The organism is Amycolatopsis sp. PSD-21 (assembly GCF_055561455.1).
This window is the reverse complement of record NZ_CM145712.1, coordinates 1,281,891-1,339,561: the sequence shown is the minus strand read 5'-3', so window position 1 is coordinate 1,339,561 and position 57,671 is coordinate 1,281,891. Positions and strand designations below refer to the sequence as shown.

Annotated in this window: 45 protein-coding genes and 3 rRNA genes (2 of these 48 cut by a window edge); 18 read left to right on the top strand and 30 right to left on the bottom strand. The window is 67.1% G+C overall.

Annotated elements, in window-relative coordinates; genetic code table 11:
• From ACZ1DY_RS06840 to ACZ1DY_RS06830, 3 genes are all read left to right on the top strand, one after another.
• Positions 1-537 carry the 3' portion of a hypothetical protein gene (locus tag ACZ1DY_RS06840; protein ID WP_465483896.1) on the top strand. The gene continues 498 nt to the left of window position 1, outside the view, so 537 of the gene's 1,035 nt are visible here — the last part of the coding sequence; the start codon falls outside the window, past its left edge; the stop codon is at positions 535-537.
• Between the two features lie 77 nt (positions 538-614).
• Positions 615-1,955, top strand: coding sequence for an ABC1 kinase family protein (locus ACZ1DY_RS06835; protein WP_465483895.1), 1,341 nt, complete (start codon positions 615-617; stop codon positions 1,953-1,955).
• Positions 1,956-2,097: 142 nt separating this feature from the next.
• The gene (locus tag ACZ1DY_RS06830) at positions 2,098-3,009 is read left to right on the top strand and encodes a hypothetical protein (protein WP_457960602.1); all 912 of its coding nucleotides are present in this window, start codon (positions 2,098-2,100) and stop codon (positions 3,007-3,009) included.
• Positions 3,010-3,012: 3 nt separating this feature from the next.
• Here the strand turns inward: ACZ1DY_RS06830 and ACZ1DY_RS06825 are convergent, their stop codons facing one another.
• From ACZ1DY_RS06825 to ACZ1DY_RS06800, 6 genes are all read right to left on the bottom strand, one after another.
• Complete coding sequence (locus ACZ1DY_RS06825) at positions 3,013-3,195, bottom strand: hypothetical protein (protein ID WP_465485623.1); 183 nt, start codon at positions 3,193-3,195, stop codon at positions 3,013-3,015.
• The gene (locus tag ACZ1DY_RS06820) at positions 3,189-4,058 is read right to left on the bottom strand and encodes a class I SAM-dependent methyltransferase (RefSeq protein ID WP_465483894.1); all 870 of its coding nucleotides are present in this window, start codon (positions 4,056-4,058) and stop codon (positions 3,189-3,191) included. The genes ACZ1DY_RS06825 and ACZ1DY_RS06820 overlap by 7 nt, the downstream gene beginning before the upstream one ends.
• A gap of 103 nt (positions 4,059-4,161) precedes the next feature.
• Positions 4,162-4,413: a hypothetical protein gene (locus ACZ1DY_RS06815; RefSeq protein ID WP_465483893.1), complete on the bottom strand. Its 252-nt coding sequence runs from the start codon at positions 4,411-4,413 to the stop codon at positions 4,162-4,164.
• Positions 4,410-4,781 (bottom strand): WhiB family transcriptional regulator, encoded by a 372-nt coding sequence (locus ACZ1DY_RS06810; protein ID WP_465483892.1) that lies wholly within the window; start codon positions 4,779-4,781, stop codon positions 4,410-4,412. The genes ACZ1DY_RS06815 and ACZ1DY_RS06810 overlap by 4 nt, the downstream gene beginning before the upstream one ends.
• A gap of 167 nt (positions 4,782-4,948) precedes the next feature.
• Positions 4,949-5,215, bottom strand: a complete 267-nt coding sequence (locus tag ACZ1DY_RS06805; protein ID WP_126737720.1) for a hypothetical protein — start codon at positions 5,213-5,215, stop codon at positions 4,949-4,951.
• 216 nt (positions 5,216-5,431) lie between these two features.
• Entirely contained in the window at positions 5,432-7,519 is a 2,088-nt protein-coding gene (locus ACZ1DY_RS06800; protein WP_465483891.1) for an ATP-dependent DNA helicase UvrD2, read from the bottom strand.
• A 63-nt stretch (positions 7,520-7,582) separates the two neighbouring features.
• Here ACZ1DY_RS06800 and ACZ1DY_RS06795 point away from each other — a divergent pair, with 63 nt between their 5' ends.
• Together ACZ1DY_RS06795 and ACZ1DY_RS06790 are read left to right on the top strand one after the other, a co-directional pair.
• Positions 7,583-8,311 carry a DUF4191 domain-containing protein gene (locus ACZ1DY_RS06795; protein ID WP_192746453.1) on the top strand — a complete coding sequence of 243 codons (729 nt, stop codon included), beginning with the start codon at positions 7,583-7,585 and terminating at the stop codon, positions 8,309-8,311.
• A gap of 106 nt (positions 8,312-8,417) precedes the next feature.
• Positions 8,418-9,371, top strand: a complete 954-nt coding sequence (locus tag ACZ1DY_RS06790) for a hypothetical protein (protein WP_465483890.1) — start codon at positions 8,418-8,420, stop codon at positions 9,369-9,371.
• Positions 9,372-9,428: 57 nt separating this feature from the next.
• Here ACZ1DY_RS06790 and ACZ1DY_RS06785 read toward each other — a convergent pair whose 3' ends face one another.
• On the bottom strand, positions 9,429-9,914 hold the full coding sequence (locus ACZ1DY_RS06785) for an RDD family protein (protein ID WP_185927434.1): 486 nt from the start codon (positions 9,912-9,914) through the stop codon (positions 9,429-9,431).
• Positions 9,915-10,086: 172 nt separating this feature from the next.
• Here ACZ1DY_RS06785 and glnA (ACZ1DY_RS06780) point away from each other — a divergent pair, with 172 nt between their 5' ends.
• Positions 10,087-11,511 carry a type I glutamate--ammonia ligase gene (gene glnA, locus ACZ1DY_RS06780; protein WP_007033879.1) on the top strand — a complete coding sequence of 475 codons (1,425 nt, stop codon included), beginning with the start codon at positions 10,087-10,089 and terminating at the stop codon, positions 11,509-11,511.
• A 90-nt stretch (positions 11,512-11,601) separates the two neighbouring features.
• On the opposite strand, the gene ACZ1DY_RS06775 is transcribed toward glnA (ACZ1DY_RS06780), so the two are convergent.
• The 5 genes from ACZ1DY_RS06775 to ACZ1DY_RS06755 all read right to left on the bottom strand — a co-directional run bounded on the left by ACZ1DY_RS06775 (position 11,602) and on the right by ACZ1DY_RS06755 (position 17,759).
• Positions 11,602-12,036, bottom strand: a complete 435-nt coding sequence (locus ACZ1DY_RS06775; protein ID WP_126737716.1) for an acyl-CoA thioesterase — start codon at positions 12,034-12,036, stop codon at positions 11,602-11,604.
• A 128-nt stretch (positions 12,037-12,164) separates the two neighbouring features.
• Positions 12,165-15,137 carry a bifunctional [glutamine synthetase] adenylyltransferase/[glutamine synthetase]-adenylyl-L-tyrosine phosphorylase gene (locus ACZ1DY_RS06770; protein WP_465483889.1) on the bottom strand — a complete coding sequence of 991 codons (2,973 nt, stop codon included), beginning with the start codon at positions 15,135-15,137 and terminating at the stop codon, positions 12,165-12,167.
• A 105-nt stretch (positions 15,138-15,242) separates the two neighbouring features.
• On the bottom strand, positions 15,243-16,373 hold the full coding sequence (locus ACZ1DY_RS06765) for an inorganic phosphate transporter (RefSeq protein WP_465483888.1): 1,131 nt from the start codon (positions 16,371-16,373) through the stop codon (positions 15,243-15,245).
• A gap of 93 nt (positions 16,374-16,466) precedes the next feature.
• Positions 16,467-17,222, bottom strand: coding sequence for a type 1 glutamine amidotransferase (locus ACZ1DY_RS06760; RefSeq protein WP_126737713.1), 756 nt, complete (start codon positions 17,220-17,222; stop codon positions 16,467-16,469).
• Between the two features lie 84 nt (positions 17,223-17,306).
• Positions 17,307-17,759, bottom strand: coding sequence for a rhodanese-like domain-containing protein (locus ACZ1DY_RS06755; protein ID WP_257488943.1), 453 nt, complete (start codon positions 17,757-17,759; stop codon positions 17,307-17,309).
• A gap of 107 nt (positions 17,760-17,866) precedes the next feature.
• On the opposite strand from ACZ1DY_RS06755, the gene ACZ1DY_RS06750 reads away from it, so the two are divergent.
• Positions 17,867-18,313 (top strand): Lrp/AsnC family transcriptional regulator, encoded by a 447-nt coding sequence (locus ACZ1DY_RS06750; RefSeq protein ID WP_465483887.1) that lies wholly within the window; start codon positions 17,867-17,869, stop codon positions 18,311-18,313.
• Positions 18,314-18,437: 124 nt separating this feature from the next.
• Here ACZ1DY_RS06750 and rrf read toward each other — a convergent pair.
• The 6 genes from rrf to ACZ1DY_RS06720 all read right to left on the bottom strand — a co-directional run bounded on the left by rrf (position 18,438) and on the right by ACZ1DY_RS06720 (position 28,266).
• Positions 18,438-18,554 (bottom strand): 5S ribosomal RNA (gene rrf, locus ACZ1DY_RS06745).
• A gap of 80 nt (positions 18,555-18,634) precedes the next feature.
• Positions 18,635-21,771 (bottom strand): 23S ribosomal RNA (locus tag ACZ1DY_RS06740).
• A gap of 324 nt (positions 21,772-22,095) precedes the next feature.
• A 16S ribosomal RNA gene (locus tag ACZ1DY_RS06735) occupies positions 22,096-23,614 on the bottom strand.
• Together the 16S, 23S and 5S rRNA genes form the textbook arrangement of a ribosomal RNA operon.
• A 397-nt stretch (positions 23,615-24,011) precedes the next feature.
• The gene (locus tag ACZ1DY_RS06730; RefSeq protein ID WP_465483886.1) at positions 24,012-25,574 is read right to left on the bottom strand and encodes an amidase; all 1,563 of its coding nucleotides are present in this window, start codon (positions 25,572-25,574) and stop codon (positions 24,012-24,014) included.
• A gap of 14 nt (positions 25,575-25,588) precedes the next feature.
• Positions 25,589-26,932 (bottom strand): type I glutamate--ammonia ligase, encoded by a 1,344-nt coding sequence (gene glnA, locus ACZ1DY_RS06725; protein WP_016331613.1) that lies wholly within the window; start codon positions 26,930-26,932, stop codon positions 25,589-25,591.
• 68 nt (positions 26,933-27,000) lie between these two features.
• A complete protein-coding gene (locus ACZ1DY_RS06720) occupies positions 27,001-28,266 on the bottom strand; it encodes an MFS transporter (protein ID WP_465483885.1) in 1,266 nt (421 codons plus the stop codon).
• 88 nt (positions 28,267-28,354) lie between these two features.
• On the opposite strand from ACZ1DY_RS06720, the gene ACZ1DY_RS06715 reads away from it, so the two are divergent.
• A complete protein-coding gene (locus ACZ1DY_RS06715; protein WP_465483884.1) occupies positions 28,355-29,023 on the top strand; it encodes an LppX_LprAFG lipoprotein in 669 nt (222 codons plus the stop codon).
• A gap of 78 nt (positions 29,024-29,101) precedes the next feature.
• Here the strand turns inward: ACZ1DY_RS06715 and ACZ1DY_RS06710 are convergent, their stop codons facing one another.
• Positions 29,102-30,655, bottom strand: coding sequence for an alpha/beta hydrolase (locus tag ACZ1DY_RS06710; RefSeq protein WP_465483883.1), 1,554 nt, complete (start codon positions 30,653-30,655; stop codon positions 29,102-29,104).
• Between the two features lie 53 nt (positions 30,656-30,708).
• Complete coding sequence (locus tag ACZ1DY_RS06705; RefSeq protein ID WP_371878904.1) at positions 30,709-32,280, bottom strand: alpha/beta hydrolase; 1,572 nt, start codon at positions 32,278-32,280, stop codon at positions 30,709-30,711.
• A gap of 149 nt (positions 32,281-32,429) precedes the next feature.
• On the opposite strand from ACZ1DY_RS06705, the gene secA2 reads away from it, so the two are divergent.
• Together secA2 and ACZ1DY_RS06695 are read left to right on the top strand one after the other, a co-directional pair.
• Positions 32,430-34,757, top strand: coding sequence for an accessory Sec system translocase SecA2 (secA2, locus tag ACZ1DY_RS06700; protein ID WP_257488951.1), 2,328 nt, complete (start codon positions 32,430-32,432; stop codon positions 34,755-34,757).
• A 156-nt stretch (positions 34,758-34,913) separates the two neighbouring features.
• Positions 34,914-36,671: an NAD+ synthase gene (locus tag ACZ1DY_RS06695; RefSeq protein WP_126736511.1), complete on the top strand. Its 1,758-nt coding sequence runs from the start codon at positions 34,914-34,916 to the stop codon at positions 36,669-36,671.
• On the opposite strand, the gene ACZ1DY_RS06690 is transcribed toward ACZ1DY_RS06695, so the two are convergent.
• Positions 36,642-37,268, bottom strand: coding sequence for a VOC family protein (locus ACZ1DY_RS06690; protein WP_465483882.1), 627 nt, complete (start codon positions 37,266-37,268; stop codon positions 36,642-36,644). The genes ACZ1DY_RS06695 and ACZ1DY_RS06690 overlap by 30 nt on opposite strands.
• A gap of 90 nt (positions 37,269-37,358) precedes the next feature.
• Between ACZ1DY_RS06690 and ACZ1DY_RS06685 the strand changes: the two genes are divergently transcribed.
• A complete protein-coding gene (locus tag ACZ1DY_RS06685) occupies positions 37,359-37,895 on the top strand; it encodes a methylated-DNA--[protein]-cysteine S-methyltransferase (RefSeq protein ID WP_192746467.1) in 537 nt (178 codons plus the stop codon).
• Here the strand turns inward: ACZ1DY_RS06685 and ACZ1DY_RS06680 are convergent.
• Together ACZ1DY_RS06680 and lysX are read right to left on the bottom strand one after the other, a co-directional pair.
• Positions 37,892-38,479 carry a DinB family protein gene (locus tag ACZ1DY_RS06680; protein WP_465483881.1) on the bottom strand — a complete coding sequence of 196 codons (588 nt, stop codon included), beginning with the start codon at positions 38,477-38,479 and terminating at the stop codon, positions 37,892-37,894. The genes ACZ1DY_RS06685 and ACZ1DY_RS06680 overlap by 4 nt on opposite strands.
• Before the next feature lie 327 nt (positions 38,480-38,806).
• On the bottom strand, positions 38,807-42,124 hold the full coding sequence (gene lysX, locus ACZ1DY_RS06675; protein ID WP_126736515.1) for a bifunctional lysylphosphatidylglycerol synthetase/lysine--tRNA ligase LysX: 3,318 nt from the start codon (positions 42,122-42,124) through the stop codon (positions 38,807-38,809).
• A gap of 243 nt (positions 42,125-42,367) precedes the next feature.
• Here lysX and panB point away from each other — a divergent pair, with 243 nt between their 5' ends.
• The 3 genes from panB to pip all read left to right on the top strand — a co-directional run bounded on the left by panB (position 42,368) and on the right by pip (position 45,598).
• Complete coding sequence (panB, locus tag ACZ1DY_RS06670) at positions 42,368-43,243, top strand: 3-methyl-2-oxobutanoate hydroxymethyltransferase (protein WP_465483880.1); 876 nt, start codon at positions 42,368-42,370, stop codon at positions 43,241-43,243.
• A 337-nt stretch (positions 43,244-43,580) separates the two neighbouring features.
• Positions 43,581-44,555 carry a right-handed parallel beta-helix repeat-containing protein gene (locus tag ACZ1DY_RS06665; protein WP_465483879.1) on the top strand — a complete coding sequence of 325 codons (975 nt, stop codon included), beginning with the start codon at positions 43,581-43,583 and terminating at the stop codon, positions 44,553-44,555.
• 89 nt (positions 44,556-44,644) lie between these two features.
• On the top strand, positions 44,645-45,598 hold the full coding sequence (pip, locus tag ACZ1DY_RS06660; RefSeq protein WP_465483878.1) for a prolyl aminopeptidase: 954 nt from the start codon (positions 44,645-44,647) through the stop codon (positions 45,596-45,598).
• A 6-nt stretch (positions 45,599-45,604) separates the two neighbouring features.
• On the opposite strand, the gene ACZ1DY_RS06655 is transcribed toward pip, so the two are convergent.
• The 5 genes from ACZ1DY_RS06655 to ACZ1DY_RS06635 form a co-directional block, all read right to left on the bottom strand.
• Positions 45,605-46,411 (bottom strand): ABC transporter permease, encoded by an 807-nt coding sequence (locus ACZ1DY_RS06655; RefSeq protein ID WP_457957764.1) that lies wholly within the window; start codon positions 46,409-46,411, stop codon positions 45,605-45,607.
• Between the two features lie 9 nt (positions 46,412-46,420).
• Positions 46,421-47,305, bottom strand: coding sequence for an ABC transporter permease (locus ACZ1DY_RS06650; protein WP_465483877.1), 885 nt, complete (start codon positions 47,303-47,305; stop codon positions 46,421-46,423).
• A 79-nt stretch (positions 47,306-47,384) separates the two neighbouring features.
• On the bottom strand, positions 47,385-48,590 hold the full coding sequence (locus tag ACZ1DY_RS06645) for an ABC transporter substrate-binding protein (RefSeq protein WP_257488959.1): 1,206 nt from the start codon (positions 48,588-48,590) through the stop codon (positions 47,385-47,387).
• A 27-nt stretch (positions 48,591-48,617) separates the two neighbouring features.
• Positions 48,618-49,712 carry an ABC transporter ATP-binding protein gene (locus tag ACZ1DY_RS06640; RefSeq protein ID WP_465485622.1) on the bottom strand — a complete coding sequence of 365 codons (1,095 nt, stop codon included), beginning with the start codon at positions 49,710-49,712 and terminating at the stop codon, positions 48,618-48,620.
• Between the two features lie 20 nt (positions 49,713-49,732).
• Positions 49,733-51,154 carry a gamma-aminobutyraldehyde dehydrogenase gene (locus ACZ1DY_RS06635; protein WP_465483876.1) on the bottom strand — a complete coding sequence of 474 codons (1,422 nt, stop codon included), beginning with the start codon at positions 51,152-51,154 and terminating at the stop codon, positions 49,733-49,735.
• 164 nt (positions 51,155-51,318) lie between these two features.
• Here ACZ1DY_RS06635 and ACZ1DY_RS06630 point away from each other — a divergent pair, with 164 nt between their 5' ends.
• Together ACZ1DY_RS06630 and ACZ1DY_RS06625 are read left to right on the top strand one after the other, a co-directional pair.
• Positions 51,319-52,062 (top strand): FadR/GntR family transcriptional regulator, encoded by a 744-nt coding sequence (locus ACZ1DY_RS06630; RefSeq protein ID WP_465483875.1) that lies wholly within the window; start codon positions 51,319-51,321, stop codon positions 52,060-52,062.
• Positions 52,063-52,094: 32 nt separating this feature from the next.
• Complete coding sequence (locus ACZ1DY_RS06625) at positions 52,095-52,829, top strand: cache domain-containing protein (RefSeq protein ID WP_465483874.1); 735 nt, start codon at positions 52,095-52,097, stop codon at positions 52,827-52,829.
• Here ACZ1DY_RS06625 and ACZ1DY_RS06620 read toward each other — a convergent pair.
• A complete protein-coding gene (locus ACZ1DY_RS06620; protein WP_465483873.1) occupies positions 52,813-54,282 on the bottom strand; it encodes a PucR family transcriptional regulator in 1,470 nt (489 codons plus the stop codon). The two genes, ACZ1DY_RS06625 and ACZ1DY_RS06620, sit on opposite strands and share 17 nt — an antisense overlap.
• 109 nt (positions 54,283-54,391) lie before the next feature.
• Here ACZ1DY_RS06620 and gabT point away from each other — a divergent pair, with 109 nt between their 5' ends.
• Positions 54,392-55,723 (top strand): 4-aminobutyrate--2-oxoglutarate transaminase, encoded by a 1,332-nt coding sequence (gabT, locus tag ACZ1DY_RS06615; RefSeq protein WP_465483872.1) that lies wholly within the window; start codon positions 54,392-54,394, stop codon positions 55,721-55,723.
• A complete protein-coding gene (locus tag ACZ1DY_RS06610) occupies positions 55,720-57,150 on the top strand; it encodes an aldehyde dehydrogenase family protein (RefSeq protein ID WP_465483871.1) in 1,431 nt (476 codons plus the stop codon). Before gabT ends, ACZ1DY_RS06610 begins: the two co-directional genes overlap by 4 nt.
• Before the next feature lie 39 nt (positions 57,151-57,189).
• On the opposite strand, the gene ACZ1DY_RS06605 is transcribed toward ACZ1DY_RS06610, so the two are convergent.
• A protein-coding gene (locus tag ACZ1DY_RS06605; RefSeq protein WP_465483870.1) for a helical backbone metal receptor crosses the window boundary here: on the bottom strand, positions 57,190-57,671 show its 3' portion. It continues 280 nt past the right edge of the window; only the last 482 of its 762 coding nucleotides appear in the window; its start codon lies off the right edge, out of view; it ends in the stop codon at positions 57,190-57,192.

Below are 57,671 nucleotides of genomic sequence, written 5' to 3'. Positions count from 1 at the left end.
GACCTGGGCTCGGGCTACACCGAAGCCGAAATCGGCTTGCCACGCCGGGACGCGATGGCGCAGGTCGTGCGCCGCGCCAGGGCGAGCACCGTGACGACGCGGCTCTACTCGGACCGCCGGCCGGAACTCGCCCTGCTCACCGATGCCGTGGTGCCCGCTCCCGAAGTGGTCGACGAACTCGTCCGCGACGGGATCAACCACCTGCCGGTCCGCGTCAGGGACGGGGTCGGGATCGTGGGACCTTTGGTGGTGCCCGGCCGCAGCAGCTGCCTGCGCTGCGCCGACCTGCACCGGGCAGGCCGCGACGATTCCTGGCCGAGGGTGGCGAGCCAGCTCGTCGGCCGGGTGCAGCGAGCCGATCTCGGCTCCGTTCAGGCCTGCGCGGCGCTCGCCGCCGCACAGGCGCTCAGGCTCCTGTCCCCGAGCGATCAGGCGCCGCCCACGTGGAACGCCACGCTGGAGATCGACTTCTTCGACGGCAAGATCCGGCATCGCGACTGGCCGCCGCATACCGCCTGCGGATGCGGTGCTCGTTGATACGGCGAGCGACGTAGCCCACACGCACTCCCTCAACAGGCTGCGCGGGCGCAGTGAATCAAGGCAGAATCGCGAAGGTGACCGACTCCCGCAACGCCGAGGACCGTGAAGCCGCCATCCCCCGCAACGGGGCAGCGCGAACGGCGAAGCTGGCCAGTATCCCGCTCGGCATAGCGGGGCGGGCGGTCGGCGGCTGGGGCAGGCGGCTGACCGGGCAAAGCGCCGACGAGGTCAACGCGACGCTGTCCGCCAAGGCGGCGGAGCAGCTCTTCGAGGTCCTCGGCACGCTCAAGGGCGGCGCGATGAAGTTCGGCCAGGCGCTGAGCGTCTTCGAGGCCGCGGTGCCGGACGAGATGGCGAAGCCCTATCGCGAGGCCCTGACGAAGCTTCAGGCCGCCGCGCCGCCCATGCCCACCCGGCAGACCCATCGGGTCCTCGCCGAGCAGCTGGGGCGCACCTGGCAGCAACGGTTCGCGGCCTTCGACGACGAGCCTGCCGCTTCCGCGAGCATCGGCCAGGTCCACCGCGCGACCTGGCACGACGGCCGCGAAGTCGCCGTCAAGGTGCAATATCCCGGAGCCGACGACGCCTTGCGGAGCGATCTCCGGCAGCTCCAGCGTTTCAGCAGGTTGTTCCAGGCGTTCGTGCCGGGGACCGAGGTGAAGCCGCTCCTGGCGGAGCTCGCCGAGCGGATGAACGAAGAGCTCGACTACCAGGCCGAAGCGCAGAACCAGCGTGCTTTCGTCAAGGCGTTCGAGGGCGTGCCCGGGTTCCTGATCCCCCGCGTGGTCGCCAGCGCGCCGAAGGTCGTCGTCACCGAGTGGGCCACCGGCACCCCGCTGTCGAAGATCATCGCCGGCGGCGACAAGGAGACCCGAGACCGCGCCGGCCGCCTGCTCACCGAATTCCACTACTCGTCGCCGGAACGAGCCCGGCTCCTGCATTCGGACCCGCATCCGGGCAATTTCATGCTGACCGACGACGGCAGGCTGTGCGTCATCGACTTCGGCGGGGTGTCCCGGCTGCCCGAGGGGATCCCGCAGCACCTCGGCGAGATGACCAGGCTGGCACTCGACGGCGAGTCCGCGAAGCTGATGCGGCTGCTCAGGGAGTCCGGCTTCATCCGGGGCGACGCGGATCTGCGGGCCGACGACGTGCTCGCGTACCTGGCACCGTTCACCGAACCGCTGGCGGGCGACACGTTCCACTTCACCCGCCGCTGGATGCAACGCCAGGCTGGCCGGGTCGGCGACACCCGCGGCCGCGACTTCCGGATCGGGCGTTCCCTCAACCTGCCGCCCGAGTACCTGATGATCCACCGGGTGACCGCCGGATCGACCGGCATCCTCTGCCAGCTCGACGCCGAGATCCCCGCCCGCGCGATCGTCGAACGGTGGCAGCCGGGCTTCGCGGCCTGAGAAGTTATCCACAGGGAACGGTGCGACTGAGCCGAAAACGGGTCCGCCGGGGCGAGTTGTCCACAAGTTGGCGGAAGTGGTTCCACCCGGTCGGCCCAGCGGCCATCCTCGAATCATGACCACTACACGAAGCGCCCGACTCATGGCGCTCAGTAACACCAGCGAATCCGGGATCATCACCAGCCGCGAGCTGCGGCAGGCGGGCGTCACCGCGCGCTACGCCGCGAAGCTCTGCGGCCCGGGCGGTCCTTGGCGAAGGCTGATGCCGGGCGTCATCCTGTTGCGCGACTCCGCGCCCACCCGGCTTCAGCTGCTGCAAGCCGCTGTCGCGCGGTTCGGGCCGGAGGTCGTCGTGACAGGCGCCGACGCGCTACGCGCACGAGGTGTCGGCTGCCCGCTGACACGGGAGGTACATCTCCTCGTCCCCGACTACCGGCGCGTGCCGGCGGAACCGGGCATGCTGCCGCGAAGAACCACGCGGATGCCGTCGCCGACCATGATCGACGGCGTCCCGTTCGCCCCAGCGGCCCGGGCGGCGCTCGATCTCGCCCGGCTGGAGCTCGACCCCATGCGAATCGACGAGCTGATCTCGCTGCCGCTGTATTGGGGGCTGTGCACGCTCGACGAACTCAGCGAGGAGCTCGATTCCGGTAACCGGCGAGGTTCGGCCGCGGTACGCGCGGCTCTGCGACGCGTCGATCCCGAAGAGACGTACGCGCATGGGCTGGCGAAGAAGGTCCTCAGCGGCTGCCCGCTGCCCTCGCCGTCGTGGAACACGACGCTCTGCGACAGACGAGGGCGCCCCATCGGCACCGCCGACGCCTGGTGGGACGACATCGGCATGGCGTGGCAATTCCGGCCCCCGAAACAGGGTGCGGCGAATTTTCACCCGCTAGCGCTGACCGCGACGGGGACCGTGCTGGTCCGCTGCACCATCGACCAGCTGAAGAAGGCTCCGCTGGAAGTCGCGGCAGAGCTCGTCAGGGCGTTCGGCGAAGCGACGCGGACGCCGAGACCGAAGGTCCGCACGATCGGCCGGATCGACGCCGCCTGAGGTTCACCAGTACTCGTCCGGCAGCTTTCCTTCGATGTCACGGGTGTGGCGGCGAGCGCAGGCGGGGCACATCCAGCGCACGACGTTCTTCTCGCGGGTGGCAACCCAGGCGAGTGTCTGCGCGGGCTCCTCGTCGCCACCGCGGATCCGGCCGCACAACGAGCAAGTGACCTGCTCACTCACGATCGCCGTCCACAATGGATGGTCTTCGCCCCTTGGAGGAACAGATCCCGGCGAGCGCCCAGGAAGGCCGGGTTCGCCGGATCCACCAGCGCGCCCGCGGTCTCGTGGTCGTCATCGCCGAGCCGGTCGCCCGCGACCTCGTTGAGCCAGGTCACCCGCTCGATGACGAACTCGCGCAGCAGCTCCGGGCCGGGCGCCGGGTGGTGGATGAGCACCCCGAAGGAATCGACGTCGACGAGGCCGGCTCGCTGCAGCGCGATGTTCCAGCCGTAGGGCATGGAAACCGAGCCGGGGATTCCTGCCCGCATCTCGGCGAACCACTCGCCGCGCGCGGCGAGCAGCCGCTCCTCGAGCCCGGGGCGGCCGATGCCGAGATCCCACGGGAGGCAGTTGAAGTCCAGGCCACCCTCTGAGATGGCGACCAGCCCGCCGGGGCGGGCGAGCCGGGCCAGGGTGTCGATGGCCGCCTGCTGATCGGGCAGGTGGTGGACCACGCGGGAAGCCCAGACCAGATCGGCGGCGGGGAGCTTGGCGGGCAACCCCTCGTCGGCCACGTCTGCGTGGATCGTCTCGACGACGGCTTTCTCCCCAGCAGCCGCGCTGACGACTCGGTGCGCTTCGGCGAGTAGCTGTTCGGTCGCGTCGACCAGCACGATCTTGGCGCCGGCGGCGGAGAGCTCCTCGGCGAAGAGCACGCTCATCCCGCCCGCGCCGCAGCCGACGTCGAGGATGGTCAGCCCGTCCGGCATCCCCTCCAGCAGCCGCCGAGCCGCCGACCGCATTGGCACGGCGTCAAGTGCTTCGGCCATGCGAAGCGAGCGAAGCCGATCAGACCAGTCGATGTCGTCATGCGTGTGTACGGCCATTCCTCAAGTGAACACCACGCCGAGCCGCGCCACGTCCCAAAAGGGAGCGGGGGACCTTTGCTATCGCGGCGCGATAGCAAAGGTCCCCCGCTCCCCTGAGTGGTCAGGCCTGGAAACGCTCAGCTCGCCGGGTCGCCCACCGGGCGACCTTGGTCCACCTGCGCGCGGCGCGTGGACCGCTCCGAGCCCGCTGCGCGCGGACTCCCTCCTCGAGGTCTCGTATTCGGGCCCTGGACAGTTCTTCATAAAGCAACATTTCGCTGGTCTCCTCGACCTTGATCTCGTTCAATTCGGTCGGCGCGTGAGTTCCCGTCCGCGCCTCGTAATCCCTGGTGGTGACGAGTTCGACGGTCATGCCGCGGCGCTCCGCTCGACCTTGCGAGCCTCGGCGGCGGGCTCGACGACCGCGTTCTTACGGGGACGGCCACGGGGCCGCTTCCGCGCGACGACGACGCCGCGCTCGAAGATTTCGCCACCCCAGACACCCCACGGCTCACGCCGCGAAAGGGCGCCCGCGAGGCAGGCGGAACGGACCGGGCAGTCCGCGCAGAACGCCTTCGCTCGCTCGAGTTCTGCCGGCGACTCGGCGAACCACAGGTCCGCGTCGCCCGAACGGCAGGGAAGCATCGACTCGGGCGAGTCGATGGCGTCGAGCAGGTCGACGACGCCTGCGTCGGCGAAGGGCAGGGCCTCCCCCGGCGCGAAAGCTATGGCCGATGACATAAGTGCACTCCTCTGTGCCGTAACGGATTTCGTACTCACGGTGGAACTGGACAACGCTGAACCCCAATTAGGTTGTGCAGCCAACTTGTTTGTGCAGCAAAAAACACGAAGGCCGCGGATCCGGTAACCGGTTCCGCGGCCTTCGTGAGCCTCTGGTCCTGACTAGGTCAGGAACTTCGCTCCCGTTCGGACAACGGAACACGGAACTGCTTGATGACCGGCAGATCGACGCCACCGTTCACGTACGCCCCACCGAAGGCGGCAGCGTGCGTGAAGGTCTCGTCGGCGGTGACCCAGCGCCGGTTGAGACGCTGAGTGCCGCGGGCGGCAAGGATGCTCACGGGCATGAAGGTGCCCTGGCGCTGTGCCTGCGGGACTTCCGCGACGCAGGACAGACGGGTGCCAGGGTTCGTGAGCTTCATGTTGATCCTCATTTCACTGACACCACCTTTCTCTGTCGCGCGCGAGCCGCCCTGCGGTCTACGCTGTGTTGTAGATGTTCTTCCCCAGGCCGGGCGCTTCCCGCCCGGTACCTGCAGGTTATTGCCCCCGGCCGCACCGGGGCAACTTATTTTCCAGAAAATCCGTCGAAGTTGCGAAGATCGGCTCTGAGCAGCAGGTTCGCCGCGTGGATCAAGCCTGGGACGCGGTCAAGTCTCCACCGAGGCCCGCACGACGTCGAGAACCTCCGCGCCGAAGCGTTCGAGCTTCGTCGCTCCGATCCCGGAGATGGCACACAACGCCGTGTCATCGGTAGGCCGCTGCTCGGCGATGGCGACGAGCGTCGCGTCCGTGAAAACGACGAAGGCCGGCACCTTGAGCTCGCGCGAGCGCTCACCTCGCCAGGATTTCAGCTTCTCGAGCAGCTGCTCGTCCACGTTGGACGGGCAGCGGGAACACCGGCCGAGCTTGATGTCCAGTGTCTCCAGCAGCGGTCCGCCGCACACGCGGCACCGTGCCTTGTTGCCAGACTGCTTCGGCTGCTGCGATCGGGCGACCCTCGCCGCCGGGTGATCTTCGGGGATGAGGCCGTAGAGGAACCTGCTGCGTCGCCGATTACGGCGATTTCCCGACGTTCTGGCCAAGGCCCACGACAGCGAGAGATGCACTCGAGCACGTGTGACGCCGACATAGAAGAGGCGGCGTTCTTCCTCGATGGCGGCGTCGTCGCCGTCGGCGTGGAGGATCGGCATGGTCCCCTCGGCGAGTCCCACGAGGAACACGGCATCCCATTCGAGACCTTTCGCCGCGTGAAGCGAGGCCAGGGTGATGCCCTCCACCGTCGGTGGATGCTGCGCTGTCGCTCGCTGTTCGAGCTCCGCCACGAATCGAGGAAGATCGGCGTCTTCGACCGTGGAAGCCAGTTCCTCCGCCAACTCGACGATCGAGAGAAGCGCGTCCCACCGCTCTTTCGCCGCGCCTCCGGCAGGAGGCTGGTCGGTGAGCCCCACTTTCGCGAGGACCGAGCGGACACGGGTCACCAGCTCGCCGGTGTAAGCGTCGGTCGACGCCATCCGCAGCGCGGACATGGCCTGCCGGACCTCGGCCCTGGCGAAGAACCGCTCGCCGCCGCGGACCAGGTACGGAATGCCCATCTCCGCCAGAGCCTGCTCGTAGGCCTCAGACTGGGCGTTGACGCGGTAAAGCACCGCGATCTCGCTAGCCGCGACTCCGCTGTCGAGCAGATCACGAATTCTGCGCGCGACAGCCGCGGCCTCGGCGGTCTCGTCGTCATACTCCGCGAACCGCGGGGCCGGCCCGGACGGACGTTGGCCGATCAGCTTCAACCTCGACCCCGCAGGACGGCCGCGCGCGGCCCCGATCACTTGATTGGCGAGAGCCACGACTTCCGGCGTCGACCGGTAGTCCCGTTCGAGCCGCACGACCGTCGCCTCGGGGAACCTCCGCGTGAACTCCAGGAGCGGCCGGGGAGAAGCACCACCGAACGAATAGATGGTCTGATTCGCGTCGCCGACGACGGTCAAATCGTCACGGCCGCCGAGCCAGGCGTCGAGCAACCGCTGCTGCAGCGGGGTGACGTCCTGATACTCGTCGACGACGAAGCAGCGATACCGCTCACGGAACTCCTGGGCCACCACCGTGTGCTCTTCGAGGACGGCCGTGGTGTGCAGGAGCAGGTCGTCGAAGTCGAGGACCTGCGCGGCGTTCTTGACCTTCTCGTAGTTGCGGTAGACCTCCGCGACCTGCGAGGCGGGCGCCGGTGTGTCCCGCTGTGTCCGTGCGGCTACCGCGGGATAGTCGTCCGGCGATACCAAAGAGGCCTTGCTCCACTCGATCTCACTGGCGAGGTCGCGCAGCAGTTCCGTCTCAGTGCCGAGGCCGGCCTTGTTGGCGGCTTGGCTGATGTAGCGGAACTTGTTCTCGAGCAGCTCCCAAGGCCGGTCCCCGACGACCTGAGGCCAGAAATATCGCAACTGGCGGCGGGCGGCGGCGTGGAACGTGAGCGCCTGGGCGGCGTCCACACCCAACCCCCGGAGACGCGTGCGCATCTCCCCCGCGGCGCGGGTCGTGAAGGTGACGGCGAGGACCTGACCAGCGGCGACGTGGCCGGAACGGACCAGGTGAGCGATGCGATGGGTGATCGTCCGGGTCTTGCCGGTCCCTGCTCCCGCAAGGACGCAGACCGGCCCCCTCGGCGCGCAGGCGGCGGCGCGTTGCTCGGGATCGAGCCCATCGAGCAGGCCTGGACGACTCTTCGGGGACGATGCGCTAACCACGTCCCGATCCTCGCAGAGTGCCCGCCGGGTTCGGCGCAGGGCACGCAGCCGTATCCTGGTCACATGGCGGGAAAGCAGGACAAGGAAGCAGCGAAGCTGGCCAAGAAGGAGAAGCGTGCCGCGAGCAAGGCTCGCCGCGGGCAGATCTTCGAAGCCTTCAAGATGCAGCGCAAGGAAGACAAGGCGCTCATCCCCTGGATGGTCGGATCGCTCCTGGTCATCACCGGTGTCGTGTTCGGCATCGGGTTCATCTTCGACGTCCACTGGGTCTTGCTGCCGCTGGGCATCCTGCTCGGTGCGCTCGCCGCTGTGATCATCTTCGGCAGGCGGGTCCAGAAGACCGTGTACTCGAAGGCCGACGGGCAGCCGGGCGCCGCGGCGTGGGCGCTGGAGAACATGCGAGGCCGCTGGAAGGTGACGCCGACCGTGGCGGCCACCACCCAGCTCGACGCCGTGCACCGAGTTCTCGGTGGTCCGGGTGTCGTGCTCGTCGCCGAGGGTGCGCCGCACCGTGTGAAGTCCCTGCTCGCGCAGGAGAAGAAGCGCGTGTCCCGCTTGATCGGTGAGACACCGATCTACAACGTGATCATCGGCAACGAAGACCAGCAGGTGCCGCTGAAGAAGCTTCAGAGCCACCTGATGAAGCTGCCGCGCAATCTCAAGCCCGCCCAGGTCGACGCGCTGGAAGCGAAGCTGGCCGCACTCGGCAGCCGCGGCGCCGCCATGCCGAAGGGCCCGATGCCCGCCGGCGCGAAGATGCGCAACGTCCAGCGCACCATCCGTCGCCGCTGACGAAACGAGGATCAGGGGTCCTTTGCTACCCGCCGCGTGCGGTAGCAAAGGACCCCTGATTCGTCTCCGGGCGAAAATTGTCGGTGGGTGGTCGCATGATCACTGTGTGAATGAAACCTCGAGCGCCCGGCAGAAGGCGCTGGCAGCGATGTTCCCGGACGGTGTGGCCGCCCGGGCGAAACTTGTCGCCCTCGGGCACTCTCACTCCTCGATCTCGCGCCGTTGCCGCGAGGGCGGCCCGTGGCGCCGTCCGATCCCCGGCGTCATCCTCCTGACCAATGCCACGCCGACCAGGCACCAGCTCTTGAAGGTCGCGCTGACTCACGCGGGGCCGGAGGCGATGCTCACCGGAGTACAGGCCGCCAGGTTGTACGGGGTTCGAAGACTCCCGCCGGAAAGACGGGCGCACACCCTGATCCCTCACCGGAGCAAGGTCGCCACCTGGGGGTTCGCGGTCGTAGAACGAACGATCCACCTACCGGAGCCGGTGGAGATCGATGGGTTGCCTGTCGCTCCTCTAGCCCGAGCCCTCATCGACGCGGCTCGGCGTATGGACGAACTCAAGTCGGTGCGGGCGATGATCCACGACGCGGTCCATCGTGGGCTCTGCACTCCAGAGGAACTTTGCGACGAGTTGGCCCAGGCCAGCACGATCGGCTCCGCGCTCCCCCGAACAGTCGTCAACGCACTCCAGGACGGCGTCGACTCCGCCGTCGAGCAATGGCTGAAATCTGCAGTCGAGCGCAGCGGCTTGCCCCAGCCCGTGTGGAAGGCAGAGCTACGGACTCCCGACGGAGTGGTTGTCGGAATCGCCGATGCCTGGTGGCCGCAGGTCGGCGTCGCACTGCAAGTCCGCTATGACGAGGTCGCTCTCGGACCGGACACGGTGTCGGAAATGCCGGCTCTCGTCGCTCCGGGCCTCATCGTCGTACAGGTGAGTCCGGGACGGTTACGTGACGAGCCGCTGGTGGTGATCCAAGACCTGCGAGCAGCCCACCGCCGTGCCCGACAACGACCGCCTCCAGATCTCGGGAGCGTCCCTGCGGCTCCGGCTGCCTAGCCGCTACCGGTCCGGCTTCCGGCGAGAGCAAAGGTCCCTTGCTCCCTCCACCCGCGGTCATCGCATGCGGATTACAACGGTTCCGGTCAGCCGGTCGAGCCAGCTTCGTCCGTCGATGTTGCGGATCGCGGCTGGAATGATCACGAAGGTCAGCGCCCCTCGCACGACGGCACGCCACACACCGACCATTTGCGCGCCGTCGAGCCTGGCGACGCGGATTCCGACCACTGCCATACCGGGGGTGAACCCGAAGAAGGCCGCGGGAATGACCGTGATCGCCGCCCAGACGCCGACCGACCAGAGGTTGAAGGTCTGCATGACGGCCGGGTCCTGAAGGCTGGGCGTCACGAAGAGGGCGGTGACCAGCGAGGCGAGGACCAGGTCGATGAGCAGCCCGAGAAGGCGCGCGCCGCCGCCCGCTACCGAGCCGACACCCGACTGGGGCAAGCCGAGTCGCTCACCACGCCACCGCTGCGTACCCTCGCCACCGGCCGTCGTCTCATCGCCGGCTCCGGGCAGCCATTCTCCGGTCCATCTCGCCACCCATCCAGGGTATGCCGGTGGCGCGGGCCACATTCGCCCTGGTCGACTACCCGATATCGCCGCCCCGTTAACACCGGCGAAACATACGGGTGACGGTCGGGCAACACCGCGCTCTTAGCGTGAGCCGAAGAGAGTACTGCCGCCGGCAACGAACGAGAAGGAGTCACCGAGGGTGCCCACTACTCCAGACGACATTCAGCGCCTTATCGCCGACGAGAACGTAGAGGTCGTCGACGTCAGGTTCTGCGACCTGCCCGGCGTTATGCAGCACTTCACCGTTCCGGCGAAGGCGTTCAACGAAGAAGCCTACGAAGAAGGCCTCGCCTTTGACGGCTCCTCGGTGCGTGGTTTCCAGTCGATCCACGAATCCGACATGCTGCTCCTCCCGGACCCCGAGACTGCGCGTATCGACCCGTTCCGCAAGGCGAAGACGCTCTCGCTGAACTTCTTCGTGCACGACCCGTTCACCCGTGAGGCGTACAGCCGCGACCCGCGCAACATCGCGCGCAAGGCCGAGCAGTACATCTCCGAGTACGGCGTCGCGGACAACGTGTTCTTCGGCCCCGAGGCCGAGTTCTACATCTTCGACTCGATCCGGTTCGACTCGGCCGAGCACGCCTCGTTCCACGAGATCGACTCCGTCGAGGGTTGGTGGAACACCGGTGCCGACGTGCCGGGCGGCAACCAGGGTTACAAGACGAAGTTCAAGGGCGGCTACTTCCCCGTCCCGCCGGTCGACCACTTCGCCGACCTGCGCGACGAGATCGTCCGTAACCTGCAGGGCTCCGGTTTCGAGATCGAGCGCGCGCACCACGAGGTGGGCACCGCCGGACAGACCGAGATCAACTACAAGTTCAACACGCTGCTGCACGCTGCGGATGACCTGCAGTTGTTCAAGTACATCGTGAAGAACACCGTGTTCGCCGCCGGCAAGACCGCGACCTTCATGCCGAAGCCGCTCGCCGGTGACAACGGCTCGGGCATGCACTGCCACCAGTCGCTGTGGAAGGACGGCACGCCGCTGTTCCACGACGAGTCGGGATACGCGGGTCTGTCCGACACCGCCCGCCATTACATCGGCGGTCTGCTCAAGCACGCACCGAGCCTGCTGGCCTTCACCAACCCGACCGTCAACTCGTACCACCGGCTCGTGCCGGGCTTCGAGGCCCCGGTCAGCCTGGTGTACTCGCAGCGGAACCGGTCGGCTTGTGTCCGTATCCCCATCACGGGCAACAACCCGAAGGCCAAGCGCGCCGAGTTCCGGTGCCCGGACTCGTCCGGCAACCCGTACCTCGCGTTCTCGGCGATGATGATGGCCGGTCTCGATGGCATCAAGAACAAGATCGAGCCGCCGGAGCCCATCGACAAGGACCTCTACGAGCTTCCGCCGGAGGAGGCCCAGAACGTCAAGCTCGTCCCGGGCGACCTCGGTGCGGTTCTCGACACGCTGGAAGCCGACCACGACTACCTGCTCGAGGGTGGCGTGTTCACTCCCGACGTGATCGAAACGTGGATCTCCTACAAGCGTGAGAACGAGATCGACCCGCTGCGGCTGCGTCCGCACCCGTACGAGTTCTCTCTGTACTACGACGTGTGATCGTGCGGTAGGAAACACCAAGAGCACGCCGGTGGTGAGGTGCGGAATCGCCCTCACCACCGGCGTTTCTTGTTGGGCTAAGCAGTACAGCTACTCCGAGGTGGAAAGAACCTTCAGGTCGACGCCCGCCCGCTCGATCCGGCCACGCGGGTCGTCCACCAGTTTGCGTCGCTCGAGATCCATCAACCCCAGCGTGCACGTGATCTCCGCCGAGAGGGTGCCGTCGAGCTTGTAGATGTTCGAGTCCATGTGGAAGGTCTTGCCGGTGCCGAATTTGGCGTCGCAGGTCACGTCGACGACATCGCCTGCCCGAAGCTCGCGCCGGAAGACGATGTGGGATTCGAGCAGCACGAAGGCAAGATTCGCATCACGCATACCCGCGTTGAGGCCGCCGGCGAGTTCCATCAGCTCAAGTCTGGAGACCTCGCCATACGAGTGGTAAACCGCATGGTTGAGGTGGCCGAGGGTGTCCAGCTCGTAATGACGCACCTTGATCCGGGTACGAAATGGCTCGCGCACAGTCACCGGTCCACTGTAAGCGCCACCCACCATCCGCGATGCCGAGTGTGAGCAAGGGACCTTTGCTACCGCCTCGTCCGCTCACGGCAAGCGGTAGCAAAGGTCCCTTGCTCCCTTACCGCAGGTCAGAGCTGTCAGCCTTGGTAGAAAAGGGTCTCCACGACCGCATGGGCACGTCGCGTCGTCCGCCGGTAGGCGTCGAGGAATTCGCCTGGATCATCATCGGCCGAGTAGCCGAGCACTCGCGCGACCGCGGCGAGGTCGCGACCGGAGCTGGGAATTTCGTCGACCGCCTTACCGCGGACCAGCATCCCGGCGTTCCGGACGCGCGTCGCCAGCAGCCAGGCCTCGGTAAGCGACTCGATCTCGGCGGGCTCGGCGAGCCCCGCCTCCGCCGCGGCCTTCAGGGCCTCGATGGTCGAAGTGGTCCTGAGCCCCTCGACCTCATGCCCGTGACGCAGCTGCATGAGCTGCACGGTCCACTCCACGTCGGCGAGCCCTCCGCGACCGAGTTTCGTGTGCCGGGTCGGGTCGGCGCCCTTGGGCATCCGTTCCGTTTCCACACGCGCCTTGATCCGCCGGATCTCCCGCACGCGAACCGCATCGAGGCCCGCCTGCGGATAGCGAATGGGGTCGATCATCTCGATGAACCGTGCACCGAGGTCGTCGTCACCGGCGATGAACCGAGCGCGGAGCAGCGCCTGCGATTCCCAGACCTCCGCCCACCGCCCGTAGTAGCTGCGGTAGGACTCGAGGGTTCGCACCAACGGACCGCTCCGCCCCTCCGGCCGGAGATCGGCGTCGACGACCAGTGCCGGGTCGGGGCTGGGGGCACCGAGGATCTTGCGGACCGTCTCGGCGACGGAGGAGGCGAACTTCGCTGCTTCGGAGTCCGACACACCCTCGGCGGGCTCGCACACGAAAAGAACGTCCGCGTCGGATCCATAGCCGAGTTCGGCCCCGCCCAACCGCCCCATACCGATGACGGCGATCTTCGCGGGGGTCTGGCCGAGCTCGGCCTGGCGCTGGCGAAAAGCAGCCGCCAAGGCACCTTGCAGCACGGCGACCCACACACTGGACAGCGCCTCGCACACTGCCGGGACGTCGAGCAACCCCAGCAAATCCGCCGACGCGATCCGGAGCATTTCGTGCCGGCGCAACGATCTCGCAGCCGCGACCGCCGCGTTCAAACCCGGCTGACGCCGCACGGCGGCTCTCAGTGAAGTGGCCACTTCCGCCGGGGTACGGCCTGCCAGCCGCGCCGGATCACCGAGCAATTGCAGTACTTCCGGCGCTCGAGCCAGCAGGTCGGGAACCAGACGTGACGTGCCGAGCAGGAACGCGAGCCGCTCGACGACGGCACCCTCGTCCCGAAGCACCCGGAGATACCAGGGCGTCGCCTCGAGCGCTTCCGAGACCTTCCGGTAGGACAGAAGTCCGCGGTCAGGGTCCGGGGTGTCGGCCAGAAGGTCCAACAGGACCGGCAGCAGAGCTTGCTGGATGGCCGCCCGGCGCGACATTCCCGCGGTCAGTGCCTTGATGTGTTGCAAGGCCCCGTCCGGCGCGGCGTAGCCGAGCGCGGAGAGGCGGCTCTCGGCCTGTTTCGTGGTCAGCCGTAGCGCTTCCGTCGGCACGTTCGCGACCGATTGCAGCAGCGGCCGGTAGAAGAGTTTCTCGTGAAGACGCCGGATGCTCTGCAGATGGCGGCGGAACTCCGCCACCAGCACGTCCCCTTCACTTCTGCCTCGGGCCGGCCGCACGCCGCTCGCTCTCGCGATCGTTCGCAGCTCGCTGACGTCCGAAGCGGCAGGGAACAAATGCGTACGCCGGAGCCGGCGAAGCTGGAGCCTGTGCTCGATAGTCCGGAGGAACTCGTAGGAAGATGCGAGCTCCGCAGCGTCCTTCCGGCCGACGTACCCGCCGTCCCCCAGGGCAGCGAGCGCGTCCATCGTGGACGGGGAACGCAGCTCGGCGTCGATCCGGCCGTGGACCAGTTGCAGCAATTGCACGGCGAACTCGACGTCGCGAAGGCCGCCGCGCCCCAGTTTGAGCTCCCGTTCGGCGTGCGCGGACGGCACATGGCCTTCGACGCGGCGCCGCATCTTCTGGACCTCGGGAACGAAATTCTCCCGATCGGCCGCAGCCCACACCTTCGGTGCGACCATCTCCGCGTACTGCCGTCCGAGCTCGGCGTCGCCTGCGACCGGCCGCGCTTTGAGCAATGCCTGGAACTCCCAGGTCTTGGCCCACTTCTGATAGTAGGCGGCATGGCCATCGAGGGTTCTGACCAAGGCGCCCGCCTTGCCCTCCGGGCGCAACGCCGCGTCGACCTCGAAGCATGCCTTGCCGACCACACGCATCATCGTGCTCGCCAGTCTCGTGGAGACCGAAAGATCTCCATCCCCGACGAAGATGACATCCACGTCGCTCACATAGTTCAGCTCACGACCGCCGCATTTGCCCATCGCGATCACGGACAGGTGGCCTTCGGCAGCGGCACCCACCTCGGCCTCCGCGACCAGCAACCCAACCGTCAGCGCGGCCTCTGCCAGCGTCGTGAGCTGGGCTCCGATCTCGGCATAAGGCGGCTGGCGGAGACCAGGTTCGACGAGATGCCCGAGGTCGGCCGCAGCTATTCCGAGCAGCAGTTCGCGGTAACCGATGCGAAGAGCCTGCTCCGACTCGAGCCCTGTGATTAGCTCGCCGTCCGGTCGCAGATGGGCGAGAAGACTGTTCACATACTGATCCGGGGCGATGTTCTTCTCGCCCTGGAGGGTCTTCCAGCAGTCGGTGTTCGCGACCAGGAAGTCCGCGAGCGCGCTCGAAGTGCCAAGAACACCGAGCAACCGGCCTCGGAAGGTCCGGTTGGTGCGGAGCGCCTGGTCGAGCTCATTCCAGGTACCAGGGTCGGCTTCCCGGATCCGGTCCAGTCCGCTCAGGGCGAGGTCGGGATCCGCCGCACGGGAAAGTGCCGACATGACGTCGGCGGCGGAGCCGTCCGGGCCGGATTCAGTCCACCAGCCGGCAGCACGCAGCTGCCCGTCGGCTCGGGGGTCGGTGAAGCCGTATCTCGCCACGGAAGCGGTCGGCCTGGCGCGCTCAACCATCGGGTTCCACCGTAGTCGCCCTTCCGCCCAAGGCCAGACGGACGCGCAAGGGAGCAAGGGACCTTTGCTACCGCGTGAGGCCGGTAGCAAAGGTCCCTTGCTCTCCTAAGCGGCGACCCTGCCGACTTCCTGTTCGGGAACGGGCGGGGCTGGGCTCGCGAAGCTGCCTGCGTTGACGGGACTCCGCCGTGAAAGGAGGTAGATCCCGATGCCGATCGCCAGGCCCGCGACACCGACGGCGATCGTGCCCACCGTGCCCGTCGAGGTCACGAGGCCGGCCCCGGCGCCGACAATGGCAGCGGCGGGAAGTGTGAACAGCCAGGCGAGCACCATGCGGCCGGCCGTGCGCCAGCGAACCGGTGATTCGTTCCTGCCCACCCCGGAACCGACGATGCCGCCGGAGCAGACGTGGGTCGTCGAAAGCGGGAAGCCGAAATTCGTCGACGCGAGAATGACCGCGGCCGAGCTGGTCTGCGCGGCGAAGCCCTGCGGGCCGTCGATATCCGTCAAGCCCTTACCCAGCGTGAAGGTGATTCGCCAGCCACCCAGATACGTGCCGAGCGCGAGTGCCAGCGCCGCGCTGACGATCACCCAGAGCGGCGGCCCTGCGCCGGCGGGAAGGGTTCCGGCGGTGATCATCGTCAGCGTGATGACGCCCATGGTCTTCTGCGCGTCGTTCGTGCCGTGGGCGAGCGAGACCAGCGAGGCCGAGATGATCTGGCCGACCCGGAAGCCGGCGGTACGACCGCGGCGGACGAAGATCCGATAGACGAAGTACGTCACGATCATCGCGACGAGACCGGCCAAGACCGGCGACAGTGCCGCTGGGACCAGCACCTTCTCGACGATCTTTCCGAAATGGACGGAGTCCGTTCCGGCCGACACCCAGGTGGCGCCGATCAGTCCGCCGAACAGCGCGTGGGACGAGCTGGACGGTAGTCCGACGAACCACGTGATCAGGTTCCATACGATCGCCCCGACCAGGCCGCCGAACACGATCGCCGGTCCGATCTTGGAGTCGTCGACGAGTCCATTCGAGATGGTCTTGGCCACCTCGACCGACAGGAAGGCTCCGACCAGGTTCAGGACCGCGGAGATCGTCACCGCGACCTTGGGACGCAACGCCCCGGTGGCGATCGACGTCGCCATCGAGTTGGCCGTGTCGTGGAACCCGTTCGTGAAATCGAAAATTAGGGCCGTGACGACGACGAGCACGACCAAGACTGAGGGCTCCACCCCGACCTCCGAACCCTTCGAAATTCCCTCCGCAAGGTACCTGACGGCACGACCCTGGTGTTAATAACCCATACACGTTTGAGACATAGGTCGTTAAGCCATCGGCAATGTACGTTGACGGTCCGCAGCTGGGGCGAGGTCACCGGACACCAGACGGACGAAGCGATGAGCGAACGGCCGCCAGGTTTCGGTGATGTCGGCATGCACCCGAGCGAGGTTGTCGGGGGTCAGTGCGTCCGGCCGGGTGAGTTCTGCCATTTCGGGTGACTGCCGTGCCCAGTCGAGGACCACATCCGGCGTCGTCTCGATATGGAACTGGACACCGTAGGCACAACGGTCGAATCGGAAAGCCTGGTAGGCGTACCGCGGCGAGGAGGCGAGAAGCTCGGCACCTGCGGGCAGCCGGGTGATCGCGTCGTTGTGAAACTGCAGGACGTCCTGCATCAGCGGTAAGTCCGCGAAGAGCGGGTCGGTCCAGGCAGCGTCCTTCTTGGACACAAGGCTGGGGCCGACCTCAGGCCCTTGATCACCTGTGGCGACGCTGCCGCCCAGCGCCACAGCCAGCAGCTGACCACCGAGGCAAATCGCGAGCGTCGGGATGCGCGCACCCGCGGCCTTCGAAAGAAGCTTCCGCACGTCCGCCAACCACGGATGCTCGCCGTCGTCGTTGGCGCCCATCCCACCACCGAGGCATACCACGCCCGCGTACCCGTCCAGATCGGTAGGGAGTGTCTGATCGGGCAGCAGCCGGATGTCGAGCTCGGCGCCGGCCTCGGTGAGCCAGTCCCCGAGAGGGCCGATCGGGTCTGATGCGTCCGGCTGGATGACGAGCAACTTGAGAGCGGTCACGTCCCCAGCCTACGACCGGTGGAAGAGCAGGGGACCTTTGCTACCGCTCGGGGTGCCGGTAGCAAAGGTCCCTTGCTTCTCTGGTCAGCAGGCGCAGCGGGGAGTGGGCGTCGAGGTGATAGCGGGTACCGAGTCGTCTCGGTCGACTGGATAGCCGGCGGCTTGCCAGGCGGCGATGCCGCCGGAGAGGCGCTTGACCTTGAAGCCGAGCTCCGCGAGCTTCAACGCCCCCTTGGTCGCGGCATTGCAGTGGATGCTCTCGCAATAGCAGACGTAGACGAGTTCGCGGTCCAAGCCGCTGACCGACTCGGCGGTCATCTCCCGATAGGGGAGGTTGATCGCGCCCGGGATGCGAGCCGACGCGAAGGCTTCAGGGGCCCGGGTTTCGACGACGATGTACCCCTGCCGAGAACCAGAGGTGAGGTCTCGGACCAGATCATCCGGGTCGACTTCGAGGGCGAGCTCGGCGCGCAGGTGCGCGGCCGCGGTCGCGCTGTCCAAGGCCGGAAACATGAGTACGCGCGGTTCCGTCGTCATGCCTCAATCCTGCTGGCAGGTGATCGTCCACAACATCGGATAATCCTGGTCTCGCCGGCCGCTAGCCTGGAGTTTCCTGGTGGGCACGCCGATCAACCTGGAGTTCTGTGAACCTCGACGATCTCGACTGGCAGCTACTCGAACTGCTCCAGTCCGACGGCCGGCTGACCTTTTCGGAACTCGGTCGGCGCGTGTCGCTGTCCGCGCCCGCGGTGACCGAGCGGGTTCGTCGGCTCGAGGAGAAGGGGATCATCACCGGGTACTCGGCCAACGTCGACGTGGCGAAGCTCGGGCTACCGATCGAGGCGATGGTGCGGGCGAAGGTGCGCAGTTTGGACACGGCCCGCTTCCGCGAAACCATTCTCGCGCTGCCCCAGGTGCTCGACGCCGATCACGTCACGGGTGACGAGTGCTGGCTGGTGCGAGTCGCCTGCCGGAGCACTGCGGAGTTGGAGGAGCTTGTAGAGCGGATGCAGCGCTATGGGGAGACGACGACTTCTCTCGTCTTCTCGTCGCCTGTTCGGCGGCGCGCGGTAGGCCGACGGGCCTGCTGAGCGGCGCCGCGGGAGCAAGGGACCTTTGCTACCACTTGGCAAGGGGCAGGTATGGAAAAAGGGTCCAGGCCCCGGGAGAACTCGTGGTTCTCGACCGGGGCCTGGACCCTTTTCTTTAATGTTAGTCCGGCGGTGTCCTACTCTCCCACAACCCTTCGGTTGCAGTACCATCGGCGCTGTCAGGCTTAGCTTCCGGGTTCGGAATGGGACCGGGCGTTTCCCTGACGCTATAACCACCGAAACACTACGAAACAACACACACAGTCTGTTTCCAGATCGGTGTGGTGTTTCAGAGCTGTAGAGTGGATGCGTAACATCTTTGTGGGCAAGTCCTCGGCCTATTAGTACCAGTCAACTCGACAACACATTACTGTGCTTCCATTTCTGGCCTATCAACCCAATGGTCTGTTGGGGGCCTTAACCCACAAGGGGTGGGATACCTCATCTTGGAACAGGCTTCCCGCTTAGATGCCTTCAGCGGTTATCCCTTCCGAACGTGGCCAACCAGCCATGCCACTGGCGTGACAACTGGCATACCAGAGGTTCGTCCGTCCCGGTCCTCTCGTACTAGGGACAGCCTTCCTCAAGTATCCTACGCGCGCGGCGGATAGGGACCGAACTGTCTCACGACGTTCTAAACCCAGCTCGCGTGCCGCTTTAATGGGCGAACAGCCCAACCCTTGGGACCTACTCCGGCCCCAGGATGCGACGAGCCGACATCGAGGTGCCAAACCATGCCGTCGATATGGACTCTTGGGCAAGATCAGCCTGTTATCCCCGGGGTACCTTTTATCCGTTGAGCGACACCCCTTCCACCAGGTGGTGCCGGATCACTAGTCCCGACTTTCGTCCCTGCTCGACATGTCTGTCTCACAGTCAAGCTCCCTTGTGCACTTGCACTCAACACCTGATTGCCAACCAGGCTGAGGGAACCTTTGGGCGCCTCCGTTACTCTTTAGGAGGCAACCGCCCCAGTTAAACTACCCATCAGGCACTGTCCCTGAACCAGATCATGGTCCGAGGTTCAGATTCCCAATCCGACCAGAGTGGTATTTCAACAACGACTCCACCAACACTAGCGTGCCAGCTTCACAGTCTCCCACCTATCCTACACAAGCCGAACCGAAAACCAATACCAAACTATAGTAAAGGTCCCGGGGTCTTTCCGTCCTGCCGCGCGTAACGAGCATCTTTACTCGTAGTGCAATTTCGCCGGGCCTGTGGTTGAGACAGCCGGAAAGTCGTTACGCCATTCGTGCAGGTCGGAACTTACCCGACAAGGAATTTCGCTACCTTAGGATGGTTATAGTTACCACCGCCGTTTACTGGCGCTTAAATTCTCAGCTTCACCCCGAAGGGTTAACCGGTCCTCTTAACGTTCCAGCACCGGGCAGGCGTCAGTCCATATACATCGTCTTGCGACTTCGCATGGACCTGTGTTTTTAGTAAACAGTCGCTTTCCGCTGGTCTCTGCGGCCACCCACCCCTAGTCCGCAAGGGACTTCAGAGTGTTTGGCCCCCCTTCTCCCGAAGTTACGGGGGCATTTTGCCGAGTTCCTTAACCACAGTTCACCCGATCGCCTTAGTATTCTCTACCTGACCACCTGTGTTGGTTTGGGGTACGGGCCGTGCACGCACTCGCTAGAGGCTTTTCTCGGCAGCATAGGATCACTCTACTTCGCCTCAATCGGCTACGCATCACGTCTCAACCTATATGGAATGCGGATTTGCCTACACTCCGGTCTACACGCTTACACCAGTACTACCACTCACTGGCGGAGCTACCTTCCTGCGTCACCCCATCACTCGACTACTACGGAATCAGATCCCACGCTCCACAACCACCCTCCACCCCGAAGGGTCTTGGATGGCGCTTCGGGTGGTTAGTATCAACCGCCTCATCCTGGGCGCACGTGCTCGGGTACGGGAATATCAACCCGTTATCCATCGACTACGCCTGTCGGCCTCGCCTTAGGTCCCGACTTACCCTGGGCGGATTAGCCTGGCCCAGGAACCCTTGGTCATCCGGCGGCAGAGTTTCTCACTCTGCATTCGCTACTCATGCCTGCATTCTCACTCCCACACCCTCCACGACTGGCTTCCGCCGCCGCTTCCCTGGATGCAGGACGCTCCCCTACCCATCCATACCACTGCATCACACTCTCAAGGAGGCGATGGATGTACATGTATGAATGACACAGCTTCGGCGGTGTGCTTAAGCCCCGCTACATTGTCGGCGCAGGACCACTTGACCAGTGAGCTATTACGCACTCTTTCAAGGGTGGCTGCTTCTAAGCCAACCTCCTGGTTGTCTGGGCAATCCCACATCCTTTCCCACTGAGCACACACTTAGGGGCCTTAGCTGGTGTTCTGGGCTGTTTCCCTCTCGACGACGAAGCTTATCCCCCGCCGTCTCACTGCCACACTCTCACACCACGGTATTCGGAGTTTGGTTGATTTCGGTAACCCGGTAAGGCCCCTAGACCATCCAGTAGCTCTACCCCCGTGGAGAAACATGTGACGCTGCACCTAAATGCATTTCGGGGAGAACCAGCTATCACGGAGTTTGATTGGCCTTTCACCCCTACCCACAGCTCATCCCCTCAGTTTTCAACCTAAGTGGGTTCGGCCCTCCACGTCGTCTTACCGACGCTTCAGCCTGGCCATGGGTAGATCACTCCGCTTCGGGTCTAGACCACGCGACTCAATCGCCCTATTCAGACTCGCTTTCGCTACGGCTACCCCACACGGGTTAACCTCGCCACGCAGCACTAACTCGCAGGCTCATTCTTCAAAAGGCACGCCATCACCTCAACATCACAAAGATGTGCTCGGGCTCTGACGGCTTGTAGGCACACGGTTTCAGGTACTCTTTCACTCCCCTCCCGGGGTACTTTTCATCTTTCCCTCACGGTACTAGTCCGCTATCGGTCTTCAGGAAGTATTTAGGCTTACCGGGTGGTCCCGGCAGATTCACAGCAAATTCCACGAGCTCGCTGCTACTCGGGAACACCACCAAGGTCCACAAACATGTGTTTTCGCGTACGGGACTCTCACCCACTCCGGTCGCCCATCCCAAGGCGTTCCACTAACACACGCGCAAACCCGGAAGACTGTCAGATCCTCCAAGGCGGGTCCCACAACACCACACACACAACGCCTGACAGCTTGACATGTGCATGGTTTAGCCTCTTCCGCTTTCGCTCGCCACTACTCACGGAATCACGGTTGTTTTCTCTTCCTACGGGTACTGAGATGTTTCACTTCCCCGCGTTCCCTCCACACACCCTATATATTCAGATGCGGGTAACACCACATAACTGGTGCTGGGTTTCCCCATTCGGAAATCCTCGGATCACAGCTCGGTTGACAGCTCCCCGAGGCATATCGCAGCCTCCCACGTCCTTCATCGGCTCCTGAAGCCAAGACATCCACCATGTGCCCTTAACAACTTGACCACAAAGATGCTCGCATCCACTCTACAGTTCTCAAACACCACACCAGAAACAAACAACCCTGGAGCTCGTGTAAGCCCCTCGGCGTGTTGCCTCAGGACCCAACAGCATGCCAGCGAACAATCCCTCCGACTCCCCAGAAGCACCCGTTCCACGCACCCGAAAGTGCAGTACTTGAGCGTCCCAGCAGAAGCCGGCGACACCATAACCAGTAGTTCCACAATTCCTTGAGCAACCAGAACAAGCACACATTCGGCACTTGAGTCCTGGCCACCCCACCGCTCTGGTTCCGGGTATCCCGGGAACGATGGATGTGTTGCTCCTTAGAAAGGAGGTGATCCAGCCGCACCTTCCGGTACGGCTACCTTGTTACGACTTCGTCCCAATCGCCAGTCCCACCTTCGACCACTCCCCCCCTTGCGGGTTGGGCCATGGGCTTCGGGTGTTACCGACTTTCATGACGTGACGGGCGGTGTGTACAAGGCCCGGGAACGTATTCACCGCAGCGTTGCTGATCTGCGATTACTAGCGACTCCGACTTCACGCAGTCGAGTTGCAGACTGCGATCCGAACTGAGACCGGCTTTAAGGGATTCGCTCCACCTCGCGGTATCGCAGCCCTCTGTACCAGCCATTGTAGCATGTGTGAAGCCCTGGACATAAGGGGCATGATGACTTGACGTCATCCCCACCTTCCTCCGAGTTGACCCCGGCAGTCTCCCACGAGTCCCCGCCATAACGCGCTGGCAACGTAGGATAAGGGTTGCGCTCGTTGCGGGACTTAACCCAACATCTCACGACACGAGCTGACGACAGCCATGCACCACCTGTACACCAACCACAAGGGAAGCCCTATCTCTAGGGATGTCTGGCGCATGTCAAGCCCAGGTAAGGTTCTTCGCGTTGCATCGAATTAATCCACATGCTCCGCCGCTTGTGCGGGCCCCCGTCAATTCCTTTGAGTTTTAGCCTTGCGGCCGTACTCCCCAGGCGGGGCGCTTAATGCGTTAGCTACGGCACGGACAACGTGGATGTCGCCCACACCTAGCGCCCAACGTTTACAGCGTGGACTACCAGGGTATCTAATCCTGTTCGCTCCCCACGCTTTCGCTCCTCAGCGTCAGTATCGGCCCAGAGACCCGCCTTCGCCACCGGTGTTCCTCCTGATATCTGCGCATTTCACCGCTACACCAGGAATTCCAGTCTCCCCTACCGAACTCAAGTCTGCCCGTATCGCCCGCACGCTCCACGTTAAGCGTGGAGTTTTCACGAACGACGCGACAAACCGCCTACGAGCTCTTTACGCCCAATAATTCCGGACAACGCTCGCACCCTACGTATTACCGCGGCTGCTGGCACGTAGTTAGCCGGTGCTTCTTATCCAGGTACCGTCACTTGCGCTTCGTCCCTGGCGAAAGAGGTTTACAACCCGAAGGCCGTCATCCCTCACGCGGCGTCGCTGCATCAGGCTTGCGCCCATTGTGCAATATTCCCCACTGCTGCCTCCCGTAGGAGTCTGGGCCGTGTCTCAGTCCCAGTGTGGCCGGTCACCCTCTCAGGCCGGCTACCCGTCGTCGCCTTGGTAGGCCATTACCCCACCAACAAGCTGATAGGCCGCGGGCTCATCCTGTACCGCCGGAGCTTTCCACCAAACCCCATGCGAGGCTCAGTCATATCCGGTATTAGACCCAGTTTCCCAGGCTTATCCCAAAGTACAGGGCAGATTGCCCACGTGTTACTCACCCGTTCGCCACTAATCCCCGGCCGAAACCGGTTCATCGTTCGACTTGCATGTGTTAAGCACGCCGCCAGCGTTCGTCCTGAGCCAGGATCAAACTCTCCAACAATGTCTTCGAATTCAATCGAGGCAATTAATGCTCTCAAAGGAACCTCAAAACGAGGTTCAAATACATAAGCTCTACTGGCTTAGTTCACTAGCACACTGTTGAGTTCTCAAGCAACACGCTTTGTTTCAAAGCGATATTCACAAGCTTTTGGTCGAGCATGCCGAATCCTACGCTGTTAGTCGTAGGGGGTCGGCGGCCGCTCGTGGGCCGACGCTGAACATTACCTGGTCCGGTTCGCGGTGTCAACCCGCTCGGCCCTGGTTCCTTGCCTTGGGGCTTTCGGCCCCGGCGGCCCGGTGTTCCTGGCGACGAAGAGAAGATTACATGCCCCGGAACCCCCTGAAAACAGGGGGGTCACTTAACGACATCGCCGCAGGTCAGCCGGTACGCACCACCGTCATCCGACGGTCTTCAGGTAGCGGGGCGGTTTACGGGCGGGCGCGACACGTTCGAAGTCGGCCGCGTAGGCGAGCACCCGGGCGTCCGTCCACTGCCCCGCCATGAACGAGACACCGACCGGGAGCTCGCCGACGAACGCGGCCGGCACGGTCACCGCGGGGTAGCCCGAGACGGCGGCCGGCGTCGACGACGGGATCACGTCGTTGTCGCCGGTCTTGCAGTCGGTCTTCCAGGCGGGCGGGTTCGTGGGCGCGGCGATCGCGTCGAGGCGGTACTTCGCGAGGGTCTCGTCGATCGAGCGTTTCGCCAGATCGGTGAGCTCGCGGCGCATGGCCTGGTAGCCGGGGTCGGACGGGCCGGGCGCGGCGAGCGCCTGCTCGAAAAGCTCCTGTCCGGCGAAGCAGGTCTGCTCCAGCGGATCGGACCTGTTGTAGGCGATCAGCGCGGCGAGGTCGCGCGGGCCTTCGGGGCGCGTGGCCAGGTAGCGATCGATGTCCCGGTGGAACTCGGTGAGCAGGGCCGGGAACTCCAGTTCGCTGAGCCTGGCCTGGTACGGCGGCGTCACCTCGACGACCTCGGCACCCGCCTTCACCAGCGAGTTCCTGGTCTTCGTCATCACCGCGTCGACGTCCGGGCCGAGGACCGGCAGGCGCCAGAGACCGATCCGGGAACCCTTCAGCACACCGGGCCGTAGGTGCGCGGCGTAGTCGGTCGGCTGGTTCGGCGGGTACGCGCCGGTGGCGGGGTCGCTCGGGTCGCGGCCCTGGAGCGCGGACAGGGTCAGCGCGACGTCGACGACGTGCCTGGCCATCGGGCCGGCGGTGTCCTGTTCGGCCGAGATCGGCACCACGCCGGTGCGGCTGACCAGGCCGAGGCTCGGTTTGTGCCCCACCGTCGCGGTCATCCCGGCCGGGCAGACGATCGAGCCGTCGGTCTCACTGCCGATCGCGACCTGGGCGAGTGACGCGGCGACACCGGCGGCGGATCCGGCGGACGACCCACAGGGGTTGCGATCGAGCACGTACGGGTTGTTCGTCTGCCCACCGACGCCTGACCACCCGGAAGTGGGTTTGGCGGCGCGGAAGTTCGCCCATTCGGACAGGTTCGCCTTGCCGAGGACGACCGCACCCGCGTCACGCAGACGGCGGATCAGGGTCGCGTCCTTCGCGGGCTTGCCGCGCAGCGCGCGCGAGCCCGCCGTCGTCTGCATGGAGCGGGTGTCGACGTTGTCCTTCACCAGGACGGGGATGCCGTCCAGCGGTCCGCGGGTCTTGCCGGCGCGACGCCGGACGTCGCTCTCCGCGGCTTGCGCGATCGCGGCCGGATCGACCGTGATGACCGCGTTCACCTTACGGTCGACCTTGCGGATGCGATCGAGGTAAGCCGAGGTCAGACCGACCGCGGTCAGCCGTCCGGCGGACATCCGGGCCTGGAGCGCGGGGATGTCGGCGGAGTCGAGATCGAGTGGCTTCCCGGTGGCGGACGCCGCCGGCGCGGCACTCGCCACGATGGCCGCGGCGACCACTGTCGTCAGAACTCGGAACACCGGTCGCCGCACCATCAGGTCTCCTTCGTCTAGAGAACCGGAAGCAGGGTCCGCAGCTCGTACGGGGTCACCGCGCTGCGGTAGTTATCCCATTCAACACGTTTGTTGCGAAGGAAGAAGTCGTAAACGTGCTCTCCGAGCGCTTCGGGCAGAAGTTCCGATTTCTCCATCTCCGCCAGTGCCTCGCCGAGGTTCTGCGGGAGCTGGGCGTATCCGGCCGCGCGGCGCTCGGCGTCCGAGAGCTGCCAGATGTTGTCCTCGGCGGGAGGCGGGAGCTCGTAGCCCTTCTCGATGCCTTTGAGCCCGGCGGCCAGGATGACCGAGTACGCCAGATAGGGGTTGCACGCGGAGTCGAGCGTGCGGATCTCCACACGGCGTGACGACGCCTTGCCCGGCGAGTACATCGGCACCCGGACCAGCGCGGAGCGGTTGGCGCGGCCCCACGAAACGGTCGTCGGGGCCTCACTGCCGCTGATCAGGCGTTTGTAGGAGTTCACCCATTGGTTGGTGACCGCCGAGATCTCCTTCGCGTGGTGCAGCAGCCCCGCCACGAAGGCCTTGCCCGTCGCGGACAGCTCGTACGGGTCTTCCGCGTCGTAGAAGGCGTTGCGATCGCCCTCGAACAGGCTCACGTGGGTGTGCATCCCGGAACCCGGCTGATCGGTGAACGGCTTCGGCATGAAGGTCGCGCGGACGCCCTGAGTGAGCGCGACCTCCTTGACCACGTAGCGGAAGGTCATCACGTTGTCGGCCATGGTCAGCGCGTCGGCGTACCGGAGATCGATCTCCTGCTGCCCGGGCGCGCCCTCGTGGTGGCTGAACTCGACCGAGATCCCCATCGCCTCGAGCGTCTCGATGGCGTGGCGGCGGAAGTGCGTCGCGGTCGCGTGGCTGGCCTGGTCGAAGTAGCCACCGTTGTCCGCGGGCTCGGGCTCACTGCCGTCGTCCGGCAGGTTGGAGAGCAGGAAGAACTCGATCTCGGGGTGGACGTAGCAGGTGAAACCCGCTTCGCCCGCCTTCGAGAGCTGCCTGCGCAGGACGTGCCTGGGGTCCGCCCAGGACGGGGAACCATCCGGCATCGCGATGTCGCAGAACATGCGCGCCGAGTACGGGCCGCCGTCCGGGGTCTCCCAGGGGAGGACCTGGAACGTGGCGGGGTCGGGCTTCGCGACCATGTCGGACTCGTAGACCCGCGCGAATCCTTCGATGGCCGACCCGTCGAAGCCGATCCCTTCGCTGAAGGCGCCCTCGAGCTCGGCGGGCGCGACCGCGACCGACTTGAGAAACCCCAGCACATCCGTGAACCAGAGCCTGACGAAACGGATGTCGCGCTCTTCCAAGGTACGGAGCACGAACTCCTGCTGGCGATCCATGGCCGCACCCTAACGAGAACGTGTTAACGACATGTTTCGCGACGCGCCGTTCGGCCGGAAGTGGTGGATCACCCCACGAGGACCGGTTCGGGTTTGGCCGCCTTGGTGATCGCCAGCGAAGCGACCGAAGCGATCACGGCGAGGCTCGCCGCGATGTACCAAGCGAGCGCGTAGCTGCCCGAGGAATCGCGGATCGCGCCCGCGCCGAAGGCCGCGAGACCGGCGCCGAGCTGGTGGCTGGCGAAGACCCAGCCGAAGACGATCGGCCCGGCGGCGCCGTATTGCCGGACACAGAGCGCGACCGTGGGCGGAACCGTCGCCACCCAGTCGAGGCCGTAGAAGACGATGAACGCCCACATGCTCGGTTCCACCGTTCCGCTCAGCAGTTGCGGGAGGAGAGCGAGCGAAACACCACGAAGGGCGTAATAGACGCCGAGGAGGATCCTCGGATCGACGCGGTCGGTGAGCCAGCCGGAGGCGATCGTGCCGACGACGTCGAAGATCCCGACGAGGGCGAGCAGTCCGGCGGCGGTCGTCTGCGGCATGCCGTGGTCGTGCGCCGCGGGCACGAAGTGGGTGCTGACCAGGCCGTTCGTCGTGGCGCCGCAGATCGCGAAGCCGACGGCGAGCAGCCAGAACGTCCTCGTGCGCGCTGCCGAGCCGAGTACCGAGAGCGCGCGGCGGACGGAACCACCCGTGCGGGTGGCAGGGGCGACTTCGCCGGGCTCCGCGCCGTAAGCCGTCATTCCGATATCGGACGGGTGATCGCGGACCACCAGGAGAACGACGGGCACGACGGCCAATGCGGCGATGGCGATGACGAGCGACGCCGTCCGCCAGCCTTCGTCGACGGCGAGGTTCGCCACGATCGGGAGGAAGATCAGCTGGCCGGTGGCGCCCGCCGCGGTGAGGACCCCGGTGACGACGCCGCGGCTGCGGACGAACCAGCGGGCGGCGACCGTCGCGGCGAAACTCATCGCCATCGAGCCGGTGCCGACGCCGACCAGGACGCCCCAGCAGAGGATGAGCTGCCAGCTCGCGTTCATGAACACCGTGCCGCCCGCGCCGATCGCGACGACGAACAATGCCGTCGAAGCGACGCGTCGCATGCCGAAGCGCTCCATGAGAGCCGCGGCGAAGGGCGAGAAGAGGCCGTAGAGGACGAGGTTCACGGAGACGGCCGACGCGATCGTCGCGCGCGACCAGCCGAACTCGTTGTGGAGCGGGTCGATGAGCACGCCGGGGGCCGCGCGGAAACCGGCGGCGGCGAGCAGGGCGATGAAGGCGGCGGCGGCGACGAACCACGCGCGGTGGAGCCGGGTCTCGGATTGCACGGGTACAGAGTCGTGGGCGGCGGAGCCCAGCGAAAGCGGCCGGAAGGACACTGTGCGAAAGATTCGGGCCAAGCCATAGGCTTCGGTCATGCGCTGCCGTCACCTCGTGCCGGCGCTGCTGCTCACGATCGGGCTCATCGGCGGCTGCGCGGGGTCACCCCCGTTGCCGCCTGCCCAGGACTACGTGAGCGCGGCGGCCGACTCCCTCGTCTCGTTGCGCAGCGTGCGGTTCACGCTCGGGGTGAACGGTGTCGTCACCGGCCTGCCGGTGCGCGGGCTCGACGGCGAAGTCAGCCTCGAGGGTGGCGCGGTCGGTAAGGCCGACCTGCAGGACGACTCCGGGCGGCGGAAGGTCGAGTACCGGGTGTCGGGCTCGGAGATCACACTCAGCGGGCCTGGCGGGAAGCAGGTGCTGCCGGCTTCGGCGCCGTACACGCCCGAAGCGATGCTCGGGCCCGAAGGCGGGCTTCGGCGGCTGCTGACCGGGGCGACCGACCTGCGCGGCGAGCGGTGGGAGCGGGTGCAGGACACCGAGTCGTTCCGGATCGCCGCGAAGGTGCCGGCGGCGGTGATCGGCGGGATCGTGCCGGAGATCAGGTCGGACGTGTTCGTGAAGCTGTGGATTTCGCGGGACGAGCCGCGGCGGCTGGTGCGGGTGTGGCTGCAGGTGCCGCCGACGAGGCCGGAGGAGTTCGCGGTGATGTTGGAACTGGCGTTGACCAGGCACAACGCGGTGGTCGTGGGGGCGGGGCGGTAGCAAAGGTCCCTTGCTCCGTTTTGGCGGGAAATGCCTGGTCAGCGGGCTCGGTGGTAGCAAAGGTCCCTTGCTCCTCTGCTAGGAGCAGCGGGCGTCCGGGGCGGGCAGTGCGCCGTCGATCAGGTAGGCGATGCCTGCTCGGTCGACGCACTCGTTCCCCTCGAGGAACACGGTGTGCTGCGCTCCCTCGAACGTGAGCAAAGCTCCCTTGAGGTCCCGCGCCAGGTTCACCCCGGACGCGTACGGGGTCGCGGGGTCGTCGGTGGTCGAGATGATCAGGGGCTTCGGCAGGCCGGCGATGTTCGGTTTGTGTACCTCCGAGCTGGCGGGCACGGGCCACACCGAGCAGATGTCGAGCTCGCTCATGTCCGGGGTGCCACCGGCGAGGAACGGCGCGCCCTGGAGCATCCGCTGGTGGGCGCCTTCGATGACCTGCCTGTCGGCGATCCGCGTGCTGTCGACGCAGCGGACCGCGAAGTACACGTCGAGGATGCCGGTGTACCTGCCGTCCGTCTCGCGGCCGTAGTAGTTGTCCGCGAGCGCGACCAGGGTCTTGCCGCTCCCCCGCTTCAGCTCGGCGAGCCCGTCGTTGAGGAACTTCCAAGCGTCCTGCGAGTACAGCGCGGCGCTTGTCCCGGTGATGGCGTCCTCGAACGAGAGCTTGCGGGTCCCGGCGGGCACCGGTTCGGTGATCAGCGGCCGCACCAGGTCCTGGAACGCCTTCGTCACCGCGCCCGCGTCCCGGCCGAGCGCACATTCCGCGCGAGCGGCGCACCATTTGCCGAATTCGGCGAAGGTGTTCTGGAACCCGGCCATCTGCGTGACCAGCGACTCGGCGGTGTCGAGTCGGGGATCGACCGCACCGTCGAGGAGCAACGCCCGCACTTTGTCCGGATAGGCCTCGGCGTAGGCGGTCCCGATCTGCGTGCCGTAGGAAAAGCCCAGGTAGCTGAGCTTCTCGTCACCGAGAGCCGAACGCAGGACGTCGAGATCGCGGACGACGTCCCTGGTCCCGATGTTGGCGAGGAGCTCCGTACCGTGCTTCGTGCGCTCGGCGCACTTCGCGGCGTACGCCTTGGCGTCAGCGAGCTGCTTCGCGACACCATCGGGCGTCGAGTCGCTTTCCGAATCCTCCGCTCGGTCCGCGTCGCGTTCGGCATCGGTGAGGCAGACGAGCTTCGGCTCGCTGGTCCCCACTCCGCGCGGATCGAATCCGACGATGTCGAAGCGTTCGGCCAGCTCCGCCGCGGGCCGGGACTTCGCGATCCGCGCCGCGGCCGAGACGCCAGAGCCACCGGGGCCGCCCGGGTTGAGCACGAGGGAGCCGATCCGACGGCCGGTGTTCTTCGTCTTGTGCCGGAGGACGCCGATCGAGATCGTCTCGCCGTCCGGCTTCAGGTAATCGAGCGGCACGGTGAGCTTCGCGCAGTCGAACGCCTTGTCCGTGTGGGACGCGCACGCACCCCACGCCAGCTTCTGCTCGGAGAACTTCTCGAGCGCCTTCGGGTCCGGAGTGGGCGACGCCGTGGTGGTCGGCGACGGCGCCGGCTGTGGCTGTTGCGGCTGCTGCGTCGTGCACGAGGCGACGAGCACGACGGCAACGAGCACGGCCGGGACGCGGCGAAGGCTCATCTCGCGATCTTCGCAGCGTCCCGGCCGCTCATGGGGCCTTCGCGCCGAACTCGTTACTTGGCGGCGCAGCGCGTGCCCTCGTCCGGCAGGGCGCCGTTCACCAGGTAATCGATGCCGATCCGGTCGACGCACGACACACCCTGGAGGAACACGGTGTGCTGGTTGCCCTCGAACGTGAGCAAAGCTCCCTTGATCGCTTTCGCGAGGTTGACGCCCGCCTGATAGGGGGTCGCCGGGTCGTTCGTCGTCGAGATGACCAGCGTCTTCGGCAGCCCTTCGACGTTCGGCTGGTGCGGTTCGGACGTGTTCGGCACCGGCCAGAAGGCGCAGGCATCACGCGCGGAACCGTCCGGCCTGCCGTCGTCGAGGAACGGCGCCGCCTCCGCGTACCGCTTCTGCGCGTCGAGGATCTTCGCCGGATCGGTGACCCGCGGGTCGTCGACGCAGCGGATCGCGACGAACGCGTCCTGCGTCGTCCCGTAGCGGCCGTCAGCGCCGCGTTCGTTGTAGAGATCGGCCAGCTTCTCCAGCCCGTCGCCGCGCTGGCGCTTCAGGTCGTTGAGTGCGGAGTTCAGCGGTTCCCAGAGATCTTCCTGGTAGAGGGCCTGTATCACGCCTGTCGTCGCGTCCTCGTACGACAGCTTCCGGCCGTCGCTGACCGGCACCGGGAAATCGATCAGCGGGCGCACCAGATCCTGAAACGCCTTCGTCACGCCGGCGGCGTCGCGGCCGAGGGCGCAGTCTTCGCGTGCGGCACACCAGTTCGAGAACTCCCCGAACGCCTTGCCGAAGCCCTGTCCCTGCGCGACCAGCGACTCCACCGCGTCCTGCTCCGGGTCGACGGCTCCGTCGAGCACCAGCGCGCGGACGTTCGCCGGGAACGCCTCGGCGTAGGCGGATCCGATCCGCGTCCCGTAGGAGTAGCCGAGGTAGCTCAGCTTCGGTTCGCCGAGGACCGAGCGCAGGATGTCCATGTCCTTGACGACGTCGCGCGTGCCCAGGTTCGCGAGCATCGCGGCGCCGTGTTCGGTCCGCTCGGCGCACTTCGCCGCGAAGTCCTGGGACTCGGTCTCCTGCTTTTTCACTCCCTCGGGTGAGCCGTCGGTCTCGCTGTCGTCCGCGCGGTCCGCGTCGCGTTCGGCATCGGACAGGCAGCGGATCTGAGGCTGGCTCGCGCCGATGCCGCGGGGGTCGAAACCGACCATGTCGAAGCGTTTGCCCAGCTCGTTCGTCGCGGTCCGGGAGGCGAGACCGGCCGCGGCCTGCATCCCGGAGGCGCCGGGGCCGCCGGGGTTGACCACGAGCGCGCCAATCCTTTCGTCGGTTTCCAGCGCCTTCCGGCGCAGCAGGCCGAGCGTGATCGAGTCGCCTTCGGGTTTCGCGTAGTCGAGCGGGACGGTCAGCCGCGCGCACTGTGCGTCCTTCACTCGAAACGCCGCTTTCGCGTCATCGGATGTCGCGTAGGGTGCACAGTCGGCCCAGGTCAGGCTCTGTCCGTAGAACTTCTCGAGTCCGGCGGGCACCTGCCCGGTCGGGGCGTGCGACTCGGTGGCCGGAGGCGGCGGCTGGGTTCTACCCTCTCCCGACGAGCACGCGGCGACGGTGACCGCGAGCAGGCCGGACAGCGTGATCGCGGCGAATCGACGGGCACGGGACCTGGCGCTGACATGAGTGGACACGGTTGGATCGTGCCATCGGCCGTGGAACTCGGCCGCACCACCACCGCGTTGGTGGTACGGGTGCGGACGGCAGAAGAACAGACGGGAGCACAGGGGTGGCAGCACTGATCAGCCGGGTGGGCAAGAAGCTGCGCCGGATCATCCAGCGGCCGGGCAGCGTCGAGCTGACCCGCTACGAAGCGCTGCTGCCGGCCATCGAGAAGCTCGAGCCCGAGTTGGAGAAGCTCTCCGACGAGGAGCTGACAGAGCGGGCCGGCAAGCTTCGGGAAGCGTCTTCCTTCGGCAACGACCAGCTGATCGAGGTCTGCGCGCTCGGTCGCGAGGCCGCGCGGCGGGCGCTCGGCGAGCGTGCCTTCGACGTCCAGCTGCTGGGCACGATGGGCCTGCTCAGCGGGCACATCGTGCAGATGGAGACCGGTGAGGGCAAGACGCTGGCGGGTGCGCTGGCCGGTGCCGGGTACGCCCTGCGCGGGAAGCACGTCCACGTCGTCACGGTGAACGACTACCTCGCCCGTCGTGACGCGGAGTGGATGGGCCCGATCTACGACCTGCTCGGTGTCTCCGTCGGCTGGGTCGAGCCCGCGCATTCCCGCGACGAGCGTCGCGAGGCGTACGCGAAGGAGGTCACGTACGGCGCCGTCAGCGAGATCGGCTTCGACGTGCTGCGCGACCGGCTGGTGACCCGCGAGGAGGACCTGGTCCAGCGCGAGCCCGAGGTCGCGATCGTCGACGAGGCGGACTCCGTGCTGGTCGACGAGGCCCGCGTGCCGCTGGTGATGGCCGGGTCGATCGACCACACCGACGCCGACGAAGAGGTCGCGAACATCGTCCGGCGGCTTCGGCTCGGGCTGCACTACGAGACCGACGCCGACGGCCGCAACGCGTGGCTGACCAAGGCGGGCGCGTCGGTGGTCGAGAAGGCCCTCGGCGACGACATCAACCTCTACGACGAGACGGGTTCGGACAGGCTGCCCGCGGTGAACGTGGCGCTGCACGCGCACGCCCTGCTCACCCGCGACGTCGACTACCTCGTGCGCGACGGCAAGGTGCAGCTCATCAACGCCGCGCGCGGCCGCGTCGCGGAACTTCAGCGCTGGCCGGACGGCCTCCAGGCGGCCGTCGAGGCCAAGGAGCAGGTCAAGGCGACCGACCGCGGCGAGATCCTCGACTCGATCACCGTGCAGGCGCTGCTCGCGCGGTACCCGGAGGTCGCGGGGATGACCGGTACCGCGGTCGCGGTCGCCGAGCAGCTGCGCGAGTTCTACAAACTCGAGGTCGCGGTCATCCCGCCGAACACGCCGAACATCCGTGAGGACCAGGAGGACCGGATCTTCGGATCGCCGTCGCAGAAGCTGCGCGCGATCGAAGAGGAGATCCGGCGGGTGCACGAGACCGGGCGGCCGATCCTCGTCGGCACCCAGGACGTCGCCGAATCCGAAGAGCTGGCCGAGAAGCTGGCGAAGGTCGACCTCGAATGCGTCGTCCTCAACGCGCGTAATGACGCAGAGGAAGCCGCGATCATCGCCGACGCCGGAAAGAAGGGCGCGGTCACCGTCTCGACCCAGATGGCAGGCCGAGGCACCGACATCCGGCTGGGTGGCAAGGACGGCGAAGGCCGCGACGAGGTCGTCGAGCTGGGCGGCCTGCACGTGATCGGTACCGCCCGCTACCCGTCGAGCCGGCTGGACGGCCAGCTGCGCGGCCGGTCCGGACGCCAGGGCGACCCGGGCAGTGCGGTGTTCTTCGCCAGCTTGAACGACGAGCTCGTGCTGTCGAACGCGCCGGACATCCCCGAGGGCATCAGCTCCGACGTGGGCAGCGGCGAGATCACCGACCCGGCGGCGCTGCGGCAGATCAACCACGCGCAGCGCGTGGCCGAGGGCGTCGACCTGGAGATCCACCGGAACACCTGGCGCTACACGCGGCTGATCGAGCGGCAGCGCGGCGAGCTGCTGGAGCACCGGGACAAGGTGCTGCGGACGAAGCACGCGGCGGAGGTGCTGGAGAAGGCGCACCCGGAGAAGTTCAAGGAGCTTTCGGAGGCTGTCGACGACGAGGCCCGCGTCGAGCAGCTGTGCCGTGAGGTGCTGCTGTTCCACATCGACCAGCTGTGGTCGGACCACCTGGCGTTCCTGACCGACGTGCGGGAGAGCATCCACCTGCGGGCGCTGGCGCGGGAGACGCCGATCGACGAGTTCCACCGCGCGGCGATCCCCGAGTTCCACAAGATCATCCCGGAGGCGGCCGAGCGGGCGGCGAAGACGCTCGAGGAGGCCGAGATCACCGAGAACGGGATCGACCTCGGTGACGCGGGCGTGCGGCGGGCGAACACGACGTGGACCTACCTGGTGCACGACAACCCGTTCGACTCCGACTTCGAGCAGACCATCAAGAAGGTGCGGAGCATGATCAAGCGCAAGTAGCGCGCGGGGAGCGGGGGACCTTTGCTGTCGTTTCTCTCGACGTTGAGAGAAGTGGGAGCAAAGGTCCCCCGCTCTCTTTTCGCCCGGCCGGACCCCAGGTGGGCGATTCGGCACATCCGGTCGTCCCCGCGGGCGCCGGTGGGTGAGAATGTCGGCATGCCGCAACTGCGCATCGCACTGGCCCAGGTCAACACCACCGTCGGGGACCTCGAAGGCAACGCCGAGCTCACCGTCGAGTGGACTCGCAAAGCCGCCGAAGCAGGCGCCCATATCGTCGTCTTCCCGGAGATGTCCCTCACCGGTTATCCCGTCGAGGACCTCTCCCTCCGCCCGACTTTCGCCTCCGCCTCGAAGCAGATGGTGGACGTGCTCGCGCGGCGGCTCGAAGAAGCCGGCTGCGGCGAGGTGCTCACCTACATCGGCTATCTCGATCTGGACGAGGCCGGCCCGCGCGATGCGGCGGCCGCGCTCTATCGCGGCGAAGTGGTCGCCCGCCAGTTCAAGCACCACCTGCCCAACTACGGCGTCTTCGACGAGCACCGCTGGTTCAAGCCGGGCCACGACCTCGAGGTCGTCCGCTTCCACGGTGTCGACGTCGGCATGGTGATCTGCGAGGACGTCTGGCAGGACGGCGGCCCCATCTCCGCGCTGGGCAAGGCCGGCGTGGACCTCGTGGTCGCGCCCAACGCTTCACCCTACGAGCGCGCGAAGGATGACATCCGCCTGCCGCTGATCGCGCGCCGCGCGGCCGAGGCCGGGGCGCCGCTGGTGTACACGAACCAGGTCGGCGGTCAGGACGACCTGGTCTTCGACGGCGACTCGATCGTGGTCGGCGCGGACGGACGGCTGCTGGCGCGCGCGCCGCAGTTCGTCGAGCACCTGCTCGTCGTCGACACGGATCTCGAGTCGGGCGGGCACACCGCCGAGGGCGAGTTCGAGGGCCTGCGGGTGAAGCGCCGCGTGCTCAGCGAGGAGCCCGTCCCGGCGTACACCCCGCGCACCGAGTCCGCGATCAGCGAGCCGCTGTCGGACGAGGCCGAGGTGTGGCACGCACTCGTCGTCGGCCTTCGCGACTACGTGCACAAGAACGGCTTCTCGTCGGTGACGTTCGGCTTCTCCGGCGGCATCGACTCCGCGGTCGTGGCGGCGCTGGCCGCCGACGCGCTGGGCGGCGACAACGTCTACGGCGTTTCGATGCCTTCGGAGTACTCCTCGGAGCACTCGAAGGGCGACGCCGAAGATCTCGCCCGCCGGATCGGCGCGCACTATCGCGTCGAGCCGATCGCGGACATGGTCAAGGTCTACGTCGAGCAGCTTCAGCTGACCGGCCTCGCCGAGGAGAACATCCAGGCCCGCGTCCGCGGCATGCTGCTGATGGCACTGTCCAACCAGGACGGTCACCTCGTGCTCGCCACCGGGAACAAGACCGAACTCGCCGTCGGCTACTCGACGATCTACGGCGACGCCGTCGGGGCCTTCGCGCCGATCAAGGACCTGTTCAAGACGCACGTCTGGCATCTGGCCAAGTGGCGCAACGCGGAAGCCGAGAAGAACGGCGAAACCCCGCCGATCCCGGAGAACTCGATCACCAAACCGCCGTCGGCCGAACTGCGGCCGGGTCAGCTGGACAGCGATTCGCTGCCCGACTACCTGATGCTCGACGACATCCTCGACGACTACATCGAGGGCGACCGCGGTTACGTCGACCTGGTCGACGCGGGCTTCGAGCCGGAGACCATCGACCGCGTGGTGCGGATGGTCGACAAGGCCGAATACAAGCGCCGCCAGTACCCGCCGGGCACCAAGATCACCTTCAAGGCGTTCGGGCGGGACCGGCGGCTGCCGATGACCAACGGCTGGCGGGAGGGCACCGTCGTGACCCGCTCAGCTCAGCGCGACCTGCTTCCCCGCTGAGTTCGTCAGCACGGCCACCAGGCCGGGCTTCGTGTCACGCCGGACGAGCATGTCCATCCCGAGCGCGCGGACCGCGGATTCGACCGCGGCGGGCTCGGGGTGGACGCCGGTGACCATGAGCAGCGGGATCGACGGGAGCTCCCGCGTCGTCGGATGCGGGGTGCTCCCCCAGTCGATGAGGAAGGGCGCGAGCCCGCCGAGATTGCCGGCACCGGTGAGACGCCAGGTCAGCAGTTCGCCGTCGTCGGTGGTCCGCGACATCTCGGACGCTTCGCCCGGGTCGTAACCACGTTCACGCGCTTCGGCGATCGCCGTGTCGATGCCTTCCACCCGTGCGGCCCAGGTGACCAGGGCCGGCGCGGTCAGCTCGTCGATACCGAACGGACGCGGCCCGATGTGCTCGGGCTGGTCCGGGTCGGGGCCGACCACCTCGAGATAGGCGCCGGCGCCCAGATCGGCCAGATAGTTGGCCGTACCGAACCCGACATGCCTTCCGCCGCGTACCGGCGTGACGCCGGTCAGCTCGGCGACGCGCGCGACGGCCTCTTCGAGGTCCGGCCCGGCGTAGACGAGGTGATCAAGCACGAGGTCGCTCATGTGCATACTCCTACCGCAGCCACGGCTCCGGCGGCACCGCGGCATGGCGGTGAACCCGAAACTGTCGGACCGCTCTCGTACCCTGGGCACATGACGGCACCGGGCTATTCCGTGTTCGGCACCGCGATCGGCGACTGTGGCATCGCATGGAGCGAACGCGGGGTCGTCGCGGTCCAGCTCCCCGAGGGCAGTGAAGAGAAGACGAGGGCGCGACTGACCGCGCGCCTTCCCGAAGCCACCGAATCCACACCGCCGGGCGAGATCCAGCGCGCGATCGACGGGATCGTCTCGTTGATGGACGGCAAGCGCACGGACCTCACCGGCGTCGGCCTCGACTACGAAGGAGTACCGGACTTCCACCACCGGGTCTACGAGTTCATCCGCACCATCCCCGCGGGCAAGACACTGACGTACGGCGACATCGCGAACATCCTCGGCATGCCCGGCGGCGCGCAGGCCGTGGGGCAGGCGATGGGCCGGAACCCGTTCCCGATCATCGTGCCGTGCCACCGCGTACTCGCCGCCGGCGGCAAGGACGGCGGTTTCTCCGCGCGCGGAGGGGTCGCCACCAAGCGCCGGATGCTGGTCATCGAAGGCGCTTTGGCGGACGAACCGACCTTGTTCTAGTCGCCTTGGGCAGGCGACCAGGGCTTGAGCCAGGGCGTCTCCGGCCAGCCTTCCGCGGCGGCCATCAGCGGGATCGCCGTCGCGCCGTCGATGTGCTCGCGGATGATGTCGGCGTGCCCGGCGTGGCGCGCGGTCTCCTCGATGAGGTGGAGCAGCACCCAGCGGACCGACCACGCGTCGACGTCCTGCGGATACCAGGGCACGCCCTTCGGCACCGGGACCGGCTGGCCGAGGTCGGCTATACCGGCGATGACGTCCGCGGTTCGGCGGGCGACCTCGTCGTAGCGCGCGAACACGTCTTCGAGCGTCTCGCCTTCAGCCATCACGTAGCCGGCTTCGTACTCCTTCATCGCTTCGTCCATCGGCTTCGAGGGCTTCTGGAGCAGGATGTCGATCCAGCCGTCTTCCGTGAACGCGGTGTGCTTGATCAGGCCGCCGACGCTCAGCGAGCTTCTGGTGGGGACGGCTCTGGCCTGTTCTTCGGTAAGGCCGTGCGCCGCGATCCGCAGGACGTGGCGCTGCTGCTCGAGGTAGGCGAGGAGACCCTCGCGCTCGTCGGCGACCGGGGGAACGTTTCCAGCCATGGCGGCTCCTTCCGTTGAGGAGGGGATCATGGCATCCGATGGCGGCTTGCTGGGGCGATTCGGCCAGGAAGAGAGCAAGGGACCTTTGCTATCACGGGTCGTCGCCGCGATGGGTGTGTGGATATAGAGACGTTGAGTGTCCCTATATCCACACACCACCTCCTACTCCGCGTAGCGGGGAGCACCGACCGTGTGGATTTTGGTCCGTTGGACGACCCGAAATCCACACAGTGATCGCTCCCACCTGCGGAAAGAGAGCAAGGGACCTTTGCTCCCGTTTGTCTCGATGTTGAGAGAAGTGGGAGCAAAGGTCCCTTGCTCCCCCGGCTATCCCTGCGGCCGGACGAACGGGAACAGCACCGTCTGCCGGATCGACGCCCCGGTCAGCATCATCAGCAGCCGGTCGACACCGATCCCGAGCCCACCGGTCGGCGGCATGCCGTGTTCGAGCGCGAGCAGGAAGTCCTCGTCCAGCTCCATCGCCTCGACGTCCCCGCTCGCCGCGCGCAGCGACTGGGCCTCCAGCCGCCGCCGTTGTTCGAGCGGGTCGGTCAGCTCGGTGTAGGCCGTGCCGACCTCGGAGCCGAACGCGATCAGATCCCAGCGTTCGGCCAGCCGCGGATCCACGCGATGCTGCCGGGTCAGCGGCGACACGTCGGTCGGGTAGTCGGTGTAGAACGTCGGCAGCACCGTCGCGCCTTCGACCAGGTGCTCGTGTGCCTTGAGCACGAGATCGCCGTGCCCGGCCTCCTCGTTCACCGGCACTCCCGCCGCGCGGCAGAACCGCTGGAGGTCGGCGACCGAGGTGCTCGCGTCGATCGTCTCCCCGAGCGCCGCCGAGACGGCTTCGTGCACCGGGATCACCGGCCAGTCGCCGGAGATGTCGTATTCGACGACCGTCCCGTCCGGCCCCGGACGGCGAACGACCTGCGCGCCGTACGCGGCTTCCGCGGCGCACTGCACGAGTTCGCGCGTCAGCGTCCGCATCGTGTTGTAGTCGGCGTACGCCTGGTACGCCTCCAGCATGGTGAATTCGGGGTTGTGCGTCGCGTCGACGCCTTCGTTGCGGAAGTTCCGGTTCAGTTCGAAAACGCGCTCGACGCCGGCCACGCACAACCGCTTCAAGTAGAGCTCGGGGGCGATCCTGAGGTACATCCGCATGTCGTAGGCGTTGATATGCGTGATGAACGGACGCGCGTTGGCGCCGCCGTGCACGGTCTGCAGCATCGGCGTTTCGACTTCGAGGTAGTCGCCCTGATGCAGCCGTTCCCGCACCGCGCGCACCACGGTCGAGCGCATCCGCAGCATCGCCGTCGAATCCGGGTTCACCGCGAGGTCCAGGTAGCGCTGCCGCACCCGCGTCTCCGGGTCGGTGAGGCCCTTTCGCTTGTCCGGCAACGGATGCAGGCTCTTCGCCGTGACGGTCCATTCGTCGACGAGCACGGAAAGCTCACCGCGCCGGGACGTCACGACCTGCCCGCTCACGCCGACGTGGTCGCCGAGGTCGACGCCCCGCCGCCAGCCGCTGGGGTCGAGTACGGAGGCGTCGAGCATCAGCTGGATCTCACCGCTGAAATCCTTGACCCGCGCGAAACACAGCCCGCCGAGATTACGCATCGCGAGCACCCGCCCCGCGACTCGGACCCGATGACCGGTGTGGGTGTCCGGGCCCAGATCACCGAACTTCGACACGACGTCGCCGAGCTGGTCCTCCCGGGCGAAACCGACCGGATAGGGATCGATCCCGGCTTCCCGCAGGCGATCCAGCTTCGCCATCCGCACCCGGACCTGATCGGGGCGCCGCACCTGTTTCGGCGCGGGGGTGGCCGCGTTGGCTTCGATGCGGTGGACCTCGGCGACGAATTCGTCGGTGACGGTCTCCAGTTTCAGCGCTCGTCCCGACCGTCCCGTCGGGACGAATCCTTCGAGCGCGCCGGCCACGATGCCGACCCGCGGCAGCCGTCGAGCCGAGGAGTAGCACAGGAAACGCGGCTCCCAGCCGGGGCCGTACTTGGCGTTGGACCGGTAGAGCGATTCGAGCTGGAAGAAGCGCGACGCCATGCTGAGGACGCCACGCCATGCGCGCAGCACCGGGCCCGCGCCGATCCGCTCCCCCTCGGAGAAGACGGCGCGGAACATCGCGAAGTTCAGTGAAATCCGTTGTGCGCCAAGGCGTGAGCTCGCCGCGACGACCTCCGCGACCATGTATTCGTTGAGCCCGTTTTCGGCGTCGCGGTCGCGTCGCATCAGGTCGAGCGACAGACCGCGACGGCCCCACGGCACGAACGACAGCATGCCGCGAAGCTCGCCCTTGGCGTCGTACGCCTCCACCATCACGCTGCGACCGTCGCTCGGATCACCGAGCCTGCCGAGCGCCATCGAGAAGCCACGCTCGGTTTCCGCTCCGCGCCACTGCTGCGCGTGCAGCAGGAGTTTGGCCATTTCCTCGGCCGGAATTTCGCTGTGCCGGCGGACTTTCGTGGTGTACCCGGCCCGTTCGATCCGTTTGACCGCTTGCCGGACCGAGCGCCGTTCCGGCCCGGCGAGGCTGAAGTCGCGGACGTCGAGGACGGCTTCGTCACCTATTTCCAGCGCGCGCAGGCCCGCGTCGGCGTAGACCTTCGCGCCACGTTCACTCGCGCCGAGCACGCCGGGCGTCCAGCCGTAGGTGCGCGCTTCGTTCAGCCAGGCGCGGACCGCGTCGGGCCAGGCGTCGGGATCACCGATGGGGTCCGCGCTCGCGACGCTGGTGCCCGCGAGCACGCGGTAGGCCACAGCGGCGCGGCCGTTGGGCGAGAAGACGACGCTCTTCTCGCGCCTGGTGGCGAAATAACCCAAAGAGTCGTCTTCGCCGTGTTCGGCAAGAAGACGACGTACGCGCAGTTCTTCCTCGTCTGTCCTCAAGCGACGGCTACGCACCCCGCGGAAGAGCGTGTACAACGCGGCCGTCGCGACGGCTGTCGCGCTGAGGTCGAGAACGAGGTCGAGCCAGGCCGGGCCTTCGCCGATGCCGACCCTGCGAAGCTGGATGTTCTCTCCGGTCGTGTGGTTGACGACCCAGGCGAAACGCTCCCAGGTGTCGGCGAGACGACCGGGAAAGGCTTCGCTCAAGCCCCAGCCGACGAGGATGACCGCGGCCAGGCCACCGAACAGAACGGTGAGTCCGTCGCGCCACGCGCCGGGCGCCAGCCGGGCGGGGAACGCCGGGCGCAGGATCCAGAGCAGCGCGATCATGCCGAGGGAGATCAGGTCGGCGATGGCCAGCACCCACACCTGGTGCGGAATGTGCCGGACCTGCCACGGACCGAGTTTCAGCAGCTCGGGCCACCACAGGAGCGCGGCCTGGAAGGCCAGCGTCACCGCCAGCCCACCGACCTGGAACAGCAGCAGCGTGTAGAGCGCGGCGCGTTTGCGGCGGCGGAGCGCTGCACCGAGGACGACCAGCAGCAGGACGATCACGAGGCTCGCGTTCGTCGGGATGCTCAATGCCGAGAAGGCGATGTCACCCGTCCTGAGCACCGGCCCCTTCACCCCGCCGGCGAGCAGGAGGATCACCGAGAACACGGCCGCGAGCTGCACGAGGGTGGCGACGATCCCGCCCGCCCTCGCCTTCCACGGCGCGACTCGGCGCACTGGGTTTGCCATTCTGGTCCTTCGCGGTACACACAGGAGATCGACAGCTGTACTTACTTGACGTCACACAACCCTGCGTGGTTGTCAACGATCATCATCCTCTGGTCTGAATTTCCTCATTCGCGGGTGTGACGGCGCTGTGTGAAGCTGGTCGCAGGGCCTTGGGACGGTCATATCGGCATGTCAGGCTTGGCCTGTTCAGCTCCACGACCCGGGGACCTCTTCGAGGCCTCGAGGGAAGGACGGTCGACAAGGATGTCTGCCACCGAAAAGGATTCCGGCGAGCTCGCGGCTCCGTACGGGACCGGCGCGGCGCCCCAGGCCACCTCTGGGAAGAAGGTCCGCGTACATCATCTTCGTGACATGAAAGAGCGCGGCGAAACGTGGCCGATGCTCACCGCCTACGACATGTACACCGCCGCGCTGTTCGACGAAGTGGGCATTCCCGTGCTGCTCGTCGGGGATTCCGCGGCGAACAACGTCTTCGGTTACGACACTTCGCTTCCGGTGACGGTGGACGAGCTGCTGCCGTTGGTCCGGGCGGTGACCCGATCGGTGAAGCGGGCGCTGGTCGTGGCCGATCTGCCGTTCGGCTCGTATCAGCTCTCGCCGCAGCAGGCACTGGAAACCTCGGTGCGGTTCATGAAGGAAGGCCGCGCGCACGCGGTGAAACTCGAAGGCGGGCGGAAATTCGCTCCCCACGTCGAGGCGCTGACGTCGGCCGGTGTCCCCGTGATGGGACATATCGGATTCACCCCGCAGAGTGAACACAATCTGGGCGGCTATCGAGTCCAGGGGCGCGGCGAAGCGGCCGAAGCGCTGCTCGCCGACGCGCTCGCCCTGGAGGAGGCCGGCGCCTTCGCGGTCGTCATGGAGATGGTGCCGGCCGAAGCGGCGAAGCGGATCACGCACGAACTGAAGATCCCGACCGTCGGCATCGGCGCCGGGCCGGATTGCGACGCGCAGGTGCTCGTCTGGCAGGACATGGCCGGGCTTCGGCGCGGCAGGACCCCGCGCTTCGTGAAGAAGTACGCGGACCTCGCCGACGTGCTGGCGGGGGCCGCGACGGCGTTCGCGGAGGACGTCCGGCGAGGCGAGTTCCCGGCTCCGGAGCACTCGTTCCACGACTGACCCGCCTCTGACCTGCAAAAAGAGAGCAAGGGACCTTTGCTACCACTCCGGCCGCCGGGGAGCGCGGTAGCAAAGGTCCCTTGCTCCCCCGCGGTCACCGTGTGGATTTCGGGTCGTCCAACGCACCAAGATCCACACGGTCAAGTCAGTACCGCCAGAGGGCGGTAGCAAAGGTCCCTTGCTCTCTTTTCCGGAGGGCCGCGCAGGGCGACCCTCCTTTAGTCGTTCACATACATGAACTTCAATCATGTCCTTGACGCGCATTCGTAAAGAGGCTTAACGTCTAGCCCGTCGCCGCCACGACCGAGCTTCGATCCCTCGACGAGGAGGACCACGGATGCGTGTTCGTGAGCGGGTTCTGGCCATCGCGACCGGTGCCGCCCTGCTGTCCACGCTGGCGGCGTACCCCGCACAGGCCGCGACGGTCCGCGTAGCGACTTCGGAGCAGCTCACGGCGGCGCTCGCTTCGGTCACTCCGGGAACCGTCATCGAACTCGCGGCCGACAAGACCTTCACGGGCAACTTCAAGGCGGCGAAGAGCGGCACGTCGAGCAGCCGTATCACCCTGAAGGGGCCGCGAAGCGCGGTGATCAAGGCCTCCGCCGGGCGCACGCTGGAACTCACGGGCAGCTACTGGAACCTGACCGGCTTCACCCTCACCGGTGGCCAGAAGGGCCTGATGGCGACAGGCGTCAAGAACACCGTCGTCGACGGCATCAAGGTCACCGGCGTCGGCCACGAGGGCATCCACTTCCAGTACACGAGCACCGACAACGTCGTGAAGAACTCCGAGGTGACCGACACCGGCCGCGAGTACGCGGGCTACGGCGAAGGCATCTACTTCGGCTCCGCGAAGGGCAACTGGCCCGGTGGCACACCCGACCGGAGCGACCGCAACAAGGCGCTGAACAACAAGATCGGCCCGAACGTGCGAGCCGAGTCGATCGACATCAAAGAAGGCACCACCGGCGGTGAACTGCGCGGCAACGTCTTCGACGGCACCGGGCAGAGCGGCGAGCACTTCGCCGACAGCTGGGTGGACATGAAGGGCAACAACTACGTGGTCGCGGACAACCGGGGCAGCAAGGTCTTCGTGCACGACGCGAATTTCGGCGGCTTCGAGGTCCATGTCCAGCTCGACGGCTGGGGCCGCGGCAACACCTTTTCCGGCAACACCGCGGACGTGCGGTCCAGCTACGCGTACGGCTTCTATCTCGTGAAGGCCGCGACGGGGAACAAGGTCTGCGCGAGCAACAAGGTGACCGGCGCCGGGAAGGGATTCGCGAACGTGGCCGCCACGGCGGGCTGCTGACGCGACCGAAGACCGGGGGCCCGCTCAGCCCGGCGGCGGGGGCGGGCCCCCACCCTTCGGACACTCGCCGATTCGGGCAGAGTGTCCTTATGGACGACCTGTACCCGCCGATCCACGTGCGCGCCGAGGGCATGCTCGACGTCGGCGACGGGCACCGGATCTACTGCCAGGAAGCCGGGAACCCGGACGGCAAACCCGTGGTCGTCCTGCACGGAGGCCCTGGTAGCGGCATCTCCTCGATGGCGCGGCGGCATTTCGACCCCGAGGCCTACCGGATCATCCTGTTCGACCAGCGCGGTGCCGGCCGCAGCACTCCGCACATCGGCACGCCGGACGTCGACCTGTCTGCCAACACCCTCTGGCATCTCGTGTCGGACATGGAAAAGCTGCGCGAACGGCTGAATCTCGACCAATGGCAGCTCTTCGGCGGCTCGTGGGGCGTGACCCTCGCCCTCGCCTACGCCGAGACCCACCCAAGCCGCGTCAGCGAGATCATCCTGCGCGGCGTCTTCACCGTCCGGCGGAGTGAACTCGACTGGATCTACAACGGCGGCGCGGCGAACCTCTTCCCCCGGGAGTGGGAAGCGTTCCTCGCCCCGATCCCCGAAGACCGCCGCGACGACCCTCTTTCGGCCTATCGCGAGCTCGTCTATCACCCCGATCGGGCGATCCGGGAGCGCGCCGCCATCGCGTGGAGCGCCTGGGAGGGCGCGATCGTCTGCCTGCGCCCGGATCCGGCCTTCCGCAACCAGTACGCCTCACCGGACTTCGCTGTCACGTTCGCCCGGCTGGCGCTGCACTATTTCTGCCACGGCGCGTGGCTCGAGGAAGGGCAGCTGATCCGGGAGGCCGGGAAACTCGCCGGGATTCCCGGTGTCATCGTGCAGGGGCGGTACGACGCGGTGTGCCCGCCGGCGACGGCCTACGAGCTGCACCGGGCCTGGCCGGACTCGAAGCTGGAGCTGGTGGAGGCGGCCGGGCACGCGGTGACGGATCCGGGGATGCTGGCGGCGCTCAAGGCCGCGACGGATTCCTTTCGGTAGGAGCGGCTACAACCGGCCGCCCGAGGTCGTGTCGCCGGAAAGCCGTTGCGCCAGATACACCGGCACCGTCGAGGCCAGGATCAGCACCGCCGCCACGACGTTGACGATCGGTGCCTGGTTCGGCCGGAACAGGTTGTTCAGGATCCAGATCGGCAGGGTCTCCAGCCCGGTCCCGAGGGTGAACGTCGTGACGATGATTTCGTCGAACGACAAGGCGAACGCCAGCAGGCCGCCCGCCAGGAGGGCCGAACGCAGCATCGGGAAGGTCACCAGCCGGAACGTCGTGAGCCCGTCCGCGCCGAGGTCCATCGACGCCTCTTCGAGGTTGCCGCCCATCCGCCGCAGGCGCGCGACGACGTTGTTGAACACCACCACGATGCAGAACGTCGCGTGCGCGACGATCGCGGTGAACAGGCCGAGGTCGATGCCGAGGATCGTGCGGAAGGCGTTGTTCAGCGCGATACCGGTGACGATACCGGGCAGCGCGATCGGCAGGATGATCAGCAGCGACACCTGATTGCGACCGAAGAAGCGGTACTTCTGCAGCGCGAAGGCCGCCATCGTGCCCAGTACCAAGGCGATCGCGGTCGCGGCGAGTCCTGCTCGGACACTCGTCCACAGCGCGTTCAGCGCACCCTGGTTCTCCGCGGCCCGGCCCCACCATTCGAGGGTGAAGCTCGACGGCGGCCAGCCGAAGGTGGTGTCCGCGTTGAACGAATTGAGCAGGACCACCAGCAGCGGGAAGTAGATCACCGCGAGGCCGAGCACCAGCGCCGCCAGCAGAAGGTATTTGGTCGTCCGGGAAAGCCGCATCGCGCGCTCCTACAGGTTGTCCAGCGCGCCCGTGCGGCGCACGGCGGCGAGGTAGGCGAGCATGATCACCACGGGTACGGTCGCGACGGTCGCCGCGAACGGCAGGTTGTTGGCCGCGCCGATGTTGTCGTAGACGACGTTGCCGAGCATCTGCGACGTGCCGCCGACGATCTTCACCGCGATGTAGTCGCCCAGCGACAACGAGAACGTGAAGATCGAGCCGGCGACGACGGCCGGGAAGGTCACCGGCAGCACCACCGAGCGGAACGTCCGGAACGGCCGGGCGCCGAGGTCACCCGAAGCGTCCACCAGCGAGTTCGGCAGTCGCTCCAGGCCCGCGTAGATCGGCAGGATCATGTACGGCAGCCAGAGATACGACAGCGTGATCACCGTCGCGAGCACGCCGTAGCCGGGGGTGTCGAGGCCGAACGGGTTCAGCAGCCAGTGCAGGACCCCGTTGCCGGACAACATGGTCCGCCACGCGTAGGCCTTCACCAGGTAGCTCGCCCACAACGGCGTCATGACGGCGATGACCAGGAGGCGCCGCGCCCTCGGCGAGGCGAATTTGGCCATGTAGAACGCCATCGGGAAGGCGATGATCGCGGTGACCACCGTGACGAGCGCGGCGATCCCGACCGTCCGGAGGGTGATCGTGCGGTACACCGCGTCGCTGAAGAGGGTGACGAAGTTGTTCAGCGACCACTCGGTCACGACCTGGCCGGTGAAGACGTCGGTGCTCCAGAACGCCGTCACGAACAACGCGGCCAGCGCGCCGAGGTAGGCGAGGCCGAGCCACAGCATCGGCGCGGAGAGCAGGATCCCCAGTCGCAGCCTGGGTTTGCGGTACAGGAAGGCGGAGGTTCTCCGCTTCGGCGAATCGAGGGTGGTCGTCATCGTCTCCACCAGGTGAGGGATGGGACCGGGAGCGGACGGCGTTGGGGGGCACCACCGTCCGCTCCCGGAGTTCGGGAGGTCAGCCCTTGATCTCGGTCCAGGCGCGGGTCCACTCGCCGTAGTCCTTGCACTTGACGTCGGTGCGGCCGTCGAGGCACTGCGCGATCGGCGTCGTCCAGTACTGGATCTTCGAGGCGTACGCGGCGTCACCGGCGTGGAAGGTCTCGCAGTGCGCCTTGTTCTTGGTTTCGGCGCACGCCTTGGGGTTCGAGGGCGATTCACCGAAGTACTCGGCCACCTGCGCGTTGGCCTTCGGGCTGACGATGTGGTTCAGCCACTTGTACGAGCACGTCTTGTGCGGCGACTTCGCGCCCACCATCCAGGTGTCCGACCAGCCGGTCGCGCCTTCGGACGGCAGCACGGATTCGACCGGTGCGCCTTCGCTCTTGGTCAGGTTCACCGTCACCTGCCAGGCGGTGCCGACGACGGCGTCGCCGCTCTTGAGCGCCTGGCTTTCCTTCAGGTAGTCCGACCAGTACTCCGCCACCATCGGGCGCTGCTGCTTGAGCAGGTCGACGGCGGCCTGGAACTGCTTGTCGTCCAAGGCGTACGGGTTCTTGATGCCGAGTTCGGGTTTGTGCGTCTGCAGGTACAGCGCGGCGTCGGCGATGTAGATCGGCGAGTCGTAGGCGGTGATCTTGCCCTTGTACGGGCTGTTCGCGTCGAACATGACCGACCAGGACGTCGGCGCCGGGTTCACCTTGTCGGTGCGCCAGGTGAGCAGGTTCGCGCCCCAGCCGTGCGGCACGCCGTAGGACACGTTGTTCACGCTGTTCCACGGGCGGTTCTTGAGGAAGTCGAAGACGTCGGCGTAGTTCGGCACGAGCGCGGTGTTCACCGGTTCGACGTCTCCGGACGCGATGAGCCGCAGCGAAGCGTCACCGGAGGCGGAGATCACGTCGTACTGTCCGGTCTTCATCAGGCTCACGGCCTCGTCGGAGGTGCCGAACGCCTTGACGTTGACCTTGCAGCCGGTCTCCTTCTCGAAACCGGTGACCCAGTCGACGGCCGGGTCGTTGGAGCCGTTCTCCGCGTAGCCGGGCCAGGCCAGCACGTTGACCTGGCCTTCCGGCTGGCCGAGCTGCGCGAGCGCGTCGAGCTTCGGCGCGGTGAAGCCCTGCCCGCCGGGCGCGGCCGCGGTCGAACTGGATCCGGAGGTTCCGCAGGCGGCCACGAGCAGGCCGGCGCCGAGCAGGCCGGCGAGCGCGAGTTTCCTGTTCTTCATTGAACAACCTTTCGGTACAGGGGAGGACTAACCGGCTTCGGGGACGCGGAAGCTGTGTTCGTGCCGCCAGCTCAGGCGGACGCGGCCGCCCTCGAAGTCCGCGGGTTCGGCGGTGTTCTGCCGGACCACGGAGAGCTGGCCGCCGGCGTCGAGGGTGACCTCGTAGCGCACGGTCGCGCCGGCGTAGACGGTGTTGGTGACGGTGCCGGTGGCGCTGGTTTCACCGACCTCGGCGGATTTCGAGAGATCGGCGTCGATGCGGATCTTCTCGGGGCGGATGCTGAACACACCGGGTTTGCCGATGATGTTCTCGGCGCCGCCGCCGCTGAGCAGGTTCGAGGTGCCGACGAAACCGGCGACGAACGCCGACGCGGGCCGTTCGTAGACCTCGACCGGTGAACCGACCTGCTCGATCCGGCCGGCGTTGAAGACCGCGATGCGGTCGCTCATCGTCAACGCCTCGTCCTGGTCGTGGGTGACGAAGATGAAGGTGATGCCGACGTCGCGCTGGATCTGTTTCAGCTCGGTCTGCATGGTGTGGCGCAGTTTCAGGTCGAGGGCGCCGAGTGGTTCGTCGAGCAGGAGCACCTTCGGCCGGTTGACCAGTGCCCTCGCGAGCGCGACGCGTTGCCGCTGGCCGCCGGAGAGCTGGTCGGGTTTGCGCTCGCCGAACTCGCCGAGCCGGACGGTTTCGAGAGCTTCCTTCGCGCGTTGACGGCGCTCCGCGCGGGGGACCCGCTTCACCCGGAGGCCGTACTCGACGTTCTGCTGCACGGTCATGTGCGGGAAGAGCGCGTAGTCCTGGAAGACGGTGTTGACGTCGCGGTCGAAGGGCGCGAGGCGGCTGACGTCGCGGCCGTGCAGTTCGATCGTGCCCGCCGTCGGGAGCTCGAAGCCGGCGATCATGCGGAGCACGGTCGTCTTGCCGGAGCCGGACGGGCCGAGCATCGAGAAGAACTCGCCGGGCGGGATGTCGAGGTCGACGCCGTCGACCGCGTGGACCTGGCCGAACTCCTTGCGCAACCCGCGCAGGCGAATGGCCGGAATGTGGCCTCCACCTGCGGAAGTGATAGCAAAGGTCCCTTGCTCCCCCGCGGCGGTCGCGGGCGCTTGATGCGGCATGGCGTGCCTTTCGGTGGTCGTCACAGCGCGCTCATCACGTGCTTGACGCGGGTGTAGTCCTCGAGGCCGTAGAGCGAGAGGTCCTTGCCATAGCCGGACTTCTTGAAGCCGCCGTGCGGCATCTCGGCGACCAGCGGGATATGCGTGTTGATCCACACGCAGCCGAAGTCGAGCTTTCGGGCGAGGCGCATCGCCCGCTGGTGGTCGGTGGTCCACACCGACGAAGCGAGCGCGTACTCGACGCCGTTGGCCGCGGCGAGCGCTTCGGCTTCGGTCTCGAAGCGCTGCACAGTGATGATCGGGCCGAAGATCTCCGTCTGGCTGATCTCGTCGTCCTGCCGGACGCCGGAGATCACCGTCGGTTCGTAGAAGTAACCCTCGTCCCCCTGCCGCTTCCCTCCACAGTGGACCACCGCGTGCTCGGGCATCCGGTCGACGAACCCGGCGACCCGTTCGAGTTGCGCGGCGTTGTTAAGAGGGCCGTAGGTGACCGACGTGTCGTCGGGCTTGCCGGTGGTGGTCGCCCGCGCCTGCTTGGTGAGAGCCGCGACGAAGGTGTCGTGGACTTCGTCGGCGACAAGGACCCGCGTAGCCGCCGTACAGTCCTGGCCCGCGTTGAAGTACCCGGCGGCGGCGATGCCCTCAGCGGCCGCTTCGATGTCAGCGTCCGCGAAGACCACTACGGGCGCTTTACCGCCGAGCTCCAGGTGTACGCGCTTCACGTCCTTCGCGGCCGAAGCGGCGACCTCGATCCCAGCCCGCACGGAGCCGGTGATGGACACCATCGCGGGGATTTCGTGCTCGACGAGCGCGCGCCCGGTGTCGCGGTCGCCGCAGATCACGTTGAGCACGCCGGGCGGCAGGAATTCGGCGCAGATCTCGGCGAAGAGCAGGGTCGACGCAGGCGTCGTGTCGGCCGGTTTGAGCACCACGGTGTTCCCCGCGGCGAGGGCGGGCGCGATCTTCCAGACCGCCATGAGGAGCGGATAGTTCCACGGCGTAACCTGCGCGCACACGCCGATCGGTTCTCGGCGGACGAAAGAGGTATGCCCTTCCATGTACTCGCCCGCCGACCGTCCTTCGAGGACACGCGCGGCCCCCGCGAAGAACCGCAACTGGTCGACCATCGCCGGCAGTTCTTCGGCCGCGGTGAGCGCGACCGGCTTGCCGGTGTTCGCCGATTCGACGAGCACGATCTCTTCCGCGCGGGCTTCGACGGCGTCCGCGATCTTCAGCAGCGCGAGCTGGCGCTGCGCGGGCGTGGTGTCGCGCCAGGTTTCGAAGGCGGCGGCCGCGACCTGGAGCGCGCGGTCGACGTCTTCGGGGCCGGCGACGGCGGCGGTGCGGTACGGGCGGCCGGTGACGGGATCGACGACGTCGGCGACCTGGCCCGACGCGGATCCGATGTACTCACCGCCGATGAAGTGCTTCAACTGCTGCACGAGAGCTCCTGGCTACTGGGCCTGGGGGCGTGAGGCGATAGCAAAGGTCCCTTGCTCCCTTTTGGGGCGGCGAGGGAGCTAAAACATATAAGTCCAGATGTTAAATGACAAGACGATGGGGCAAGATTGCCTCCATCGGGTAGCGGTACGGGCGAAGGGCCACCATGCGTAAGGGGATGTCGCACAGCGCGCGATCAGCGATGTTCGCTCCGCTCGACCAGATCGGCCGGGCGGAAGCGGTCACCGCGCGGCTGGTCGACGCCATCACTCTCGGGCTGCTGGCCGACTCGGAGCAGCTGCCGAGCGAAGCCGAGCTGGCCGCCCAGTTCGGCGTCTCCACCGTGACGGTCCGCGAAGCGCTCGTGGCCTTGCGACAGCAAGGCCTTGTCGAGACGCGACGCGGCCGAGGCGGCGGAAGCTTCGTGAAGACGCCTGCCAACCCTTCGACCGCTTCGTGGCGAGAGCGCCTTCGCACGGTTTCGCTGTCCGAGCTTCGCGACGTCGGCGATCACTACCTCGCCATCGCGGGCGCCGCGGCCAAACTCGCCGCCGAGCGGAGTTCGCCCGAGGACATCGAGCGGCTCGAACTGGCGACCGAGGACATCCGCACGGCCACCGGCGCGGAGGCGTCGCGCGCCGAGCGCCAGTTCCATCTCGAAGTCGCCGCGGCCGCCCAATCGCCACGGCTGACCAGGGAAGAAGTGCAGTTGCAGAGCGAACGAGGCGGATTGCTGTGGTTGCCGCTCGAGCCGCACGGCACCCGCGAGAACGCCTACGCCGAACACCGCGCGATCGCCGCCGCCATCGCGCAGGGGGACGGCGAGCTGGCCAGGAAGCTCACCGAGGAGCACATCCTCGAAGCGATAGACCGGCTGGCGGACGTGCATTTAGACCTTCTGGCCCCTTAAGCTGCGGCATCCGCGCATCCGAGGTGAGCATCGTGAACGACACACCGTCCGCCGGTTCCGAGGTCGTGGAACAGGTATCCGCCCTGGTCGAGGACGTCTTCGGCCGACTGAAGACGCTACTGGCCGGCGCCGAGGGGCTCCTGGCCGCCTCCACCGATGCCACCGCCGAAGACCTGACCCGCCTCCGGCCGCAGGTCTTCGACGTCCTCGGCGGCCTGGTCGTCGGCGCCGGGTTCATCAGCGCGCCGAACGCGCTGGCCGATCAGGAATTCGCCTTCGAATGGTGGACCGAGACCGGGGACGACGAGCCGGCGCAACTGGTCATCAGCCTCGATCCGGACAGCGAGAACTTCCTGGACTACACCCGGCAATCGTGGTTCACCGTCCCGCGTGACACCGGCCGCCGCCACATCAACGGTCCGTACGTCGACTATCTCTGCACCGACGAGTACACGCTGACCTTCACAGTTCCCGTCCAGCGTGACGGGGCTTTCGCGGGCGTCGTCGGCGCGGACATCTACGTGCGCGAGGTCGAGCGTCTGCTGCAACTGAAGCTGCGCGCGCTCGGCGGCCGCGCGGCGCTGGTCAACGCCCAAGGCCGGGTGATCGTGTCGAACAACGCGCGCCAGGCGACCGGATCGCTGGTCCGCGACGTCGACGTCCCGGCCTGGTGGTCCGCCGGCGCGGAGCCGGTCACGACGGAGACCGGCACGCACCTGCGGCGCTGCGGTGACTCGCCGATCGCCCTGGTCAGGTCCGAGCGCTGACCTGCAACGCGAGCCAGAATTCGGCGCGCACCCCTGGCGAATCGAGATCGCGGCCGGTCAGTTCGGCGACCCTGCGCATGCGGTTGCGCAAGGTGTGCCGGTGGACGCCGAGCCGCGCGGACGCCAGATCCCAGTGACCGTGGTGTTCGAGCCAGCAGGTCAGCGACGCGACGAGCTCGCCTCGGCCAGTCGCGTCATGGTGCCGCAACGGCGCCAGCAGACTGTCCGAAAACGCTTGCGCCGCTTGGGAATCGACCAGCTCCAAGAAACCGCGCCCGGCGTGTTCGGCGAACCGGACCAGCGGGGACCGTTCGGCCTTCGCCGCTTCCGCCGCCTGTTTCGCCTGCCGGAGCCCGGCCGGGAAATCCATTGTGGACACCGGCTCGGACAGCCCGGCGTGCAGCCCGCCGATCCGGGAAGCCTGCCGGACGACCGTCTCCACCTCGCCGAGCGCGATCACGAACGCCCCCGCCTCGCCGAAGAACACCTTGTCCCCAGCCACTTCGGCGTCGAGCGCGTCGGCGAGCGAGCGGCGCGCACCCGCGGGACCGGCGACGGCCAGCACGGACCACGGCGCTTCCGGGACACCGCCCCAGAGCGACTTCATCGTGCGCGTGGCGAGTTCGGCCTGCCCCGCGGCGAGGAGGTCGCACAGCCCTGACCGCAGCCGCCGCACGGCGTCCACGTGCTCACGGTTCTGTTCCAGCGCAAGGGAAAGCAAGGACACGGCGGTGTTGACGATGTGCTGTCCCGCGGCATCGAGCGGCTCACGGGTGCCGACGGCGAGCACGCCCCGGGCACGGGTGTCGAGCGTCTGCAGGACGACCTCGTACTCCCCCGCCACCGTCACCAGCGTGCCCGCGCGCAGCCGCGCGAAGTCGTCCTGGAGTTCGTCGGCGAAGGGCCGCGCGGAGGGCGAAGCCTCGGTGACCGCACCGGACGAGTCGAGCAGGAGCGCCCAGCCGTCGACCAGCTTCGCCAGTTTGCGCACCACCCCACCGGGGCCGCCTTTGCCGACGGCGGTCCTGGTCAGTTCCTGCTGTCCCTTGCCGGTGCGCACGAGCGAGGCGTATTCGTCGGCGGCGACCGCGCGGGACACCGCCCGCGTGATCGCGATGAACGGCGTCTTCCTCGGCACTTCGAGCACCGGCAGCCCGACCTCTTCCGCGGTGTCCACAAGGGACCGCGGAATGCTCTCGTGACTGAGCCCGACCCCGAAGCCGAGACCCGCTACGCCGGCGTCGACGAGCCGCCGGATGTACCCGGGCGACGTGGTTTCATCGAGGGCGAGGCCGGTGGTCAGCAGCAGTTCGCCACCTTCGAGGAAGGCCTGCGGATCGGTCAGTTCGGTGGGGTGGACCCAGCCGATCGCCCGGTCGAGCCCCGCCTCGGCCGCGCGCACCCGCAGGCCGAGCGGACGTTCGGCCGCGAGGGCGGCGAGGGTCAGTGCCATGTTGTCCAACTCTACGCCTCGATATCGACAAGATGTCGAGCTGACGCGGGCCGGGCGGGCTCCCATTCTGGAGGGCGACCCCGTCCCTCGCGTCCGCAGGAGTCTGGCCGTGACCGTCACCACCGAAACCCAGCGCAGGCTGCGCACCGAGATCCCCGGCCCCGCCTCGCGCGCCCTGCAGGAGCGACGCTCCGCCGTCGTCGCCGCGGGCGTGAGTTCGGTGCTGCCGGTCTACGTCACCTCGGCCGAAGGCGGCCTGCTCACCGACGCCGACGGCAACGTCCTGATCGACTTCGGTTCCGGCATCGCGGTGACCAACGTCGGCCACGCCGCTCCCGCCGTCGTGGACCGCGTCCGGGAGCAGGTGGGCCGGTTCACGCATACGTGTTTCATGGTCACGCCGTACGAGGGATACGTCGAGGTGTGCGAAGCACTCGACAAGCTGACGCCGGGCACCCACGAGAAGCGTTCGGTGCTGTTCAACTCCGGCGCCGAGGCCGTCGAGAACGCGGTGAAGATCGCCCGCGCCGCGACCGGCCGCCAGGCGGTCGTCGTCTTCGACCACGCCTACCACGGCCGCACCAACCTGACGATGGCGCTGACCGCGAAGTCCATTCCCTACAAGCACGGTTTCGGCCCGTTCGCGCCCGAGGTCTACCGCGTTCCCGGCTCGTACCCGTACCGCGACGGGCTGTCCGGTCCCGAAGCGGCGCGGATCGCCATCGACCGCATCGAGAAGCAGATCGGCGGCGACCAGGTCGCGGCCGTCGTGCTGGAGCCGGTGCAGGGTGAGGGCGGTTTCATCGAGCCCGCTCCCGGGTTCCTGCCCGCGATTTCGGCCTGGTGCACCGAAAACGGCGTCGTGTTCGTCGCCGACGAGGTGCAGACCGGCTTCTGCCGCACCGGCGAGTGGTTCGCGTCCACGCACGAAGACGTCGTGCCCGACCTGATCGCCACCGCCAAGGGCATCGCGGGCGGCCTGCCGCTCGCCGCCGTCACCGGCCGCGCGGAACTGCTCGACGCAGTCCCGCCGGGCGGGCTCGGCGGCACCTACGGCGGCAACCCGATCGCGTGCGCCGCGGCCCTCGGCTCGATCGAGGTCATGCGCCAGGAGAACCTCGCGGCGTCGGCGAAGCGCATCGAGAACACGGTGCTGCCGCGCCTGCGGGCGCTGGCCGAGGAGACCGGCGTGATCGGTGACGTCCGGGGCCGAGGCGCGATGCTGGCCGCCGAGTTCGTCAAGCCGGGCACCACCGAACCCGACGCCGACCTGACCAAGCGGGTCGCGCAGGCCTGCCACCAGGCGGGCGTCGTCGTCCTCACCTGCGGCACCTACGGCAACGTCGTCCGCCTGCTGCCGCCGCTGTCCCTGTCCACCGAACTGCTCGACGAGGGCCTGTCGGTCCTGGAGCACGCTGTCCGCACGGAGGCTTCCAAGTGACCACATTCCCCTACTGGGTAGCCGGAAAGCCGGTCACCAGCGGCGAGACCGTCGTCGTCCGTCACTCCTTCGACGGAAGCGAGGCCGGCTCACACCACGTTCCGTCCACTTCGGACATCGAGACCGCGGTCCAGGCCGCGCACGATGTCCAGGACGAGTTCGCGACGCTGCCCGCGCATGTCCGGGCGGGCGCGTTGGACCACGTGTCCCAAGTTTTGGGTGAGCGGTCCGAAGAGCTCGCGCAGCTGATCACCGCCGAGTCGGGCAAGCCGCTGAAGTGGGCGCGCGGCGAGGTCGGGCGCGCGGCGTCGACGTTCCGCTGGGCCGCCGAGGAGGCGCGCCGGTTCTCCGGTGACCTGCAGCGTCTCGACACCGACCCGGGCGGCACCGGACGGCTCGCGCTGGTCCGCCGCGTGCCGAAGGGCCCGGTGCTGGGCATCACGCCGTTCAACTTCCCGCTGAACCTGGTGGCGCACAAGGTCGCGCCGGCGATCGCGGTCGGCGCACCGATCGTGCTCAAGCCCGCGCCCGCGACGCCGCTGACCGCGCTGCTGCTCGGCGAGATCCTCGCCGAGACCGATCTGCCCGCCGGGAGCTGGTCGATCCTCCCGGTCAGCAACGAGGAATCGGCCAAGCTGGTTTCGGACCCGCGGCTGCCGGTCGTGTCGTTCACCGGTTCCGTGCCGGTGGGCTGGGGTATCCGGGACAGCGTGCCGCGCAAGCACGTCGCGCTCGAACTCGGCGGCAACGCGGCGGTGCTCGTCTGTCCTGATTGGACGGACTTGGACTTCGCGGCACAGCGGATCGCGACGTTCGCGATGTACCAGGCCGGCCAGTCGTGCATCTCGGTGCAGCGCGTCTACGCGCACGCCGACGTCTACGACGAGCTTCGCGCGAAGGTGCTGGAGCAGGTGCGCGCGCTCGGGACCGGCAATCCGCGGACGGACGGCGTCGACGTCGGCCCGCTGATCAACACCGACGCCGCCTCCCGGGTGGAATCGTGGATCACCGCGGCGGTCGAGGCGGGCGGCGAACTGCTGACCGGCGGGAAGCGCGACGGCGCGACCGTCGAGCCGACGGTGCTCGCGAACGTGCCGGAGGACGCGTCGGTGATGGCCGACGAGGTGTTCGGGCCGGTCGTGTCGATCACGCGCGTGGAGTCGGTGGAGGACGGCGTGCGCCGGATCAACGACTCGCGCTTCGGCCTTCAGGCAGGAGTGTTCACGCGCGACCTGCCGACGGCGTTCGACGTGTCCGCGAAGCTGCGTGTCGGCGGCGTGCTCGTCGGCGACGTTCCGAGCTTCCGCGCCGACCAGATGCCCTACGGCGGCGTGAAGGACTCCGGCGTCGGCCGCGAGGGCCCCGCGTCGGCGATGGCCGACTTCACCGAAGAACGCGTCACCGTCCTCACCGGCCTCACCCTCTGACCTGCCCGCATTTAGTCCTCTGGATGCGCTCTACCGCATTCAGAGGACTAAATGCGTGAGGTGGGAGTGCGCTTCGACGAGCGAAGGGCCGTACCAGGTCAGGTAGCGCCCGGAGACCAGGACGTGCTTCGCGCCGGGGAACGCTTCGGGGCCGTCGTCCGCGGTGAACTCGTAGGGCTCGTCGGGCAGTACGAGCAGGTTCGCGTCTCCGGCCGCGAAGCGCGCTTGGAGCTCGTCGAGCTTCGGGCGCGGGTAGCGCTCTTCGTGGTCCGCGTAGACGTTCCCGATTCCGACGCGATGCAGGACGTCGCCGCCGAAGGTGTCCCTGCCGAGCACGATCCACGGCTTCCGCCAGACCGGCACGACCGCGCGGAACCGCTCCGGCAGCGTCTCCCGCCAGATCTCTTCGGCCTCGACCAGCCAATCCGGTTCGGCGAGGTCGTAGGCCTGCGTCAAGATCCGCCGGATCGACGCGAGCGCGCCGGGCACCGTCGCCGACGCCTCCATCACCCAGACCGGGA

What these genes read in the sequence shown, in the direction of transcription:
- ACZ1DY_RS06830 (WP_457960602.1), top strand. Translation starts at nt 2,098, where the DNA reads ATGGCGCTCAGTAACACCAGCGAATCCGGGATCATCACCAGCCGCGAG.
- ACZ1DY_RS06820 (WP_465483894.1), bottom strand. Translation starts at nt 4,058, where the DNA reads ATGGCCGTACACACGCATGACGACATCGACTGGTCTGATCGGCTTCGC.
- ACZ1DY_RS06815 (WP_465483893.1), bottom strand. Translation starts at nt 4,413, where the DNA reads ATGACCGTCGAACTCGTCACCACCAGGGATTACGAGGCGCGGACGGGA.
- ACZ1DY_RS06810 (WP_465483892.1), bottom strand. Translation starts at nt 4,781, where the DNA reads ATGTCATCGGCCATAGCTTTCGCGCCGGGGGAGGCCCTGCCCTTCGCC.
- ACZ1DY_RS06805 (WP_126737720.1), bottom strand. Translation starts at nt 5,215, where the DNA reads ATGAGGATCAACATGAAGCTCACGAACCCTGGCACCCGTCTGTCCTGC.
- ACZ1DY_RS06795 (WP_192746453.1), top strand. Translation starts at nt 7,583, where the DNA reads ATGGCGGGAAAGCAGGACAAGGAAGCAGCGAAGCTGGCCAAGAAGGAG.
- ACZ1DY_RS06770 (WP_465483889.1), bottom strand. Translation starts at nt 15,137, where the DNA reads ATGGTTGAGCGCGCCAGGCCGACCGCTTCCGTGGCGAGATACGGCTTC.
- ACZ1DY_RS06755 (WP_257488943.1), bottom strand. Translation starts at nt 17,759, where the DNA reads ATGACGACGGAACCGCGCGTACTCATGTTTCCGGCCTTGGACAGCGCG.
- ACZ1DY_RS06730 (WP_465483886.1), bottom strand. Translation starts at nt 25,574, where the DNA reads ATGGTGCGGCGACCGGTGTTCCGAGTTCTGACGACAGTGGTCGCCGCG.
- glnA (WP_016331613.1), bottom strand. Translation starts at nt 26,932, where the DNA reads ATGGATCGCCAGCAGGAGTTCGTGCTCCGTACCTTGGAAGAGCGCGAC.
- ACZ1DY_RS06715 (WP_465483884.1), top strand. Translation starts at nt 28,355, where the DNA reads ATGCGCTGCCGTCACCTCGTGCCGGCGCTGCTGCTCACGATCGGGCTC.
- ACZ1DY_RS06710 (WP_465483883.1), bottom strand. Translation starts at nt 30,655, where the DNA reads ATGAGCCTTCGCCGCGTCCCGGCCGTGCTCGTTGCCGTCGTGCTCGTC.
- ACZ1DY_RS06695 (WP_126736511.1), top strand. Translation starts at nt 34,914, where the DNA reads ATGCCGCAACTGCGCATCGCACTGGCCCAGGTCAACACCACCGTCGGG.
- ACZ1DY_RS06690 (WP_465483882.1), bottom strand. Translation starts at nt 37,268, where the DNA reads ATGAGCGACCTCGTGCTTGATCACCTCGTCTACGCCGGGCCGGACCTC.
- ACZ1DY_RS06685 (WP_192746467.1), top strand. Translation starts at nt 37,359, where the DNA reads ATGACGGCACCGGGCTATTCCGTGTTCGGCACCGCGATCGGCGACTGT.
- ACZ1DY_RS06680 (WP_465483881.1), bottom strand. Translation starts at nt 38,479, where the DNA reads ATGGCTGGAAACGTTCCCCCGGTCGCCGACGAGCGCGAGGGTCTCCTC.
- lysX (WP_126736515.1), bottom strand. Translation starts at nt 42,124, where the DNA reads ATGGCAAACCCAGTGCGCCGAGTCGCGCCGTGGAAGGCGAGGGCGGGC.
- panB (WP_465483880.1), top strand. Translation starts at nt 42,368, where the DNA reads ATGTCTGCCACCGAAAAGGATTCCGGCGAGCTCGCGGCTCCGTACGGG.
- ACZ1DY_RS06665 (WP_465483879.1), top strand. Translation starts at nt 43,581, where the DNA reads ATGCGTGTTCGTGAGCGGGTTCTGGCCATCGCGACCGGTGCCGCCCTG.
- pip (WP_465483878.1), top strand. Translation starts at nt 44,645, where the DNA reads ATGGACGACCTGTACCCGCCGATCCACGTGCGCGCCGAGGGCATGCTC.
- ACZ1DY_RS06655 (WP_457957764.1), bottom strand. Translation starts at nt 46,411, where the DNA reads ATGCGGCTTTCCCGGACGACCAAATACCTTCTGCTGGCGGCGCTGGTG.
- ACZ1DY_RS06650 (WP_465483877.1), bottom strand. Translation starts at nt 47,305, where the DNA reads ATGACGACCACCCTCGATTCGCCGAAGCGGAGAACCTCCGCCTTCCTG.
- ACZ1DY_RS06645 (WP_257488959.1), bottom strand. Translation starts at nt 48,590, where the DNA reads ATGAAGAACAGGAAACTCGCGCTCGCCGGCCTGCTCGGCGCCGGCCTG.
- ACZ1DY_RS06640 (WP_465485622.1), bottom strand. Translation starts at nt 49,712, where the DNA reads ATGCCGCATCAAGCGCCCGCGACCGCCGCGGGGGAGCAAGGGACCTTT.
- ACZ1DY_RS06630 (WP_465483875.1), top strand. Translation starts at nt 51,319, where the DNA reads ATGCGTAAGGGGATGTCGCACAGCGCGCGATCAGCGATGTTCGCTCCG.
- ACZ1DY_RS06620 (WP_465483873.1), bottom strand. Translation starts at nt 54,282, where the DNA reads ATGGCACTGACCCTCGCCGCCCTCGCGGCCGAACGTCCGCTCGGCCTG.